Genomic DNA, 57671 nt, shown 5'->3' on the forward strand with positions numbered 1-57671 from the left:
GGACAGTCTGCCTGAATCGCGGAAATCCCCAAGCCGGGTGCTTGAAAATTTAAACAGGGTTGTCGAGCATAACGTGGACCCAAGCATGTTCATCACGATGTTTTACGGAATGTTTGATACAAAAACGAACGAATTTGTCTACGGTTCTGCAGGTCATGAGCCTGGATTTTACTACAGTGCATCAGAAGATTCTTTTTCAGACATGCAGACTAAAGGGCTTGTCCTTGGAATTGATTCATCCGTTAAATATAAGGAGTACAGGAAAGTGATCGAAAAGGGCGACATGGTTGTGCTTCTTTCCGACGGAGTGACTGAATCAAAATCAGGGGATGAATTTGTAGAACGCTGCTTTATTACAGATCTTATAAAAAAATACAGTCATTTAAAGGCTCAGGAGATTGTGGATCATATCTACAGAGATTTTCTTCAGATGCAGGATTTTGAGCTGCACGATGATTTTACTCTCCTCATTTTAAAGCGTGAGGTTTAATCCTTTTTTACAAAGGGTAAATAACTCATTAGGACAAAAGGAATAATATTAGGGGGACTACACATGAACCTTTCAATAAATGCAAATCAAACAGATGAACTTGTTCAAATAGATCTGGCTGGAGAAATTGATGCCTATACTGCACCTAAACTGAGAGAGCAGCTTATGCCGCTTGCTGAAGAAGGGAAATCGATGACGGTCAGCCTGAAGGATGTTTCCTACATGGACAGTACCGGACTCGGTGCATTTGTCGGCCTGCTGAAGGCTGTCAGAAAAAACGGCGGAGATATGAAGCTTGTGAATTTATCTTCACGTCTTGAAAGACTTTTTAATATCACTGGTCTGAGTGAAATTATTGACATTTCTTCTAAATCAGAAGGTGGGGTTCGATGAGACAGTTAGTGGATTACATCGAAGTGAAGATTCCTGCAAAGCCGGAATATGTGGGAATCGTCCGTTTGACTCTTTCCGGGATAGCGAGCAGAATGGGCTATTCGTATGATGAAATTGAAGATCTGAAAATAGCTGTCAGCGAAGCATGCACGAATGCCGTGCAGCATGCGTACGAAAGCGCGGAAGGCGGAGAGGTAAACTTAGGGTTTGGCCTTTATGACGACCGCCTTGAAGTGATGGTTTCAGACAGCGGCCAGAGCTTTAACTTTGAACAAAAGAAAAATGAGCTGGGGCCATATTCTGCCGCAAACCCTGTAGACCAGCTTCCTGAGGGAGGGTTGGGGCTCTACTTGATGGAAACGCTCATGGATGAAGTTCGTGTGCAAATCGATTCCGGCGTTACCGTCTTCATGACAAAGTATTTAAACGGGGAGCGAGTAGAACATGACACAACCATCCAAAACTACGAAGCGAACTAAAGAAGAAATAAACGAACTGATTTTTGATTTTCAGCACAATCAAAATGAAGATGCCCAGCTTTTTCTAGTTGAGTACTACAGCGGACTTGTTGAAACGCTCGCCAAGAAATATTCAAGAGGCAAAAGCTTTCATGAAGACCTTAAACAGGTCGGCATGATCGGCCTGCTCGGTGCCATCCGCCGCTATGATCCTGAATTCGGCAAAACGTTTGAAGCCTTTGCCATTCCGACAATCATCGGTGAAATAAAGAGATTTCTCCGCGACAAAACATGGAGCGTCCATGTTCCGCGAAGAATTAAAGAGCTTGGCCCGAAGATTAAGATGGCCGTTGATGAACTGACGAATTCTCTTCAGCGTTCACCTCAGGTCCATGAAATCGCTGATTATCTGGAGGTTTCAGAGGAGGAAGTGCTCGAAACGATGGAGATGGGAAAAAGCTATCAGGCTCTTTCTGTTGATCATTCCATCGAAGCGGACTCCGACGGCAGCACAGTGACCATATTAGATATTGTCGGTTCAAAAGAAGAAGGATATGAGCAGGTCAACCAGAAGCTCATGCTTGAAAGTGTTCTCCACGTTTTGTCTGACCGTGAAAAAGAGATTATCCACCACACATATATTCTGAATAAAAGCCAGAAGGAAGCGGGAGAGATCCTCGGCATTTCTCAAATGCACGTCTCAAGGCTTCAGAGAAGAGCTATTACAAAGCTCAAAGAAGCACTTTCTGCTGATATGTCACTGGGGATGCAGTAATGTATCAAACGGAACAAAACAGCCATGTCTACGCATACGCCTACCAGATTCAAAAGGAAGGGAAAACTCTATGCGGGGACAGTTTTTTAATAAAAGCAACTGAGGAATATTTCATTTGCGCCGTCGCCGATGGTCTCGGGAGCGGCGAGCGTGCGTATGAATCCTCATCTGCCATTAAGGAAGTCATTGAGGAATATCATGCAGAGGATGTTGAACTGCTGATTGCCAAATCAAATGAGGTGCTGAAAAACAAGCGCGGAGCAACCGTCGCTATTTTCAAGGCGTACTTTGGACAGAATACGTTCACATTCAGTTCGGTAGGGAATATCCGGTTCGTCCTTTATTCTCCTTCAGGGAAGTATATCTATCCTCTGCCTGTTCTTGGCTATATGTCAGGCAAGCCTCAGAAGTTCAGCGTTCATACGTACTCTTATGAGCCAGGAGCAAAATTCATTTTGCATTCAGACGGACTCAACATTCCGGCAGTAAAATCTCTTTTGAAGGACCATCAGACAATTGAAGATATCTCAAATCATCTGGAGCCTTACACGAAATCGCGTCAGGATGATTTAACCTACGTAGTCGGTCAGCTGTTTTAGCTGGCGGGCTTTTTTGTTTGGCTGAAAAAGTGATTGAAAACGGATCAGGAACACAATTTTTCCTAGAAAGGGGCATTCGTCATTTTTGAAATAGCCCGGCTTTTGGTAAACTGTTTCTAAGTCGATGTAAGGGGAGGCAACAGAATGGCAGACAAAACAGAACGCATCATGCAGACAATCAGCAAAGAGCTGTCTATTACATATAAGCAAGTACAGAACGTGATTGAATTGCTCGATGGCGGAAATACCGTTCCTTTCATAGCAAGGTACCGGAAAGAACAGACAGGTGCCCTTGACGAAGTACAGATCCGTGACATCTCTGAAAAATGGCAGTACATCCAAAATCTTGAGGCCAGAAAAGAAGAAGTAATCCGCCTGATTGAGGAACAGGGCAAACTCACTCCTGAACTGAAAAAAGAAATTAGTGAAGCCCTCAAACTGCAGAAAGTGGAGGATCTCTACCGGCCTTACAAACAAAAACGCAGAACGAAGGCGACAGTCGCGAAGGAAAAAGGTCTTGAACCTCTTGCAGCCTGGATGAAAGAACAGCCTTCGAATGGCTCGCTTGAAGAAAAAGCGGCCGCGTTTATCAATGAGGAAAAAGAAGTGCTGACAGCCCAGGATGCCATTGACGGAGCGAAAGACATTCTTGCCGAATGGATTTCAGACGAGCCGTCCCATCGCCAGTGGATCCGCGATCTTACGTTTAGAAAAGGAAAAATCGCGGCATCAGCCAAGGATGAAGAGAAAGACGAAAAGAACGTGTATGAAATGTATTACACGTACGAGGAGCCTATCCTGAAAATTGTGCCCCACCGTGTTCTTGCTCTGAACCGAGGGGAAAAGGAAGGGATTTTGAGAGTAACAGTTGAAGCGCCGGCAGAAGAAATTATCATGCAGCTTCAAAAACGAGAACTTAAAAATCCGCGCACAGTTGTAAAAGATACGTATATAGCAGCGATAGAAGATGCTTATAAAAGATTGATTGAGCCTTCCATCGAGAGGGAGATCCGGAAAGAACTATCTGAAAAGGCTGATGACCGGGCCATCCACATTTTCTCTGAAAATTTGAGGAATCTTCTGCTTCAGCCGCCTCTTAAGGGGAGAATCGTCCTTGGAGTCGATCCCGCCTACCGGACAGGCTGCAAGCTTGCTGCAGTAGATGAAACAGGAAAGGTTCTTGAAATCGGGGTGATCTATCCCCACCCGCCTGTAAATAAAGCAAGAGAAGCAAAACAGAAGCTTGCGGATATCATCAAACGCTTCAAGGTTGAACTGATTGCCATCGGAAACGGGACGGCATCAAGGGAGACTGAGCAATTCGTGGCAGATTTGATTGAAGAACTGAAAGCAGATCTCTCATATATCATTGTGAATGAAGCAGGGGCGAGTGTTTACTCTGCATCTGATCTGGCTCGGGAAGAATTTCCTGATTTTCAGGTTGAAGAGCGCAGTGCTGTCTCCATTGCGAGACGACTGCAGGATCCGCTGGCTGAACTGGTCAAAATTGATCCTAAGTCGGTTGGAGTCGGGCAGTATCAGCATGACGTTGCACAGAAAAAATTGAATGAATCTCTGACATTTGTTGTTGAAACCGTGGTAAACCAAGTTGGAGTCAACGTGAACACAGCTTCATCTTCTTTGCTTCAGTACGTGGCGGGTCTAAGCAAGTCCGTGGCGCAGAACATCGTGAAACAGCGTGATGAAATCGGGAAGTTTGATGACCGGAAGCAATTGAAAAAGATCCCTCGTCTTGGAGCTAAAACATATGAGCAGTGCATAGGGTTCTTGAGAATTTCCGGGGGCAAACATCCTCTTGATTCAACCGGAATCCATCCTGAAAGCTACAAAGAAACAGAAGAGCTGCTCCGTATGCTGGGCTTGAGCCTGAAAGACCTTGGGTCAGACAAGCTTAGAGAAGCGATAAGCAGTCTCAACCTGAAGGAAGCTGCAGAGAAAATCGGCATGGGAGAACTGACCTTAAAAGATATTTGCGATTCTCTTGTGCGCCCGGGGCGCGATCCGCGGGATGAAGTGGCTAAACCGCTGCTTAAAAAAGGCGTTCTGAAACTGGAAGACCTTGAAACAGGCATGGAGCTTCAAGGAACGGTCCGAAACGTAGTAGACTTCGGAGCGTTCGTTGATATAGGAGTGAAACAGGATGGGCTTGTCCATATCTCCAAGCTGAAAAATTCTTACGTGAAGCATCCGCTTGATGTTGTCTCAGTCGGAGATGTTGTAACTGTATGGGTAGACTCAGTCGACAGGCAAAAAGGCCGTGTTGCACTCACGATGGTTGGCAACTGATGAAAAACACTGCTTACGAGCAGTGTTTTTTTCTATAAAAATACCAGCACTGGTTCAGCATTTTGATTTGATAACGGTCCTTTTCATAAAACGCACGCTGCATTTGGTTTTTTAACCATGATGGCATTGCTCGTTCCTCCTTATTGTTTATAATGGAGTATGTGTATGACATACTTTATGCGGGCTCGGGATGTCCTGTTCGGAGAAACAAACTATGCGGGGTGCTTTGGAATGAATGAACGCAAACTTCAGGAACTGACAGAATCGCTTTCTGCAGAATACTTCAAAAAACCATTCAAACATAAAGCGGTTTTCAACAGCAGGCTGCGGACGACGGGAGGAAGGTATCTGCTAAAAAGCCACAATATCGAAGTGAACCCAAAATATCTTTCTCAGGGACTCGATGAAGTGATCGGGATTATCAAGCATGAGCTGTGCCATTACCATCTTCATATAGAAGGGAGAGGGTATAAGCACCGTGATCCTGAATTCAGGGCGCTGCTTTCACAAGTAGGTGCACCAAGGTTCTGCACGCCGATCGAGCCTCCTGCAAGAACAAGGAAAATCGTTCAGTATCAATGTACAGAGTGCCGGTTTATCTACAATCGCCGCAGGAAGATGGATACATCAAAATACGTGTGCGGCAAATGCGGAGGGAAAATCAAACTTGTTTCATAGAATTTTATAAAAAGGGTTGACGCTCTGCGTGGAGCTGTGTTAAATTATAAAAGCCGTCGTAAGAGACGCAAAACAAGACTAAAAAGAAGGCTTGACAGTTTGTCCAAACCTTCATATAATTAAGAAAGTCTGTCAGCAATATCTTATTCCGCAGTAGCTCAGTGGTAGAGCTATCGGCTGTTAACCGATCGGTCGTAGGTTCGAGTCCTACCTGCGGAGCCATAATATGGGGAAGTACTCAAGTGGCTGAAGAGGCGCCCCTGCTAAGGGTGTAGGTCGCGTAAGCGGCGCGAGGGTTCAAATCCCTCCTTCTCCGCCATTATTTTTTATTGTCTCTGGCCCGTTGGTCAAGCGGTTAAGACACCGCCCTTTCACGGCGGTAACACGGGTTCGAATCCCGTACGGGTCATCATTTTCACAAATGAATACGGAGGATTAGCTCAGCTGGGAGAGCATCTGCCTTACAAGCAGAGGGTCGGCGGTTCGAGCCCGTCATCCTCCACCATCTGGTCCCGTGGTGTAGCGGTTAACATGCCTGCCTGTCACGCAGGAGATCGCCGGTTCGATCCCGGTCGGGACCGCCATTTTTATTGGGCTATAGCCAAGCGGTAAGGCAACGGACTTTGACTCCGTCATGCGCTGGTTCGAATCCAGCTAGCCCAGCCATTTTCATTTTGAAAAATGAATATCTTTGTGCCATTAGCTCAGTCGGTAGAGCATCTGACTTTTAATCAGAGGGTCGAAGGTTCGAGTCCTTCATGGCACACCATCTAATGTATGCGGGTGTGGCGGAATTGGCAGACGCGCTAGACTTAGGATCTAGTGTCTTTGACGTGGGGTTCGAGTCCCTTCACCCGCACCATACATTATTCTTTTCGCGGTCGTGGCGGAATGGCAGACGCGCTAGGTTGAGGGCCTAGTGGGGGTAACCCCGTGGAAGTTCGACTCTTCTCGGCCGCACCAAAAGAGCTTTAAAAAAACTTAAAAAAGTTGTTGACATAAACATCACATCTTGGTATTATATTTAAGTCGCTTCACAAATTATCATGTGCGCCCGTAGCTCAATTGGATAGAGCGTTTGACTACGGATCAAAAGGTTATGGGTTCGACTCCTGTCGGGCGCGCCATATTACGGGAAGTAGCTCAGCTTGGTAGAGCACTTGGTTTGGGACCAAGGGGTCGCAGGTTCGAATCCTGTCTTCCCGACCAGGTAATTTTTACAACTTTATATGCGGGTGTAGTTTAATGGTAAAACTCTAGCCTTCCAAGCTAATGTCGTGGGTTCGATTCCCATCACCCGCTCCAATCTTTAAAAAATGATCTTTGAAAACTAAACAAAACCAAAAGCGTACCAAACGTTTTAAATTTTTAAGTCAGCAACATTTATGAGTCACAAATTTTCTTCGGAGAGTTTGATCCTGGCTCAGGACGAACGCTGGCGGCGTGCCTAATACATGCAAGTCGAGCGGACCTCTTCGGAGGTCAGCGGCGGACGGGTGAGTAACACGTGGGCAACCTGCCTGTAAGACTGGGATAACTCCGGGAAACCGGAGCTAATACCGGATACTATGTCAAACCGCATGGTTTGACATTCAAAGACGGTTTCGGCTGTCACTTACAGATGGGCCCGCGGCGCATTAGCTAGTTGGTGAGGTAATGGCTCACCAAGGCGACGATGCGTAGCCGACCTGAGAGGGTGATCGGCCACACTGGGACTGAGACACGGCCCAGACTCCTACGGGAGGCAGCAGTAGGGAATCTTCCGCAATGGACGAAAGTCTGACGGAGCAACGCCGCGTGAGTGATGAAGGTTTTCGGATCGTAAAACTCTGTTGTCAGGGAAGAACAAGTGCCGGAGTAACTGCCGGCACCTTGACGGTACCTGACCAGAAAGCCACGGCTAACTACGTGCCAGCAGCCGCGGTAATACGTAGGTGGCAAGCGTTGTCCGGAATTATTGGGCGTAAAGCGCGCGCAGGCGGTTTCTTAAGTCTGATGTGAAAGCCCCCGGCTCAACCGGGGAGGGTCATTGGAAACTGGGAAACTTGAGTGCAGAAGAGGAGAGTGGAATTCCACGTGTAGCGGTGAAATGCGTAGAGATGTGGAGGAACACCAGTGGCGAAGGCGACTCTCTGGTCTGTAACTGACGCTGAGGCGCGAAAGCGTGGGGAGCGAACAGGATTAGATACCCTGGTAGTCCACGCCGTAAACGATGAGTGCTAAGTGTTAGAGGGTTTCCGCCCTTTAGTGCTGCAGCTAACGCATTAAGCACTCCGCCTGGGGAGTACGGTCGCAAGACTGAAACTCAAAGGAATTGACGGGGGCCCGCACAAGCGGTGGAGCATGTGGTTTAATTCGAAGCAACGCGAAGAACCTTACCAGGTCTTGACATCCTTTGCCACTTCTAGAGATAGAAGGTTCCCCTTCGGGGGACAAAGTGACAGGTGGTGCATGGTTGTCGTCAGCTCGTGTCGTGAGATGTTGGGTTAAGTCCCGCAACGAGCGCAACCCTTGATCTTAGTTGCCAGCATTCAGTTGGGCACTCTAAGGTGACTGCCGGTGACAAACCGGAGGAAGGTGGGGATGACGTCAAATCATCATGCCCCTTATGACCTGGGCTACACACGTGCTACAATGGATGGTACAAAGGGCTGCGAGACCGCGAGGTTTAGCCAATCCCATAAAACCATTCTCAGTTCGGATTGCAGGCTGCAACTCGCCTGCATGAAGCTGGAATCGCTAGTAATCGCGGATCAGCATGCCGCGGTGAATACGTTCCCGGGCCTTGTACACACCGCCCGTCACACCACGAGAGTTTGCAACACCCGAAGTCGGTGGGGTAACCGCAAGGAGCCAGCCGCCTAAGGTGGGGTAGATGATTGGGGTGAAGTCGTAACAAGGTAGCCGTATCGGAAGGTGCGGCTGGATCACCTCCTTTCTAAGGATATAAGGTCGCTTTTGGTTTTTGTTTAGTTTTGAGAGATCATTCTCTCTATATGAAAGAAGGCGATCATTTCTGATCTGCCGGTTGTTCTTTGAAAACTGGATAACGTAATTGATAACAAGTAATTCACTGAGATTTACGCTTACCATAGTGATTTTCTTAGACTTTACAGTCTAAACAAACGATTGACCAATTTTGGTTAAGTTATGAAGGGCGCACGGTGGATGCCTTGGCACTAGGAGCCGATGAAGGACGGGACTAACACCGATATGCTTTGGGGAGCTGTAAGTAAGCTTTGATCCAGAGATTTCCGAATGGGGAAACCCACTGTTCGTAATGGAACAGTATCTTTACCTGAATACATAGGGTACTGAAGGCAGACCCGGGGAACTGAAACATCTAAGTACCCGGAGGAAGAGAAAGCAAATGCGATTTCCCAAGTAGCGGCGAGCGAAACGGAATCAGCCCAAACCAAGAGGCTTGCCTCTTGGGGTTGTAGGACACTCTATACGGAGTTACAAAGGAACGGGGTAGATGAAGCGGCCTGGAAAGGCCTGTCATAGAAGGTAAAAACCCTGTAGTCGAAACTTCGTTCCCTCCAGAGTGGATCCTGAGTACGGCGGGACACGTGAAATCCCGTCGGAATCCGGGAGGACCATCTCCCAAGGCTAAATACTACCTAGTGACCGATAGTGAACCAGTACCGTGAGGGAAAGGTGAAAAGCACCCCGGAAGGGGAGTGAAAAGATCCTGAAACCGTGTGCTTACAAGTAGTCAGAGCCCGTTAACGGGTGATGGCGTGCCTTTTGTAGAATGAACCGGCGAGTTACGATCCCGTGCAAGGTTAAGTTGATGAGACGGAGCCGCAGCGAAAGCGAGTCTGAATAGGGCGAATTAGTACGTGGTCGTAGACCCGAAACCAGGTGATCTACCCATGTCCAGGGTGAAGTTCAGGTAACACTGAATGGAGGCCCGAACCCACGCACGTTGAAAAGTGCGGGGATGAGGTGTGGGTAGCGGAGAAATTCCAATCGAACTTGGAGATAGCTGGTTCTCTCCGAAATAGCTTTAGGGCTAGCCTCGAGTATGAGAGTCTTGGAGGTAGAGCACTGATTGGACTAGGGGCCCTCATCGGGTTACCGAATTCAGTCAAACTCCGAATGCCAAAGACTTGCTCCTCGGGAGTCAGACTGCGAGTGATAAGATCCGTAGTCAAGAGGGAAACAGCCCAGACCGCCAGCTAAGGTCCCAAAGTATACGTTAAGTGGAAAAGGATGTGGAGTTGCTTAGACAACCAGGATGTTGGCTTAGAAGCAGCCACCATTTAAAGAGTGCGTAATAGCTCACTGGTCGAGTGACTCTGCGCCGAAAATGTACCGGGGCTAAACGTATCACCGAAGCTGCGGACTGTTCTTACGAACAGTGGTAGGAGAGCGTTCTAAGGGCGTCGAAGCCAGACCGGAAGGACTGGTGGAGCGCTTAGAAGTGAGAATGCCGGTATGAGTAGCGAAAGAGGGGTGAGAATCCCCTCCACCGAATGCCTAAGGTTTCCTGAGGAAGGCTCGTCCGCTCAGGGTTAGTCGGGACCTAAGCCGAGGCCGAAAGGCGTAGGCGATGGACAACAGGTTGATATTCCTGTACCACCTCCTCACCATTTGAGCAATGGGGGGACGCAGGAGGATAGGGCAAGCGCGCTGTTGGATATGCGCGTCCAAGCAGTTAGGCCGGGAAGTAGGCAAATCCGCTTCCCATACAAGGCTGAGCTGTGATGGCGAGGGAAATTTAGTACCGAAGTTCCTGATTCCACACTGCCAAGAAAAGCCTCTAGCGAGGTGAGAGGTGCCCGTACCGCAAACCGACACAGGTAGGCGAGGAGAGAATCCTAAGGTGAGCGAGAGAACTCTCGTTAAGGAACTCGGCAAAATGACCCCGTAACTTCGGGAGAAGGGGTGCTTTTTAGGGTGAATAGCCCTGAAAAGCCGCAGTGAATAGGCCCAGGCGACTGTTTAGCAAAAACACAGGTCTCTGCGAAGCCGCAAGGCGAAGTATAGGGGCTGACGCCTGCCCGGTGCTGGAAGGTTAAGGGGAGAGGTTAGCGCAAGCGAAGCTTTGAACCGAAGCCCCAGTAAACGGCGGCCGTAACTATAACGGTCCTAAGGTAGCGAAATTCCTTGTCGGGTAAGTTCCGACCCGCACGAAAGGCGTAACGATCTGGGCACTGTCTCAACGAGAGACTCGGTGAAATTATAGTACCTGTGAAGATGCAGGTTACCCGCGACAGGACGGAAAGACCCCGTGGAGCTTTACTGCAGCCTGATATTGAATTTTGGTACAGCTTGTACAGGATAGGTAGGAGCCTTGGAAGCCGGAGCGCAAGCTTCGGTGGAGGCATTGGTGGGATACTACCCTTGCTGTATTGAAATTCTAACCCGCAGCCCTTACCGGGCTGGGAGACAGTGTCAGGCGGGCAGTTTGACTGGGGCGGTCGCCTCCTAAAATGTAACGGAGGCGCCCAAAGGTTCCCTCAGAATGGTTGGAAATCATTCGCAGAGTGTAAAGGCACAAGGGAGCTTGACTGCGAGACCTACAAGTCGAGCAGGGACGAAAGTCGGGCTTAGTGATCCGGTGGTTCCGCATGGAAGGGCCATCGCTCAACGGATAAAAGCTACCCCGGGGATAACAGGCTTATCTCCCCCAAGAGTCCACATCGACGGGGAGGTTTGGCACCTCGATGTCGGCTCATCGCATCCTGGGGCTGTAGTCGGTCCCAAGGGTTGGGCTGTTCGCCCATTAAAGCGGTACGCGAGCTGGGTTCAGAACGTCGTGAGACAGTTCGGTCCCTATCCGTCGTGGGCGCAGGAAATTTGAGAGGAGCTGTCCTTAGTACGAGAGGACCGGGATGGACGCACCGCTGGTGTACCAGTTGTCTTGCCAAAGGCATCGCTGGGTAGCTATGTGCGGAAGGGATAAGTGCTGAAAGCATCTAAGCATGAAGCCCCCCTCAAGATGAGATTTCCCATCACATTTGTGAGTAAGAACCCTGAAAGATGATCAGGTTGATAGGTCTGAGGTGGAAGCGCGGTGACGTGTGGAGCTGACAGATACTAATCGTTCGAGGACTTAACCACAGTCTAACTAAGCGTAAATTGCACGTGAATCTTGTTATCAAACGTTACTCAGTTTTGAAAGAATAACTTCTTTCAACCAATTGCATATTGTCTGGTGATGATGGCAAAGAGGTCACACCCGTTCCCATGCCGAACACGGAAGTTAAGCTCTTTAGCGCCGATGGTAGTTGGGGGTTTCCCCCTGTGAGAGTAGGACGTTGCCAGGCAATGCAATTATACATATTGAATGCATTACTTATTATTGTCGCGGGGTGGAGCAGTCTGGTAGCTCGTCGGGCTCATAACCCGAAGGTCGCAGGTTCAAATCCTGTCCCCGCAACCAAAATGGTCCCGTGGTGTAGCGGTTAACATGCCTGCCTGTCACGCAGGAGATCGCCGGTTCGATCCCGGTCGGGACCGCCATTTATGTAAACAACAACGAAACGATTAGGTTTCGTTTTTTTTATGCTTTTTTTGAGGTAGACACTTGGTGAAACTTGGACAAACTAGATAGATAAGATACACTGAATATCAGGGAACTTTCCTTAGAACTGCTGAGTTCTAAGGTTTTTTAGAATAGATTGAAGATGAGAGGCTGGTCTTTGCCATGACGATAAAGGACGAATTTCAGTTTATCAGCCGGATCCGTCAAGATGAGGTCCGCCAGTCCGGTTTAGTCGAAGGGATTGGCGATGATGCTGCCCTGTATGGAACGAAATCAGATTACCTTGAAGTTGTCTGTACGGATACGATGGTTGAAGGGGTTCATTTTTTAAAAGAATTATCTTCTCCGAAGGAAATAGGCTATAAGGGGCTTGCCGTAAATGTGAGCGATGTGGCTGCTATGGGCGGCGTGCCAAAGTATTATCTTGTGGCCATTGCGGTACCCAAAACATGGTCAGAACAGGAGCTTGCCGAATTATATGCAGGAATGGACGAGCTGGCTGAACCGCTCCGCATCGATTTGATTGGGGGAGACACGGTCTCGACCTCGGATAAGCTCGTTCTTACCGTGACGGTGGTTGGTGAGGTGAAAAAGGGCAAGCAAAGGCTGCGGAAGGATGCACGTCCGGGAGATGCTGTATTTGTAACAGGTACAATCGGCGATTCGGCTGCAGGGCTACAAGCTTTGCTTGGAAATCTTCACCCAGACCGGGATGCAGCGTCTTTTCTAATCAACAGGCATAAGCGCCCTGTCCCTCAGGTGAAAGCAGGGCAGATTATGAGCTCTGCCGACCGCGTATCGCTGAATGACATCAGTGACGGACTGGCGAGTGAACTAAATGAAATAAGCGAGTCCAGCTGTGTTAAAATAGTGATAGATAAAACAAGACTTCCAATGAGTGACTCAATGAAGTCACTGAACCACGAGGATGCAGAAAAATGGATGCTGTTTGGTGGAGAAGACTTTGAATTAACAGGTACTGCTTCACGGGCTGTATTCACTGATCTGCAAAAGAGATGCCTGGCAGAAGGAATCCTTCTTACGGAAATTGGACGTGTTGAAGAAGGGCCGGCAGGTGTATTTTTTACTGAGGACGGAAAGCAGACGAAGCTTGAGAAGTCCGGATATAATCATTTTAAGTAAGGTGAAGTTATGATAAAGCATGTAGTAAAATCAACTCATACAGACGAAACGACGCGTCTTGCCATAAGACTCGGAGAGCTTTTGAAGCCGGGGGCTGTCATTACACTTGAAGGTGATCTTGGGGCCGGAAAGACGACGTTTACTAAGGGACTGGCAAAAGGTCTTGGCATTCGCAAAAATGTCAACAGTCCTACGTTTACGATTATGAAAGAATACCGGGATGGCCGGATTCCTTTGTATCATATGGATGTGTACCGCATGGAAGACAGCGGAGAGGATCTCGGATTTGATGAATATTTTGAAGGAGATGGCGTGACCGTCGTTGAGTGGGCAAGCATGATCGAAGAACAGCTTCCAAAGGAGCGGCTGGACATCAGAATTCACCGCTCAGGAGACGATGAGCGTGAAATCATTCTCATCCCTCTCGGTGAGGACTATATTGGTTTATGTGAGGAGCTTGTAACCGGATGAAAGCATTAGCAATTGATACATCAAACCTGACACTTGGAGTGGCCCTTGTGGGGGAAGAAACGGTGATGGGTGAGTATGTCTCGCACGTCAAACAGAATCATTCGGTACGTGCGATGCCTGCTGTCGAGTGGGTGCTGCAGGAGTGCGGCGTGAAGCCTGCCGAGCTTGACCGTGTAATCGTAGCAGAGGGCCCGGGTTCCTACACCGGGCTTAGAATCGGCGTCAGCATCGCAAAGACACTTGCGTGGACCCTGAACATTCCGCTTGTCAGTGTTTCAAGTCTTGAAGTGCTTGCAGCAGGAGGCACTTACTTTGACGGAATGATCTGCCCGCTGTTTGATGCCCGCAGGGGACAAGTGTATACAGGACTTTATGAATATGAAGACGGCGTACTTTTAAATAGAAGAAAAGATTGCAATCTTCTTCTTGCAGACTGGCTTGAAGAGCTGAAGACAGAAGATAAGCAGATTTTGTTTATTGGCAATGACGTCAGTCTTCACAGGGAACTTATCACACAGATTCTTGGCGAACAGGCCATGTTTGCAGAAATGACAGAGAACAATCCCAGACCATCCATGCTAGGGAAAATCGGGCTTAAAAAAGACCCTGTTGATCTCCATTCATTTGTCCCGAACTACATTCGCATGGCTGAAGCAGAAGTCAAGTGGCTGGAACAACAGAAATAAGCAGGTGAAAGAGATGAAGCAGGATACAATGGTCATCCGGCCAATGAATGTAACGGATATAGATGCTGTCTATGAAATTGAAACACAGTCCTTTGCCACTCCATGGCTGAAGGAGTCTTTTCATAATGAACTGACGCAGAACCATTTTGCTAAATACTTGGTTGTGGAATTTGACCGGCAGATTATCGGCTATTGCGGACTTTGGATTATTATGGATGAGGCGCAGGTAACGAATATTGCCGTTCTTCCTGCTTTTCGGGGCAATAAAATCGGCGAAACACTGCTTCGTCAGGCGATTGGCGTTGCAAAGGAGTATGGGGCCGGAAAAATCTCGCTTGAGGTAAGGGTGTCAAACCATGTGGCACAGTCCCTGTACAAAAAACTCGGGTTTCAGCCGGGCGGAATCAGAAAGCGGTATTATACCGATAACGGAGAAGATGCTTTAGTAATGTGGGTGGGTTTAAAATGACGAAAAAAGATCTGTACGTACTTGGTATTGAGACAAGCTGTGATGAGACAGCTGTATCAATCGTAAAAAATGGACGGGAAATCATCTCAAATGTAGTGGCTTCTCAAATTGAAAGCCATAAACGTTTCGGCGGAGTTGTTCCCGAAATAGCTTCAAGGCATCATGTGGAGCAGCTGACGATTGTTCTGGAAGAAGCGCTGAAGCAGGCGGACATGGGCTTTAAAGATCTCGATGCGATTGCTGTAACAGAGGGGCCGGGACTGGTCGGAGCCCTTTTGATTGGTGTCAATGCGGCAAAGGCTCTTGCATTTGCCCATGGGCTGCCGCTTGTTGGCGTTCACCATATTGCGGGGCATATATATGCCAACCAGCTTATTTCTGAGCTGAAATTTCCGCTGCTGTCGCTTGTCGTTTCAGGCGGACATACGGAACTTGTCTATATGAAGGAACACGCATCTTTTGAGGTCATTGGAGAGACGCTGGATGATGCTGCCGGAGAAGCATATGACAAAGTGGCAAGAACGTTAAAGCTTCCATATCCCGGTGGCCCTCACATCGACCGTTTGGCTGCAGAAGGAACGCCATCCATTGATCTGCCGCGGGCATGGCTTGAGCCGGATTCCTTTAACTTCAGCTTCAGCGGCCTGAAATCAGCGGTTATTAACACTCTCCACAATGCTGAACAGCGCGGAGAAGTGATTGAGCCCAAAGACCTTGCCGCAAGCTTCCAGGCAAGCGTCATTGATGTCCTTGTGACAAAGACCGCTGCGGCTGCCGAAAAATATGGAGTGAATCAAGTTCTCCTTGCCGGCGGTGTTGCTGCAAACAGAGGATTGCGTGCAGCCCTTACGGAAACGTTCAGTGGGCTTCAGGATGTTGAGCTTATTATCCCGCCGCTGTCTCTCTGCACAGACAACGCAGCAATGATCGCAGCAGCAGGAAGCGTCTTTTATGAAAAAGGACATAGAGGATCGATGAGAATGAACGCAAATCCAGGACTTGAGCTTCCGAATTAACGGTTATCAACAAGTTATTCACACTCCGTCCAATAACTCATGCAAGAATTTATGAAAGCTTGCGGAATATGGCCGGGGATAACCTGTGGGTAATGTGGATAAAAAACGTTTAAAATGTGGATAATGTGTATAATTCACATGAAACCTTGTAAAACTTGAACATTAGATTGTGGATAACAAAAAACTCAGCACCGGTTATGGCGCTGAGTTTTTTTATCCACAATTTTTTTAATCTTCCTGCAGCTGCTCCCAGTCATTCATCAGCTGTTCAAGCTCTTCCTGCAGGACTTCGTTTTCCTGATTAATCTCCTGAACCCTTGTGTGGTCTTGATAGATCTCAGGATCGCAGAGGAGCTGTTCATTTTCTTCTACCTTTTCCTCAATAGCTGAAATGCGCTCTTCCACTTCCTGAAGCTTGCGCTGCTTTTGCCGCGCTTGTTTTTTCAGTTCTTTTTCCTGTTCATAGGAAAGCTTATTTCCGTTTTCTTTCTCTTTCACTTCAGGGGCAGCATCCAAGGCAGCAAGCTCGAGCTGCTCTGCTTTTTTATGTTGATAGTAATCGTAATCTCCGAGGTATTCGGTTACACCGCCCGGAGAAAGCTCGTATACCTTTGTCGCGATTCTGTTGATGAAATACCGGTCATGGGAAACAAACAGAATCGTCCCCGGGTAATCAATCAGTGCATTTTCAAGCACTTCCTTGCTGTCCAGATCAAGATGGTTTGTCGGCTCATCCAGAATGAGCAGATTGGCTTTTTGCAGCATCAGCTTTGCAAGGGCAAGCCGTGCCTTTTGTCCGCCGCTTAAGGTTGATACATTTTTCAGGACATCGTCACCGGAAAAAAGGAAGTTTCCGAGTACAGTGCGGATTTCCTTTTCGGTAAGCATCGGGTAGTCATCCCATAATTCATCAAGCACCCGTTTATTGGACGTCAAATTCGCCTGCTCCTGATCGTAATAGCCAATCTTGACGCCGGACCCAAGCTGAAATGAACCCTTTAGTGGAGAGAGTCTTTCAATGATCGTTTTCAAAAGTGTCGACTTCCCGACTCCGTTCGGTCCGACGAGCGCGATGCTGTCACCTCGTGAAACGGAAAAAGAGACATTTGAAATAATCGGATTCGTTCCATCATAGGAAACGGCGATATCATTCGCTTTTAAAACATCATTTCCGCTCTGACGCTCGATATCAAATTTAAAGTGGGCAGACTTCTCATCCCCAAGGGGCCTGTCCATCAGATCCATGCGCTGCAGTTTTTTCTGACGGCTTTGCGCGCGCTTGGTGGTTGACGCTCTAGCCATGTTCCGCTGGATAAAATCCTTCAGCTTCGCCACTTCATCCTGCTGTTTTTCAAATAATTTCAGCTCGCGTTCATAGTTTTCAGCGGCCTGCTCGAGGTAGCGGCTGTAGTTGCCGATGTACTTTCTGCTTGCGTGTCTTGAAATCTCGTACACCTGGTTAACTACCTTATCAAGGAAATACCGGTCATGGGAGACGATCAAAAGAGCACCGCTGTATCCCTGCAGGTATTGCTCAAGCCAGGAAAGTGTAGCGATATCCAGGTGGTTTGTCGGTTCATCCAGCACGAGCAGATCAGGACTTGTCAAAAGAAGCTTACCGAGGGCAAGCCGTGTTTTCTGGCCTCCGCTCAAACGCTGAATCGGTGTTGAGATGTCAAAGTCAGCGAACCCGAGTCCGTGAAGAACAGAACGGATGTCTGCTTCATACTGATAGCCGCCTTTTTCTTTAAATTCAACCTGCAGACGGTCGTATTCATTCAGCAGCTGCTGAAATTCCCGTTCTGAAGGGTCTGTTTCGGCCATTTTCATCTCCAGGCTGCGCATCGTTTTTTCCATGTCCTTCAGCGACTGGAAAACGGAGTTCATTTCATCCCAGATGGAAAGCTCGGATTCGAGGCCGGTGTCCTGTGCAAGGTAGCCGATCCTCATATCTTTCGGCTTGATGATCTCTCCTGATTCATAGGAAAGCTGTCCTGCGATAATCTTCAGGAGCGTTGATTTTCCGGCACCGTTTCGGCCCACGAGTGCAATCTTGTCCCGCGTTTGTACTTCAAGTTTAATGTTCGATAATATAAGATCAGCAGCAAAATATTTTGTCAGCTGGTTAATCTGCAGCAAAATCATGTCTTTTCACCTCAGGCTATGATAGGTTAAGTGTAGCTTATCCGCGGGGCACCCGCAATGATTGGGACTTCTGGAAGCGTGTATTTGTCACAATAAGTAAAAAGACAGATTTGTAAAAATAGTGTATAGTCTAGGTATGAGGGGCGTAAAAAGATGTCAAATTTTACTCATTTTAACCAGCAGGGCAGAGCCAGGATGGTTGATATATCAGAAAAAAATGATTCAGTCCGCACAGCCGAAGCCATTTCAAGCGTTATAATGAGCCCGGAGGTGCACGATAAAATCGTGAATCAGCAGCTTGAAAAAGGCGACGTGCTTGCTGTTGCGCAGGTAGCAGGCATCATGGCTGCCAAAAACACATGGAACATCATTCCGATGTGCCACCCGATTCCGCTTAAAGGGATTGATATCTCATTTGACTGGGAAAAAGACGATGGACAAGTCCGGCTGCTCATACATGCTGCAGTCAAAACAAAAGGAAGTACAGGTGTCGAAATGGAAGCGCTAACTTCCGCTTCCGTCTGTGCACTGACGGTTTATGATATGTGCAAGGCTTTAGACAAAGGGCTTATTATTGGTCCAACGTACTTATCTCAAAAGACCGGCGGGAAAAATGGGGATTACAAGAGAGATAAATCTGCATCTTTGAATGTGGGGGTTAGAACGTGAACAACATCGAGCAATCAAAAATTCCGCAGGCGACTGCTAAACGCCTGCCTTTATACTACCGTTTTTTAAAAAACCTGCATGCTTCAGGGAAGCAGCGGGTGTCATCGGCTGAACTGAGCGATGCCGTGAAGGTCGATTCCGCGACAATCCGCAGAGACTTCTCCTACTTTGAGGCTCTCGGGAAAAAAGGATACGGCTATAACGTCAATTACCTGCTGTCCTTTTTCAGAAAGACGCTTGACCAGGACGAGGTCACAAAGGTTACGCTGATTGGAGTGGGAAACCTCGGGACAGCTTTCCTTCATTATAACTTCACGAAAAACAACAATACGCTGATCTCACTTGCCTTTGATGTGGATGAGAACAAAATCGGCACAGAAATCGGCGACGTGCCGATCTATCATCTTGATAACATGGAAGAGCACCTGCCTGAGGATGTGACCGTTGCGATTCTGACCGTCCCTGCCCAGGCTGCCCAGGCGATTACAGACAGACTGATTGCAAAGGGCATTAAAGGTATCTTGAACTTCACGCCGGCAAGGCTGAATGTGCCGGAGGAAATCAGAATCCACCATATCGATCTTGCTGTCGAGCTGCAGTCGCTCGTCTACTTTTTGAAACATTACCCGAACGCATAAAGAAAGAGGTGAAAACTATGCCAAACCTTGGATTTGGAAGTCTGCTGCTGATCGTTTTTGCTGCTTTATTGATCTTCGGCCCAAAAAAGCTCCCGGAACTCGGAAAAGCGGTAGGAAATTCTCTGCGCGAGTTCAAGTCAGCCACGAAAGGCCTTGCTGATGACGATGATGAAGACAAAAAGAAGGAAGAGAAGTAAGATAGGATGAAAGCAGTTATGAAACAAAACGACATGTCGGTCGTCGATCACATTGCAGAGCTCAGAAAACGGATCATCATCACCGTCTTTTTCCTGTTTCTCGCTGTGATTGCCGGCTTCTTACTCGCAAAGCCGATCATTATTTATCTGCAGCATACGACAGAAGCAGAGAATCTGACGCTGAATTCATTCCGCATGACAGACCCGATCATGGTCTATATGCAGTTTACCTTTATCATTGCCTTTATCCTGACGTCGCCGGTCATTCTCTATCAGCTTTGGGCCTTTGTCAGCCCGGGGCTCTATGAAAAAGAACGCCGCGTTACGCTAAGCTATATCCCGATCAGCATCGGGCTGTTTTTGGCCGGTCTGAGCTTCTCATATTTCCTGCTGTTTCCGTTCGTAGTGGATTTTATGGAGCGGCTCTCAAATGACCTTGATATTAACCAGGTCATCGGGATCAATGAGTATTTTCAGTTTCTCATACAGCTGACCATTCCGTTTGGGCTGCTGTTTCAGCTGCCGGTTGTCATCATGTTTTTGACAAGGCTCGGGATTGTCACGCCGATGTTCCTGTCAAAGGTGAGGAAATACGCATACTTTGTTCTGCTTGTGATCGCAGCGCTCATCACACCTCCGGAGATTGTCTCGCATCTCATGGTGTCTGTGCCGCTTTTCATTTTGTATGAAGTCAGTATTTTCGTCTCAAGATTTGCCTACCGGAAAGCACAAAAAACACAGTTTGAGGAAGAAAATAAAGAAGGGTAATCCGCTGCCGGATTACCCTTTTTTCTTCGTCTTCACTTTATACGAAAGAGTGAACATTCGGAATGCCACTCCAAGGTCAAACGTTGCAATCAGCATCAGCAGGATGGTCGGAAAAGACCAGAGCCCGTTTTCCGAGCTGTTCACCGCAAGATAGGTAAACAGGATGCCCATTGCCAAGTAGAAAATTCCCATCGATACCGGGCTTGTTCTCATTCTTACATGCCTCCAAAGATAAATTGCATTTGTTCCGCCTTTTTCATCATTTCTTCAAGCTGTTCGCGGTTCGACTGCAGCAGCACGACCAGTGTATTCATCGCGACATGCGCAAAAATCGGAACGAGCAGGCGCTTTGTCCGGATATACAGGAAGGCAAACACAAAACCCATCGATCCGTACAGCAGCAGATGCTGCGGCTCACCGTGCACAAGCGCAAAAACGATTGAACTGATCAAAGCCGACAGAAAGAAATTCATGCGCTGATAGAGAGCGCCAAACAGAATCTTTCTGAAAATGATTTCCTCAAGGATCGGTCCAATAATGGATGTCACTAGTATTAGAAGAGGCGTAACCTTTAATACTTCCATGATAATCTGTGTATTTTCTGATTCTCCCTGAATTCCGAGCACTCTTGTTTCAATTGTGGCTGCGAGAACCTGGACAGTCAGCGCCAGAAATACCCCGGCCACTGCCCATAGGATGGACACACTTACCGGAGCAGCGTCACCTCTTAATTCCTTGTTGTCTCTAAAGTGGGTGCGCATGAAAAACAGGACGAGGACAAATGCAGCCGCAAAGCTGAATACGGTCCAGTACCCGGATGCCATAATCTGAGCCATTCTCATCGATTCGCCTTCACCTACGCCAAGCTTAAGGAGAAGCGGGATGCCAAGAATGCCTGAAAACTGCATGACGATGTATGTCAAAATGATTAGCCAGTATTCTTTCTTCAATCGAATGACTCCTTTTTTCGCCGATTATCGGTCATATGTTTATGTGTCAACTAGGCATTATTGTACCATAAACAGGGCAGCATGTAGGAGGATAACGCCTTTATGGTATGCCTTATTGGGACGAATCATGTAATTGATCAGGATTTCAATTTTTTTTGACTTATCACTTGAATTTGAGTGAGAGATTCTATAATATAATACTTGTGTTAGCACTCAAGACATCTGAGTGCTAATAAATAAGAAAATTTAAATCAATGAAATTTGAGGAGGTTGTTTCACTTGTTAAAGCCATTAGGTGATCGTGTCGTAATTGAGCTTGTACAATCTGAAGAAAAGACTGCCAGCGGAATCGTATTGCCGGACAGCGCGAAAGAAAAGCCGCAAGAGGGCAAAGTTGTAGCAGTAGGTACTGGTCGTGTGCTTGACAACGGTGAGCGTGTTGCTCTTGAAGTTGCAGAAGGCGATCGTATTATCTTCTCAAAATACTCTGGTACTGAAGTGAAGTATGAAGGTGCTGAATACTTAATTTTACGCGAAAGCGACATTTTAGCAGTTATCGGCTAATTTTATAAATATCATAAAAACTTTTCAGGAGGTAAGAAATTATGGCTAAAGACATTAAATTCAGTGAAGACGCTCGCCGTGCAATGCTGCGCGGAGTTGACGCACTTGCAAATGCTGTAAAAGTAACGCTTGGACCAAAAGGACGCAACGTGGTTCTTGAGAAAAAATTCGGATCTCCGCTAATCACAAATGACGGTGTAACCATCGCAAAAGAAATCGAGCTTGAAGATGCATTCGAAAACATGGGTGCAAAGCTTGTTGCTGAAGTTGCAAGCAAAACAAACGACGTAGCAGGTGACGGTACAACAACTGCAACGGTTCTTGCTCAGGCAATGATCCGCGAAGGTCTTAAAAACGTAACAGCAGGCGCTAACCCAATGGGTATCCGCAAAGGAATCGAAAAAGCGGTTGTTGTTGCTACAGAAGAGCTTAAAGCTATCTCTAAGCCTATCGAAAGCAAAGAATCCATTGCTCAAGTAGCTGCGATTTCTGCTGCTGACGACGAAGTAGGACAATTGATTGCTGAAGCAATGGAGCGCGTTGGAAACGACGGCGTTATCACAATCGAAGAATCAAAAGGCTTCACAACAGAGCTTGAAGTTGTTGAAGGTATGCAGTTCGACCGCGGATATGCATCTCCATACATGGTGACTGATTCAGACAAAATGGAAGCTGTCTTAGACAACCCGTACATCTTAATCACTGACAAAAAAATCACAAACATTCAAGAGATCCTTCCTGTACTTGAGCAGGTTGTACAGCAAGGCAAGCCTCTGCTATTGATTGCTGAGGATGTTGAAGGTGAAGCACTTGCTACTCTAGTAGTAAACAAACTTCGCGGAACATTCAATGCAGTAGCTGTTAAAGCTCCTGGATTCGGTGACCGCCGCAAAGCAATGCTTGAAGACATCTCTGTTCTTACAGGCGGAGAAGTGATCACTGAAGACCTAGGCCTTGACCTGAAATCAGCGAACATTTCCCAGCTTGGCCGCGCTTCTAAAGTTGTTGTAACAAAAGAAAACACAACAATCGTTGAAGGTGCAGGCGAGTCTGACAAAATCGCAGGCCGCGTAAAACAAATCCGTGCTCAATTAGAAGAAACTACTTCTGAGTTCGATAAAGAAAAACTACAAGAACGCTTAGCTAAATTAGCTGGCGGCGTAGCAGTCATCAAAGTTGGTGCTGCAACTGAAACAGAACTGAAAGAGCGCAAACTTCGCATTGAGGATGCCCTTAACTCTACTCGCGCTGCAGTAGAAGAAGGAATCGTATCTGGCGGTGGTACTGCCCTTGTGAACGTATACAACAAAGTAGCATCTGTTGAAGGAGAAGGCGACTTCGCGACAGGCGTAAACATCGTTCTTCGCGCACTTGAAGAGCCAGTACGCCAAATCGCTCACAACGCTGGCCTTGAAGGCTCTGTTATCGTTGAGCGCCTGAAGCATGCTGAAGTAGGCACTGGATTCAACGCTGCAACTGGCGCATGGGTAAACATGATCGAAGCCGGTATCGTTGACCCAACAAAAGTAACGCGTTCAGCTCTTCAAAACGCTGCATCTGTAGCGGCTATGTTCTTAACTACTGAAGCAGTAGTTGCTGACAAGCCGGAAGAAAACGCTCCTGCAATGCCTGATATGGGCGGCATGGGTGGAATGGGCGGCATGATGTAATAGGTAACAGAAACCCTTATGTTATCGGGGTTTCGCGAGTGTTTGAAAATAAATGCTCACCTATTTGCTCACCTAACATCTTGAATATCATAAAAGTTGAAGGTCTTCCATTAGTTTACTGAACTGATGGGAGGCCTTTTCTTCCATGTTGTCAGTCATATGAGCATAGATATTCATTGTTGTCTGAATATCAGTATGTCCTAATCGTTGTTGAATTTCTTTCAGTCCAACCCCGGCTTCAATTAATAACGAAGTGTGTGTGTGCCTGAATGAATGTAACGTAATACTTTTATGGATATGAGGCAGCTTCTTAAGAAGACGTTGTAAGCGTATAGCCGGTATTTTTTGTACTAATGGATAACCATCTTCTGAAGTGAAAACAAAATTTTGACTGTGATAATGTTGTCTATTCTTAATTCTTATTTCATTTTGCTTATGAAGGTGCTTTTTTAACAACTTCATTACCTGATCATCCATCTTGATTGTACGTATTGAACCCTTAGTCTTTGGGGTTAGTAAGGTAAAATGCTTTTTATTGTTGGTTGGATTATATAAGGTCTTAGAAACCCTTATAGATCCCCGTTTGAAATCAACATCAGGCCATTTGAGAGCCAATGCTTCGCCTATTCGAATACCTGAATAGGCTAAAAGTGAAAACAACATATAATCGTTACTAAGACCATTAATACGAGCGAGGGATAAAAATTCCACTAGCTCATTTTTTTCAAGGAATTTCTTTTTTAGATTTTCTTTTTCCACCTCCTCTATGGTAGTTTGTTGTTTAGGGAGGCTATAGTTTTCCGTAGGATTCTGTTGCAACCAATCCGACTCAATAGCAAATTTGAAAATCATTCTACCCGTACTTTGTATTCCGTCCATATAGTTAGGAGAGTATACTTTACTTAGCTCATTCAGATATTCTCTATAAACAGCCTTGTTGATATTTTTTATGGGTGTCTTTTGCCATCTTTTAAGTAAAACGTTCGCTTCTTTACTTCTAGCTCTGACACTGCTAACTTTGGCTTGTATGGCATAACTTTCAAGCCACTTTTCAGCTAATGTTTGAAATGTCATATTAGAGTCTTGGACAAATTCTCCTTTGGAAATTTTAAATTCCAGTTCTTTAGCTGCATCTTTGGCGGCCATTTTAGAAGAGAATCCTGATTTTGTAATCTGTTTTCTTTTTTTGTAATAGGGTCAATGCCTAAGTTCACCGTGTAACTCCACTTATCGCCTCGTTTACGAAAGTAAGCCATAATGCGCCCCCCTATAATTAATTATCTTCTAGTAGTAACTTTAACATCATTTTTACTTTTACTATTTCTGATTTTGATAACACTTTATCTTTATACAAAACATCATGATCTTCTTGATTAAGTAAGTTATCGAGGTTGAAAAAGCTTCTTTCTAATTCTTCAGGTGTGTAAGTATCATAATAATCTATTCCGTTTTCATCTGTTTTTTTATATACAGACTTTACACTAAAAGATACTGTTTCATAGTCGCTTTCAGTATAATCCCTAATAAAACTACTTAAAGGCTCGCTTCTTACTACTACTCTAAACCATTCTCCAAAGTTTCCTACACCCAAAAATTCTCCTATCTTCTTTCCATATTTTTTTAGGAGAGATGAAGAATACTTAAGATTCATTTCTAGTGTTTCATATGTCTTACTATCCATGTTCAAATGGTTAGCCATTTCTTCAATTTCAATATTTCTGTATAATCTCAATATCTTTAGAAAATCACCAGCAGTAGCTCTTGTTGAAAGGAAAGTCTCAAGAGAATTATTTAGTTCTTCTAAGTCTAGCTCTTCGAAATTAATACTATTTTGAACCGCCCTTTTTTTAGCACCTTTAGACCAAAACTTATCAACTTTGGAATTGGGATCATCAAATTTAGGGGCAGAACGCTCTCGTTTGATTTGATCATCTTGGAGAATCTGTCTTTTATACTCAATGGGAAGAGAATTTATTAGCTCCGATACATTAACTGATTTTTCTTCTACTTCATGATTCATAAAACCAGCAATTCTCATTAAAAAGAAGTAATCAACACCTAATCCCTTCGCAATTTTTTTTATTAATTCAGGTTGCGGTGTATCGCGATTTCCATTTTCAATTTGTGAAATATAGGAATGAGAAACTCCTGATTGTTCACTTAAAGATCTAATTGATATTCCTTTCGACTTTCTAATGCGCTTAATTTCCTCTCCAAAAGGACTTACCCTTTTCATAATGCACCTGCTTTCATACCCTTTTTATTATTTTAACACAATTGTGAACACTTTTGTAAAATCGGTTGCAAATGTAAATAGAATGCATTAAACTGTGTTTGTACACAATTGCAACCATATAATCCTCAGTTGTAACCAAAATGAGTAGGAGGAGATGAAATGATTAGCTTTGAAATTGATCAGAAGCTGCTAAAGGAACTTTACATTCAAAAAGTTGAAGAGCACTTACAGGAAATTGAGATGGAGATGTTCTTTATGGACTCAAAACAATTATCAACTTATTTAAATATGTCGTGGAACACGATAGTATCGCATCTCTTGTACGATGAAGATTTCCCAAAAGTGAGATTAGGTTCAAAATGGTTGTTTAATAGAAAAGAAGTTCAGGAGTTTATGAACAAATATTACCTTGAAGTTCGTAACAATGGCGGTGACATTCTGAAGTATAAACGGAAGGGTGAGTAAAAAAGCGATGGAGATCCTCAAGCTAAAAAAAAACCTACTAACTCATTGCAGTGAGTTAATAGGCGATAAAAAACATAACACTTTTATATTATATCTTAAATTAGCGTTAAGCAAACGTATAAACGGAAAGGGGAGAAGAGATCATGTTTTATCACGATTCAGTCACTAATAATGTAGAAAAAGTTCTCCCAGGGGCAAAAATTATTAAATGTTTAGGCTTTTTAAACGGTAATTTAGACTATAGTGCAGCCAAAAAGCCGTTTAATGGATATAAAGATAAAGAAAGCTTAAATGAAGAGGAAATACAAAACCACTTGTCAATTGGTGGATGGATTGGAGCAGTAATACCTAGAGGCTTCATAGTTATCGATATTGATGTGCTAGAGCACGCGTCTTATCTAGTGGAATTACTTAAAGGAGAAAAAGTCAATCATCACCTTATTAAAACACCACGGGGCTTTCAATTCATCTTTAAGGCAGAAACTAACGAGAGCTCTCAAGTCAAAATGATTAGTCACTTTTATTCTACCTTGGGAATTATAGTTGATACTCGCGTCGGCACTACAAATAGTTTCATTGTATTTCCAACTTATAATACAAATGATAGATTCATTTCTCAGATTGCAGATCAACTCGATGAACTTCCATGGTATTTACGGCCGGTTTGGAATGCTGATAAAACTAGGGATTATGAGTTTTCAATTCCCATGGAAAGGGGATCTCGTAATCAGTCGCTCTATGATTTTGGGAGAAGGCTAAAATCAATAGGGATACCAATGGAGCAAGTGGAAGAAAGCATGTTATTAATCTATCGGTATTTTTGTATTGATAAAGATACGAGCTTCACAATAAAAGATGTAAAAGCGTCTATTGCTAGTATTAGAAAACTAGAATCTACTACAAGAAAAAATCAGGACGGTTATTCAGGGTTAAATAACGAATTGATTAAGTCGGAATTTGTTATACCTGAACCATTTCTTACTAAGCACAGTTCTCTATACCGAAAAGAGATAAAAAAAGTTGATGGAGAAACACAAGAGATCGAAGTATTTGTAAGCAGGAATGTTCCATTCATAACTAAATACTTGGAACATATTGAGAAAAGTGAAATTTATTATGAAGTCAGTTGGAGCAACAAAGGAAAAGATTATAAGGAAACTGTTCCAGCAGGCATGTTGGCTTCTAGGCGCGATTTATTAGCACTTGCTGACAAAGGATTTAGCTGTAATGATTCAAACTCTAAACAACTTATCGAATACTTTGATTTGTTTATAGGAAAAAATGAAATTCCAACAGTTCAAATGGTAAATCGACTAGGGCTTGTAAAGGAAAAATTCATCCATCCACAATCAACAAGAGATATACATATAGTACCGAGCGATGGGGGAGAGGATCAATTATTAGATTCTTTTCGAATAAAAGGAACTGTTGAAAGTTGGGTTGAAAATGTGTTTAACATAGTAAAAGACCATCCAAAGGCAGTTTTCCCTTTACTTGCATCATTTGCTTCAGTTATTTTACATGATTTTGACATGAAGCCTATAGTTGTAGACGTTTCTGGTGCATCCAGTAGTGGTAAAAGTGGTTTACTTAGACTTTGTGCTTCAGTATGGGCAAGTCCCGAAGATTACATCGGAACTTTTAACACAACTAAGGTAGCTGTTGAAAGACGATCTGCATTTTTAAACTCATATCCGCATATACTTGACGACTCAAACGGAATAAATGACACTCGAATGATTCAAACGATGATTTACCAGTTTGTAAATAACATAGGAAAGTTGAGGGGAAGTATCGCAGGCAGTCAACATACTGCGTCATGGAAATCTATAATGATAACATCCGGGGAAAATGAAATATTATCTTATGCAGAAGCTCAAGGTGTAGCAGCAAGAGTAATTCCTATTACAAATTTTTCGTTTGAAGATGAAGATAAAAGCTTTTTCGGAAGACTGTATTCCTCATTTAGAGATAATCACGGTGCGATTGGAATTGAATTCTTAAATCGTTGGAAAGATAAACGAAACATTTATATGCGGGAATTTGAGGTATACAGTAAAAGATATTTAGAAAAATCAGTTGAGAATGATGTTGCTAGAAGAATTTCATTGCATTTCTCGTTTATAGTTTTTGTAGGCAAGGTGGTAAATGATCTTTTTTATCGTGAGGGTTTAAAAGTGGATCTAAACGCTTTAGAGGATCTCTTCCACAATATTTCAAATGAAAACAAAGCTGTTGATAGACCTTTACTGGAACTGGAACAGTTACTTGAAGAACTTGATTCTAACAGAAACAAATTATATGCAGAATATGAACCAACACATAATATGAATGCTTTATATCATAATGGAGAATTGTATTTAACTCCTGCTTTTATTAAAGAGAGGTTAGGAATAAATGCAAAACAAATTAGAGCTGCTTGGTTAAAAAGGAATATATCAGCCACTTTTAAAAACAAAAATATAGATGTGGATTACACAACTATTAATAAGAAGGGAAGGGCTCATAAAGGAATCTTAATCAATAAGGATGTGATTAAGAAATTAGGCTTTGATTTTGGCACAAAAACGTTTTAAATTACAAAAAGGTTATATGGAGATACGGTAATTAAAAAATGCTATAAGTGGCAGTATATTTTAAAAATAAATAAGAGCCAAAATACGCAAGTATTGCCTAAAATCTTGCATATTTTAGGCTCTTTCAATTATTGTGTTAAAGGTCCCTATAGTTTAAGGACATTGTTTCACAAACTTGTTTTAAAGTAAAATGGGGATACTATATCATAATACAAGTAAACTACGAATTAACTAACGATAAATTGGAATTTATGATTTATTAAATGCCCGATTACACTTAAGTTCTCTATCTTCTTTTACTCAGACAAACACTTTGTGCTATTGTCTTAACAATTTAAGGATTAAGGATTAATATTCATCATCGTCATCATCATTTGACCATATACCAATCAATTCATCCACTGATATAAGTCCATTCTTAAAGTTGTCAATATTAGCCATAACTTCACTTCTTGGTATGATTCCATCGTTAACGGCATCATCCAATCGATCCATTTCATGTTCTGTCAATCCCCAATCGTTTTTACTCATTTTTTCTCCTCCTTATAAGTGTTTTGTATTCTCTCACACAAATTCCAATTTATATATTATTTTACCAAATATATATAGCCTACAATATCTACTGATTTACATTACCTCGATTTTTTGCATAACTTATTTATAAGTATATTAATACGTCTAATCTAATTTTACAGTAAGTGCTAATTCCTCTTGTGATTTCCTCTTGGACAAACAAACTCATTTTCTCAAGAAGAGCAACCTAAAATACTCTATAAATATTAGTGATTATACAGATCCCGTTTATGAAAAACTCATAGCGATTAATAAACATACTGCCGAAATATACATAGATTAAATGCCAGAAACAGATAAGAAATATGTATTCTTGTGTAACCCTTTATACGTTGGTAGAGCAGGATTTATAAAGAAATAAATACAAGAATACAGAAGTTACAAGTAATACTATTTACGTTTATTGACATAGTTATCTGTCGTGCAAATATATAATTAGATACTATGTCGTTTCTTTCATGTAATTTTGTATTTTTAAGTTGAGAATAACAAAGTTATTGTTGGCATATCTAGAATTGATAGATTACAAAGTAGTGAATTATATTATCATTTAATGTAACTGCAGTATTATGCCTCAAAAATAATTTTATAATAAAATTTAGTATTGAAAAGCCTTTACGGAGCTTCATTATTTAACCTGACTTATTAGTAGGCAAGATGATAATAGTAATTGTCACGCTGTGTTTTGATATGCTAATTCACTTGTTAAATGACTTTGATGAAAAAGGATTTAACGATTGCTAAACCGAAAACATAAAGTAACAAATAAATTAGTTGAAGAACTGTTTCCTTATTCGAAAAAAAGCCAGATTAACATATAGATTCTTATTCAGTAATTAAAATGGTCCTAACAAAAAATAATATTTAATGTAAACTGAGAGCTTTTTAGTTTGAAGAATAGAAATGGGGTAAATAAATTGATAGAAATTAATTTAAGATATAAAAATTATAATTCTTTATCGGAGAGCAAAGTCGAGATTTTGAAATCAAATATTCAATTTCTTTTATCTAATACACCATTACCTTCTACAATTCCATTACAGATAATCATTACAGATAATTTCACAAAAGATATTCATGATTTTCAAAAACAATACAAGCTTCAAAAGGAAGGTCATTCCGAAAATGCAATCGGAAAAGCATTTAGTATAAAAAATGAGAAAAACGCTGTTCTGCATTTTATTTTTTTAAATGCGGTTAATTTTGATAAACTCCTCCAGTCTGAATGGGATGATTTCCCACTTGAATTTAACTTTGTTCATCATGAGTTGGGTCATGTATATGATAATCAAAATACATTTTCTGTTATTCCTGAGGCATTTTATAAGCATAAGGAATTAACAAGGATCGAATGGTTTCTATATGAAGTTTCCTCACTTTCTTGGGCTGAATTCCAAGCGAATTTTATTGCAACAAGAACAATTACAAAAAGTTCCCTCGAACACTATTTTAGTGAATTAATTATGGTTCTAGAGAATCTAGATAATAGACTTGCCCGGGCTAAACAAGAGATTATTAGTGATAACAGTAACTGCCTTGAGATTCAGTTTCTAGTCAAGGATTTCTTTTATTTTGGGGCACAAGTTATTGGGCTATTGATAGGATTAGGTATAAATAAAGAAAATGAGTATTATAATAATTCTTGGCTAGAGCTGGGTAAAAAATATGACTTAGAATCCATATTTATTCTTTTATTCGATGCCTTTGAAGGCTTACAAAGTTCTTATCCAAATTGGGAAAGTTTCCATATATTGAATCCAATTAATCAATGTATATTAATGTTATTAAATAACAAGGGAATAAGCGTGAATGAAAAGCTTATTTTTTCAATAATTTCCCCAACAGACTAAGTTTCAAAGAGACATACCAAAAGAGGAATAGACAAAAATTAATATTTTTTTAAAATTAACGGGTAGCTTTAACGAATGAAAAATTAATGGGTTTCAAGGTGAAATAATTTTAGTTTTTCCGTTATAGGGCGCTTTAATTGAATAAGAAACGACCAGGCGAAAATCTAGTCGTTTCTTATTGATATACCCAATTATAATGCTAATTCACATGCTAAGGCTTACGAATTACGATTTTCTCGTCCGAATATGAGCACGGTAGGATTCATACATTGTCTTCCTAGTAAGTTTTTAGGGAATAATTGATTATGGAAACAATTAATATTTTTTGGAGAAGAGAAAAATGAAGAAAAACTTAGCAAGTGAATACCCAGAATTGGTTAAAGAATGGGATTATAACCTTAATGGTGATTTACAGCCAAGTGATGTTCCTCCAAAAGGAAGAGGGCTTGTTTGGTGGAAATGTAAAAAAGGACATCCTAGTTATAGAGCTAAAATAGCATCGAGATCTAATGGAACTGGGTGCCCATATTGCAGAGGTTCAAACGTTTGTTTTGAACGCTCTTTATTGGGAAAAAGACCAGACCTAGCAGCTATGTGGGATGAAGTTGAAAATAGTCCATTAACTCCAGGTGAGGTACTTGCTGGATCCAATAGTGTGATGTTTTGGATTTGTGAAAAGGGACACTCGTTTGATATGTCAATTAAACAAATGACTAGAAATAAAAAAAGAAAAAGTAACGGTTGCCCGTTTTGTAGGGGATTAAGAGTTAATGAAACAAACAATCTTGCCAAGCTTTATCCTCAAATAGCTTATGAATGGGTTGAATGTATAGAGAGTAAGTTTAAGACTGCACAAGATGTCTCGCCTGGTTCAAATGTCAGAGTTTTATGGAGATGTAAGAGAGGGCATGAGTGGATAACTACTCCAAAGCAGCGGACAAGTGGTGGTACAGGATGTCCAAGTTGTAACAATAAGAAAAAAGTATCAAAACAATCATATGTTCTCTTATATTATTTAAAGCAGTATTTCATTGACGTTGAGTTAGAAACACCATTGCTAGGAACTCGTATGATTATGGATGTTTACATTCCTTCGATTAATTTAGTAATTGAGTATGACGGAGGTCAATACCATAAAGATTATAAGCGTGATATAAAGAAAGACAATGCTTTATTAGAAAAAATACCATCAGCAAAGCTTATTAGAATTAGAGAACCTAATTGCCCTATTTATGAATCGCCTAATCCTAACACATTTTTTTATGTACTTAAAAATCAGTCTATTAATGAATTCCAAACGGCTCTAGAAAAAGTATTTAGTATTCACTTACAACTAAATCCTGATATAAATATTGAAAGAGATAATGTGTCAATTTTAAATACTATGGATGGTTGGGAATATGAAAATTCCTTAGCAAATGTTAGACCAGAAATACTGAAAGAATGGGATTATCAAAATAATGGAGATCTCAAACCAGAGAATTTTAGAGTGGCAAGTTCTGAAAAAGTTAATTGGATTTGTGAAAAGGGGCATAAATGGTCAGCTAAGATTGCAAGCAGAACACACGGTGGTAATAATTGTCCTTTTTGTGGGAATAGGAGATTAACCAAAAGCAATAGCTTAGCAGCTAGAAATCCCCAATTAACCAAAGAATGGCATCCAACGAAAAACATTAAATCGCCGGATGACTATTTTTCTAATTCCCATTTTAAAGTTTGGTGGTTATGTTCAAGATGTGGACATGAATGGTTGGCTGCAATCTATAACAGAAATGGTAATAATAGCGGTTGTGTAATGTGCTCTAGAGTCAAGATGAAAATAAAGTCGTGATATTGTTTATTTAAAGTTCCCCACACATTTGAACGAAAATTGAAAATGTGTGGGTTTATTTTACCGTGCCCGTCAAGTGAAGTTAATAAAAATAGACGGTAACCTTTTTATATAGAATAATCTTAATTCACCTGCATTCAAAAATGTTAAGGGTTTTTTATCTATTAATTGTATCTATTATTTCTTGAAAATCATCCTCGTACATTTCTTTGAATGACCTGCCTACTTTATCGCTCAAAAGTTTGATGAAATCATCCATTGGAGGTATTACAGAATTTAACTTTCGCATGTCTACTGAAAAATTTACCATTAACTCTGGAGAAAGGGCTGCTTCCCTTATATTTAAATCTAATTCTGCTTTTTTATCTCTCCAATAAGTAACATATTTTAATCTATCCATAACATCATAAATTTGAGCTTCAAAGCCATCATATCTACTTTTTTCATTGTAGTAATCTATATCATCTTTACTTACAATAATAAAAAATAATTTTTCTAGGTAATTTTTATCCTGCATTAAATGCATAACTTCATACATACAATTTAATGATTTGATATATGCACTACTCACTACCGAAATAACAAAATCATGATCTCTAATAGTCTTCATAAATTCGTCCAAACTGTCTCTATATGCTGTGACTTTTATATCACGTGTAATACTTATGTAATCATATTTTTTTAATTCTTTCTCTAGAATATTAACTAAATCACTATCTTTATGCGCATATGAAATAAAGACCTTTTTTAACGTCACTTCTTCTATATCTCCATCTTTGTTAAATTTATAAGGTGTATTGTTTACACTTACTAGCTCATCTGATTTTTCGATAGAAATGTAAAAGAGATTATTACCCTTAAATGCAAAACGATTATATTCTATTCGAACCTTACCATCAATTAAATTAAGAATATTTTCAATTTTAAGATTAAAGACAAAACTTTTAATGTTTAATGTTATACCATCATCTTTTATACCTAAAATGATATTTCCACCGTTACCATTTGAGTATGCAGCAATCAGTTTGGCTATTTCTTCATAACTTGCAATTGGGTGGATGTATGTAGTGTCTTTTCGATTGTTTGTACTTATTTTTTTTTTAATATCTTGAATTGTTCTAAACACTTAAAATCACCTCGCTTATATTTTGGTTAATGGAATCTTAGAAATACCTGTTGTTTTAAGTAAATCACCTAATGTAACCATTACTTGTTTTTCTCCATCATCCGTCCACAATTGATAAGCATAATCATCTAATGCCTCTAATTCTTCATCATAATAAAATATGATTTTTTGGTGATCACTTGGACGAATGACAATTCTAATGTCATCTCCCTTATACTTAGCTGGAAATACCGTATCAGAATACTTTTCGTTCATCCATTCTTCTAAAGTTGCTGGAAGTGTATAATTTTTAAGACTGCTTAAATACTTAAAAATATTTTCTGTGCTTCTAAATAGTAATTTTTCAACATAGCGTTTCATTTCTTCGGTTGAATTAACAACATGTTTTAATTGATCAATAATCTCATCTCTACTCAGTTCAGAGTTATTAATAATCTCCATTACTTTATCTCGATTATTAATAATATCATCTAATTCTTCATACTTAATATTATTCTCTTCTATTTTTTCTGCTATTTTATATCTTCTAAGATTTTCTTCTGGAGAAGATAACATCATTCTCTTAGAATACAAATTTTTAAACCAAACTACTGATTTTTCTGGATTTGATAGGAACCAATTTGTTAATCTGTTAAATATTTTTTGTGTGGATTCTTTTCTTTCTATTCTGTCAATAGCTTCCTTACTTAATAATTGTGACACTTTAATATCAATTTGATCAGAGCATGTTTGATTAGTCTTAACTTTATTTGGATGTTCTTTGAAATAGTTATTAAATGAAATAATACTTAAGTTTAGCAACTGTTCAGAAATATTCCCATCCAATAATGTCAAAATCTGTTTTAGCTCATTATCTATATTTTCATCAAGATATATATTGCTAAACTGTACAAATTCGTTATCTTGATTAGGTACAAATGCTAATTTTACAACGTCCTCAATACCGGAATCACTTATCCAAAGAGAATAAAAATTATTTAACCAATTGCCATATAGATCTTTATCCTTTAAATAATCCACTAGCTTATCTATAGATGATTCTTTAAAAATACTGTTTATCCAAGAGAAGCCAACATTTTCTCCAAAAACTGCAGCCCAACCTAAGTAAGTATCTTTAGTCGGTATCGATATTCCGTTATAATTAGATAAAAGTTCCCAAAGGTAGTCCTTATTTACACTTTTTTTGGTTACTGGTATACCTATTGTCACGTTACCATTTTTATCTTTAAATGATAATCGCTTTAAACCTCCCAAATGATCATAAATATGAACAATTGCAGTCTTCTCAATATATTCTTTAATTTCATTGTAGCTATAAGCTTGAATGATTGATGAAGTGGAGGGTTTTAAAATACAGATATTAAATTCATTTCTTGTAGTTTCTTTATTTGAACAAAAATCTATTAATTGCTTGTATAGAGAAACTGCTACTTTTATTAATTTCATATTTAATTCATTACTATCTCTAATAGCATTTCTATCTTTTTCTACTTCAAATAACCTTGAATTAACTATGATAGGAAAACTAAACCCTTCAGTTCCTAATAGAGGGAATTCACAAAATACTTTGGGTATAGTTTTAGGGATTGGTAGAAAATACATTCTATTGTCCTTCCATTCAATAGCACAGCCAATTGTCACCTCACCTTCACTTAATAATAATAACCCTCCATTTTCAATTGAATTATTAACTTGTACAAATTTCATTTTTTCATTTTTAGGTGATTGTATTTCTTTAATTATTTTGTAAAGCTCACCATTGTATGTAATAGAATTAATATTTTCATTGAAAGCTAATACATAAGGAATAGCTTCTTTGAAATCTACTATACCTTCCTCTACTGCTTCTCTTATTTCATCTCCTTTTATAGAATAAATAAATTTTGTATCCTCATAATTTTCTTGTAGTTTCTCTTGATTATTGCTTACAAACACTAATTGTTCTAGCATAGCTTTAGTTTTGGTCTTAATATGGTTATATTCATTGCCTGATCTATCAACAGTGAACTTTAATTTTGTATATTTACTATCTTTTTGAGTAAACGATCCTTCAATTAATACAATCTCAGATAATAAATGAGTTGACATAAAGCCAGTTCCAAATTTTCCTGTTTTCTTTTCTTCTGAACTTTGCTTAGATGAAATTTGTGTAATTAAATCTAATAAATTTTCATACGAAAACGGTAGTCCATTATGACTAAATATTATCTGATCATTGGAGTAATCAATTTTGATATCTATTTTCTTTTCTTTCGGTGTGCAGTCTGATGCATTCTGAATAAGTTCCCATATCCATCTTCGTCTAATAGTCCTTTTTTCTATTTCTGAAGACTCTTTTATCTTTTTCAATTCGTCCCAAATTGTATTAGAACTCGCATCTAATACTTTATTTAATAAAATATCTTCATTAGACATAATTAGAATCAGTCCTCTTTTTTTGTATTTTTTAATAAATTGGTGGAGAAGTATTCACAGCTACTCTACTGACTGTTTTGCTAGGGAAAGAAATACATACCTACTTAGAATACTTCTCATTTCTTCTACGTTTTTATATCGTTTTTCTTTAGGACCTATACCTCTTTGAATAAATTTTCTTAACTCCTCATTTTTTTCTCTGTGGTAGTTTCCTGTTCTTCCAGTCAAAATAAAGTATATAACCTTTGATAAAGCAAAGGTTTCATGTTCCATTGTATAATTTTCAAATCCTATCTGATCCAAATCTGATATATCATTAATCGCACCTTTTACTTCAGTGCCTATTCGGGTTAAAGTGCTTTCTGGTCGTTTAACAAGGCCGAAGTCGCTTACTTTTAACATAATACGGTCTTCATGAATCTTTAAAAGTATATTTTGATAACTTATATCACGGTGGAGAATTTCTTTTGAATGTATATATTCAAATGCAAGTAGCAGCTGAGTAACTAGCATTTTTCTTATGTGGAAACTTAAAGAATGATTGTGGTATTTATAGTACTTTTCTAATGTGTCATTTGCGAGTTCCATTATGTACTCATTTTGTCCTTCAATGTATCTATAAGCTTTAATAATGAACGGAGAATCGAAAGTTTTTAAATCTTGGAATTCTAACTTAAACCTTTCCAGCTCATCTTCACGGAGATCCGCCTTAGCTCTTTTTAGTGCGAATTTTGCATTTAAAAAAGGATCCGTAAACTCGAACACTGTTGCATAAGAACCTCCACCAATTTGTTGGATAGGTGCCAAAGAATGACGAACCGGCCTATCAATCCTTATTAACTCAGATTTAATAAAAATTGGCCGTTCTTCTACAATTATTATTTTGCCGAAATCGTTCGGAATGGGACTTCCACCTGAGGAGGTTAAAAACTTTTTACATTGAGAAAAAATATGAGAATAGTAATCATCCAAACTGAATTTGTAATCATTAGCATTTAGAGTTTGTGCTCTTATAGCATCAATATAGTCAATTGTGTTAAGGAGAAGCCTGCTTTCATGGGCATTGTAATGTCCACCAAAGCCAAAGTTATTTTTCTGATTCATAAATGTAAACAAGTCATTTAAAGAGCTATGTAAGATTGAAAAAATCTTAATTTGATTAAGGTTAGTAAATTCTTGGCCATAAAATCCTTCATATAATGATGCTTTTTCAATATTAAATTCTTCCTTTATTTTATTCAGTTTTATTTCAAAGAAACTCTCCAAATTTTGCATTAGAAAACATCTTCTTTCAAATTTCTTATTTTTGTATTTCTGTTAATTATCCGAACTCTCCTAGTGCAGCTTGCCACAACAACCTTAATACCAATTATTTCAAAAAATTTACACTTAGACAATACCAAAATGCATTTGATGATATTGATATGAAATGTATTTTTAATGCTAGCTTTAAATTTTCTTAGAGATATTTAATAGGAGTTTATATTTACTTGTTTTAACATACGAATCCAACCTCAAAAACGATGGTTTTTGGTGATGGTGGAATGAGGCATAAAAATAGGTCTTTTTTTACGTCATTTAATGTCAAAACTTATTTCAAAATCTAAATTCTAAATACGTACTTTTTTGATAAAATAGAAGCAAAGCTTTTTATTTGGAGAGGTGAGGAATCTATGAAAATAGGATATGCACGTGTTAGTACCGCAGATCAGTCATTAGACCTGCAGCTGGATGCTTTAGAGGAGTTTGGTTGTGAAGAGATTTTTCAAGAAAAACAGTCAGGAGCAAAAGATGACCGAAAGGAACTTGCGCTAGCGCTTAGGAATTTAAGAGCAGGAGATACATTTGTAGTCTATAAATTGGATCGCTTGGCCAGATCTACTAAACGATTAATTGATATTTCCGATCTCCTTAAAGAAAAGAACGTTGAATTCGTCAGTATCCAAGATAATCTAGACACTGGAACTGCAGCTGGGAAGGCTATGTTTGGAATGCTGTCTGTGCTAGCTGAATTTGAAAGAGATATTATTCGTGAAAGAACGATGGCTGGTTTACAAGCAGCAAGAGCCAGAGGGCGTATGGGAGGGAGACCTAAAGTTAACGAGAAGAAATTAAATCATGCTTTAGCGTTGTATAAATCTGAATCAATGTCTATTCGTGAAATTGAAAATGCTACAGGCGTTTCAGGATCTACATTGTATAGAGCACTTGCGAAGGTGAAATTACATAATAAAGCAGGGGATATCGTTTAAGATGGGCATTTATTTTAGAACTTAGTCAGTTTAATTACAATTATTTTTCCAATAGTAAGAGATATCCATTACAATAGAACTATGTGTAAATAGAGAGGGGAACAACTATGTCTACAGCAAACATTGGTTTTGAAGAAAAGCTTTGGTTAATGGCTGATAAATTAAGAGGGAGCATGGATGCTTCCGAATATAAAAATGTCGTATTGGGATTATTGTTTCTTAAATATGTATCCGATGCGTTTGAAGAAAAGCATATGGAATTATCAGAGGATGAATGGGCAGATCCTGAAGATAAGGACGAGTATGCAGCAGAAAACATTTTCTGGGTACCTAAAGAAGCACGATGGTCTTTCATTAAAGAGAATGCTAAAAAACCCGAAATTGGTCAAATCATTGATCTTGCAATGATTTCTATTGAAAAAGAGAACGACTCATTGCGTGGCGTCCTCCCAAAAGATTTTGCACGTCCTGCCTTGGATAAAACAAGACTTGGAGAAACGATTGATTTGTTTTCCTTTAAAGTTGGAGATCAAGAGAGCCGATCCAAGGACGTATTGGGACGTGTATACGAATACTTTCTAAGTAAATTTGCAAGTGCTGAAGGGAAGAATGGCGGTGAGTTTTATACGCCTACATCCATTGTTAAGCTATTGGTTGAAATGCTTGAGCCTTATAAAGGCCGTGTTTATGACCCTTGCTGTGGTTCTGGTGGAATGTTTGTTCAAAGTGAGAAGTTTGTCGAAGAACATCAAGGTAAACTCGGTGACATTGCGGTATATGGACAGGAATCTAACCCGACAACATGGCGTTTATGTAAGATGAATTTAGCTATTCGTGGAATTGATGGTAATATTGGGGATCATAATGCTGATACATTTCATAAAGATCTACATAAAGGACTAAAAGCTGATTATATCTTAGCAAATCCACCTTTCAATATAAGTGATTGGGGAGGAGAAAAACTTCGCGATGATGTACGTTGGAATTATGGAACGCCTCCAGTTGGTAATGCGAACTATGCATGGATTCAGCATATGGTCTCAAAACTTGCCCCTTCTGGAACGGCAGGGTTCGTCCTTGCGAATGGATCAATGTCGACAAGCACGACAAGTGAATTAGAAATCCGACGTAATTTAATTGAAAATGATTTAGTAGAGTGTATTGTCACACTACCAGGTCAGCTATTTTATTCGACTCAAATTCCTGTTAGCCTTTGGTTTATCACACGGAATAAAGGTGCTAAAGGACAACGTGAACGCAAAGGGGAAATTTTATTTATAGATGCTCGAAAAGTTGGTTATATGGCAGACAGAACACATAAAGAATTCTCTCAAGATGATATAAAAAAAATAACTGATGTTTACCATTCTTGGAAAGGTACTAATGAGCAAAAGTATCGTGATATTTCCGGTTTCTGTAAATCGGCCTCATTGGATGAAGTTAAAAACCATAAGTACATTTTAACTCCAGGTCGATATGTGGGATTGGAAGATGAAGAAGTAGATATTGAGCCATTTGAAGAAAAAATGCTAAGGTTAACCACAGATTTATCTGAGCAATTTGCTAAATCAAAGAGGTTAGAAGATGAAATTTGTCGAATGTTAGAGGAAATAGGATATGGAATTTAAAGAAATAATTTTAGATGATTTAGTTGAGTTTTATGTAGACAATAGAGGTAAAACTTGCCCAGTAGTTGAAAAAGAGTATTCTTTTTTACCTTTAATAGCTACTAATTGTATAACAGATGATCTACATCCAAGGTTTGATAAAATAAGGTATGTTGATAAACAAACTTATCAAAAATGGTTTAGGTCCCATCCAGTAGAGAATGATATTCTTTTTGTAAATAAAGGGACTCCCGGGGGAACGGCCTTAGTCCCAAAGGATGTAGATTTCTGTATTGCGCAGGATATGGTGGCATTAAGAATTAAAAAAGAATATGACTTTAGTTATGTATTTGCTGCACTTAGAAGTAAATTAGTTAAACAAAGAATTGAATCCATGCATGTTGGAACTATGATTCCTCATTTTAAAAAGGGCGATTTTAAATTATTAACTATACCTGTTCCTAATATTAAAAATCAAGAAAAGATAGGTCGGGCTCATTTAAATTTATTAGTAAAAATAGATGTAAATAAACAAATTATCAAAAACCATGAACAAATTGCTCGTACGCTTTTTAAACGCTGGTTCATCGATTTTGAGTTTCCAAATGAAGATGGAGAGCCTTATCGATCAAGTGGTGGTAAGATGTGGGAAAGTGAATTAGGAGAGATACCTGAGGGATGGAAAGTAATCACAATAAAAGATGTGTGTGATGCAAATAAAAGAAGTTTGACTAAAAAAGATAACTGGTCATATATTAATTATCTTGATACAAGTAACATAACTAAAAATTCTATAGAAGATATACAATTTATTGATGCAACTAAAGATAAAGTCCCTAGTCGAGCCAAAAGGAAAGTACAAACTAATGATGTTGTCTATTCTACAGTCCGTCCTAATCAGCAGCATTATGGGATAATAAAAGAACCTATTGAAAATATGGTAGTTTCAACAGGATTCACAGTCTTAAGTAGTAAAGGTAAGTATTCAAATGATTTGATTTATTTATGGTTAACGCAAAAAGAAGTGATAAGTAATTTGCAAGCAATAGCTGAACAAAGTACAAGTGCATATCCTTCTATAAAAGCTGATGACATTCTATCATTGAAAATATTACTCCCTTCACAAAGAGAATTAGATATGATATCAAGAATCATTGATCTTCAAAATAAATTAATTTGGAATAAGCAACAAGAAAATAAAAAGTTGTCTGAACTTCGCGATACCCTTCTCCCTAAATTGCTATCAGGAGAGATTGAGATTCCAGCAGAAAGCGAGGTACTGGAACATGTATAGCTTTAATGAAGATGAATTAGAACAAGCTAGCTTAGATTGGCTAGAAGAGCTCGGATATGAAGTGGCAAGTGGTCCAAAACTTGCGCATGATGGGGGTTCTCCCGAGAGGCAAGATTACTCAACGGTATATTTAGAAGGGCGTTTGACAGACGCCCTTTCTCGTATCAATAAAAATGTGAAAATTGAGGAAATCGAAGAAGCTGTTCGTAAAATTACGATTCCGCAGCATCCAAACCTGCTAATCAACAACCTTACGTTTCATAAGTTAATTACTGATGGAGTAGACATTGAGGTTAGAGAAGAAGATGGTCGCAATACCACGAAAAAACTCTGGTTATTTGATTTTGAACATCCTGAAAGCAATGATTTTCTGGCTGTGAGCCAATTTACCATTATAGAAGGCTCTTCAAATAAACGACCAGACGTGATTTTATTTGTAAACGGTTTACCGTTAGTCGTATTTGAGTTGAAAAGCTCTACTGATGAAAAGGTCGGAATATCTCAAGGTTATAATCAGCTTCAAACTTATAAGAAAACAATTCCATCTTTGTTTCAGTACAATGCATTTTTGGTAACAAGTGATGGGATTAATGCTCGAGCTGGTACCTTAACCTCAAACGAGGAGCGTTTTATGATGTGGCGGACCATCGATGGGAAAACAATCGCTCCAAACACTATCCCTCAACTAGAAGTCATGATTAAAGGAATGTGTCAGCCATCCGTGTTACTAGATTTAATTCGTCACTTTATTCTTTTTCAAACAGATGGTGAAGACACTTTTAAAATACTAGCAGCTTATCACCAGTATCATGCGGTGAATAAAGCTGTTGAAGAAGCTAAACGTGCAGCAAGTGAGGATGGAGACCGTAAGATTGGTGTCATCTGGCATACACAAGGATCAGGAAAAAGCTTGTCTATGGTGTTCTATACCGGAAAGCTGGTCTTAGAGATGAATAATCCCACAGTTGTGGTCTTAACGGATCGAAATGATTTAGATGATCAGCTTTTTGCTACGTTTAGTCAGTCTAGTGAACTACTCAGACAGTCTCCTAAACAAGCAGACAAGAGAAGTGATCTGAAGGAACTCTTGTCGGTGGAGTCAGGTGGAATTATATTTACCACGATGCAAAAATTTGCTCCTGAAGAGGGCTCTAATAAAATGGAAGCGTTGACCCAACGAAGAAATGTAATCGTCATGGCCGATGAAGCGCATCGTTCACAGTACGGATTCCAAGCACAGATGCAGCGTTCAACTTCTGAAGCCTATGTAAAATACGGATTTGCGAAACATCTTCGTGATGCTTTGCCAAATGCCTCTTATGTTGGGTTTACAGGTACCCCAGTAGAAGCAACAGATAAAAATACCCCTGCTGTTTTTGGAAATTACATTGATATTTACGACATGACTCAAGCGGTAGAAGATGGTGCAACTGTAAAAATCTTTTATGAAAGCCGGATTGTAAAACTTGATCTCCCAGAAGGACTCGAGATTGACGGAGAATATGATGAAATTACCGAATATCAAGAAGTCGATGAACGCGAGAAGTTAAAGACAAAATGGTCTCGATTAGAAGCACTTGCCGGAGCCAATGAACGTGTTAAAAGAGTGGCAAACGACATCGTAAATCATTTTGAAACACGCCAAGAAGCAATTTTCGGTAAGGGCATGGTTGTTGTAATGTCACGCCGGATTGCTATTGATTTATACAAAGAAATCGTTAAGCTGCGACCGGAATGGCACTCTGACGATGATGACAAAGGCGTCATTAAAATTGTTATGACGGGCTCATCGAGTGATCCAGAAGATTGGCAAGGGTTTATCGGTAATAAACGCCGAAGAGAGTATCTTGCAAAACGTATGAAAGATACAAGTGATGAACTGAAAATCGTTCTTGTGCGTGACATGTGGCTAACGGGTTTTGATGTACCGTCTATGCATACTATGTATATTGATAAGCCGATGAAAGGCCATAACTTAATGCAGGCGATCGCACGAGTTAATCGTGTCTTTAGGGACAAGCCAGGTGGCCTGATTGTCGATTATATAGGAATTGCTGATAGTTTAAAAGAAGCCTTAAAGCAATATACTGAAAGTGATCGGGACAACGCAGGGGTCGATACAACTATTGCACTTGATCTCATGCTCGAAAAATTTGAACTAATTCAAAGTATGCTTTATAAACATGATTACGGCCATTTCGATTCAGAAAAACCGACAGAGCGAATGAAAGCCATTATTGAAACGGTTGATTTTGTTATTGGTCTTGGTGAGGAACAGAAAAAATTGTTTTTAGGTTTGGTTACTGAATTGGCTAAAGCTTTTGCACTCTGCTCAACAGAAGATGAAGCACAGGAGCTAAATGCCGAAATCGGGTTCTTCAAAGCGGTGAAATCCGGCATTATCAAGTTGTTACCGGATGAAGCGAAAAAGAAAACATCTTCCCAATTGGATGCCCAAATTAATCAGCTGATTTCTAAGTCTGTCATATCTGATGAAGTGGTAGATATTTATAGCTCATTAGGTCTTGAAAATCCAGATATCTCAATACTTTCTGATCAATTTCTTGCAGATGTTCGGGCACTGCCTCAAAAAAATCTTGCTGTAGAGCTATTAAATCGTTTGCTGCAAGGAAAAGTAAAAAACGTGCAGCGTACTAACTTAGTTCAAGCAAAAAAATTCTCGGATCTCTTGTCTAATGCCATCAATAAATATAATAAACGAGCGATTGAGACATCGAAAGTGATCGAGGAATTAATTAAACTTGCTAAGGAAATGAATGATTCCTATAAAAGAGGAGAAGAAAAAGGTCTCATCAAAGAGGAAATAGCTTTCTATGATGCGCTAGCTTCTCATCATACAGCAGAAGAGGTTATGGGTGATGACATATTAAAAGCGATTGCTCATGAGCTTTCCAAAGCCATAAAAGAAAACATGAGCATTGATTGGAATTTACGTGAATCCGCAAGAGCTAAGATGAGGATAACCGTAAGAAGACTCTTGAAGAAGTATGGGTATCCACCTGATCTTCAAAAAATGGCTGTAGAAACAGTAGTGCAGCAAGCTGAACTTATGGCATCTAATCAATAAAGAATTCAGTGAGTAAAGATAGAATAAGAGCATACCTTTTCACAAGGAATGCTCTTTTAGTTATGTTATAAAGGGAAACACTTTTCATCTATGCCTTATCATGAGTTTTACGACTTATTCCTCCCAGAACTTCATTGCTTTTTTATCATTCGTATAGATTGTAACCTTTTTTCCTTTTGTAAGATCCTTGTATTGTTCTCCTTCGCCTTTCATCTTCCTAATCATTTCATCCTGGCTTTCAATCCGCTTTAACATCTCTTTCATTTCTTGATACGTAGATTTTTTCTTTTTCATACCTACACTCCTCATTTGCAATGCGTTGATTTTAAAAAGATACTTTAAGAATAAAAGCTGTTTCAGAAATGCCTTCTAACCATGTATTGAAACTAATTAATTTACAAGTAAAATCTTTATTCTATCAACAAGACTTAATTTACTTACAGACTGCAAGAATTATTGTACTACCTCATTTTACTCTTCCATCAAAACTTCTAATATGTTTTCTAAACGCTCAACTCTATCTGCCATTAATTCCATTACTTGAATGTTCTTTGTAATAAGCATTTCCAGCCTCGCGTCTTTTTCAGTCATTTCCTTTTCGTATGCCACTTTTTCAAAGATTGATTTTAATAATACTTGTCTTGAAATTTTATTTTTCTTTGCCAATTCATCAAACTTTTTTACTGCAATTGGATCTACATCTCGTATCTTTATCTCCATTTTTCAACGCTCCTTTTCGAACAAAAAATAAATTAGGTCTCACCACTAACTAAAAAGAGAAAGAGCATAAGGAAAAACTGACCCCAACTACGTTGTGGTACTAGGCAAAGCCTAGTGTTTTAGTGTGTACTATGAATTTTCATTTTAGGGCTGTTGTGGGACTTAAAACGAGATATAATGGGCTGTCGTGGGATACATAGATTTCTCTTGGTGGGCTGTAGTGGGTCTTATCCAAATGATAAAAAATCAACTATTTTGTTGACCCCACTGAATATTAACTGAAGTCACCTTTATGTCCCTTCATTTTTAACGAATGTCCCTTTTGTGTCTCTATAGATAACTCAAAATGTCACCTTTATGTCCCCTCTTAAATTCAGAAAAAGGGAAGAAGATGATCGAGTCCTCTCCTCTTTTCCTAATTAATTTTGGCGATCACGTCGGTATTTAGCGATATTTTTCCTAATATTCTCGCCTGTGTTTTGTCCAATTTGATAGGTTCGTTTAACCGTTTTCACTGATGAATTATTTTGTACCTGATCAGAAATACTTTGTCCTAAGTCTCGCGTATCCCTTTCAATCTTTTTTTCTTGAAGTGGTAAAAGATTATTGGGTTTTTCTTGCATTTCAGATGAAGCAAAAGGATAATTTGATTGTGAAAATGAAGGTGATGAACTGAATGAAGGGTCAGATTCACCTGAGATTTTCTCATTTTTTTGTAGGTCGCCATTATTCAATTGACTTGGCGATCCAGATGAAATGGAGTGTGGACTATTTACAGCTGCACTCTGTTTTTTATCAGAAAAACCTTTAGAAGCCATTTCTTGATGAAGTCCCGGTACATTGTTTTCTACAGGCTCTTGCGGTTCCATTTCTTGTTCAAGAGAAGAAGATACCTCTTGTTTTCCGTTGTCAATTTCTTCAGAACTCTGATTATTTCGTGAACCACTTTCAGAAATTCCGGTAGACTGCTCTTCGTTTTTATCTTGTGCTCTCGTTGTAAGTCCTTGTGCCATTCCTGCGACCCCTGCAACACCTTGTACACCCTTCAAAGCAGATGATTTACCCGCACTTGATAACCCTTTGAGTCCTCGACTTGCTCCCTTTGCTCCTGCATATGCCCCTGCTAAAGCACCGTAGCTCGATTTTAATCCTGCATCAATTCCGAATAATCGTTCAACCATATTTGGACCATCTATAACTGCAAGAGAAAAAGCAAATAGAGCTACGAGATATGCAACACCATCAAGTCTTTCTGTGATAAATCCTGTGCCGAGAATGTAGACTTTCATGGACAAGAAAATCATAATCGTAACAAAGAAGATATTTAAAATGCTTTGAAGGACTTGTTTTGTTTTCTGTCCTGAATGAATATCAGCAGGTGCAATAATGGTTGCCAATACATAGTTGAAAGCTAGTTCAAAGAACAGTTTTGCAAGTTTGATAGAAATTGTTAGCATCGTAAATGCTGTGATTGCTAGTGTTATAGCAATTGTCCAAAAGTTCCAATGCCAACGATAATACTTCTCTTTAAATGCAGTGAACCAGCCATCCTCTAATTCTTTTTTTTCTGGATAGCCAGCATCGTCATATTCTAATCGATTAGATAAAACCTCTATTCCTATTTTAGACATCTCTTTAGCTTCTCCAGAAGGATCGAAATCCTTATCAATTGCTTGTGTGATGTTGATATTTAAAATTCGTTTTTTTGGAATTTGGTTAGGAGGGTTAAGTTCAGTTGTTTTCCAATTAGTTCGGTCAAATTGCGCAAGATCAATTAGATTTTCCGAAACAACTTTTTGGCTGATTGAACCTTCCTCTACAACATCAATCGCATCAATAGCGACATCAGTAAATTTGTTCGCTTTTTCCATACTTGTTCCCAGTAAAGTCAAAAAAACTAATGCCAAGAACATATTTACAACAATTCCTTCGCGATCTACCTTCTTTTGAAAGATAATCAGGTAACCTGTATAGAGAAAAGATAATCCCATTAACGTTCCACAAAGAGGTAAGAGCATTTCAACCAAAGCTACAACATCAGTATCATTAAAGAAATTTTTTAACCCTAAAATTTCGTTTGTTATATTTGATAAAGAATCAACAAGAAATGCCAAACCTCTTATGATAATCCATCCAATTTCACGCAGCATGTACGAGATCGGCCCCGTTATTTCAAGGAATTCAGAAAATCTTTCGAGAATCTTTGATACATCATCCATCAAATCACTCCTGGTAAGCTTATTTGGAATACTCTTGACTCACTTTCTGAACAAATTTTTCAACTTCCTTGTGAACTTCTTCGTCTGAAACGTCATTTAAATCTAGTTCAGCTTTCAATTCACCATCTTGATAAAAAGCGAAAGTTTTTAGATATTGCTCAACAATAAGTTTTGATCGATCCTGTTCGTAAAGGTCTGATTCAGGCAGTTCTTTTCCATCAAACACATAAAAGTCAATTTTTTCATCTTTGGCGACTCGTTCAATTTCTTTCAGATTATTACGATCACTTTCTTTGTCAGAATTAGAATCAAATGCCGATTTCACGTATAGAAAACCCGTTTTTTTATCATCCATAAACGCTTTAACTTCCTCTATATTTAGGTCAGTTACTTTTCCACTGCCTTCTAAGCTGTAGCTCTTACAGCCATACAACGTAATAGATAAAAAAAGTAATAACAAAGTGAATTTTTTCATAATAATAGAACCTCACTTTACTTAATTATTAACATGGGATTTACTTGAGATCATTTAGTTGACGATGCTCACTTATTTGCTCACCTACCGCTCACATATTATGAACAAAGATGAGGGGGAATTTGGTGAAATTCAATAGGATAGTGGTAATTACAGTCCTATAACTACCTATGAAAAACCAAATTGAATGGGCGGCATGATGTAATAAACATCATAAAGCCTTGATATATAGGGGTTTTAAAGTGGAAAATGCTCATATTTTTGCTCATAGTAAGCAAAAAATGTTCACTTTTATCACAAAAACTATCTAATCAGAGAAGGTCTTTCATCAGTTTACTGAACTGGTGGGAGGCCTTTTCTTCCATATTGGCGGTCATGTGAGCATGTCAAGTATGTCCTAACCTTTGTTGTATCTCCTTAATCCCTACACCTGCCTCATTAATAAAGATGTGTGGGTATGCCGGAATGACGTTATACTGAGAGCCTAAAAAAGAGAGAAAAACCGATACAATCGAGTCTGTAAAAAAGTATACCAGCTTATATAAAGCGGATCATGGATGGATGAGTACAATGTGGGAGTATTTCTAATCAGCTTGTGTTTGTACAGACAGTTTATGAGTGTTGAAGGGCGCTTTACATGAAGAAAGGGAGGTATCGACTCCCTCCTTTTGTTTGTAAGTATATTATTCGTTTTTTAAAGTTAATGTAGTTGTTACTGGTTTAATTGATAGAATATTCTTTTTGATCCATTCGATTTTAGGATGAACACGAGAACCTAGATCATAACCAAGAGCTTCCATAATAGCGCGAACATTTGGTTCATCGGTCAGTTGTGTGTTTCCATCAAAAAGTGGATTGATCCAGATTTGACGATTATTCTCTCCCATTAATATAAGTTTATAAGAGGTTCTATGACCAGTAGAATAGGAAGAGAATCCAGTGTATCCTTGTTCTTTTACATCATCGTAAGAAGCAAAGATCAAGCATTCTTTTATTGATCCGAGGAAGTGGGATGTATAATGTTTCGTGAATTCGATTGTTTCTTCAATGTCTGGATAATTTGCGGAATGTTGAATGACCAAGTTATCATTTTTAATAACAATTTGATTTTCTCGTAAGATATCGTTATCCGTATATTTACTGTTTCCATCGCCGATAAATTCGTATGTTCCATCTTCTCTTAGTTCCAGTTCAAAAACATGACGGTTAAATACTTGATGTATTATGTTAGAGGGAAGTCCAATGTCTTTTAAAATCTTCTCGCTACCATGCGGTCCCTCGCCCCCATAACCACAATTACACCCATCAAGCCATAGTTCCTGTCCCCAATGGTTTCTTATTACAAATGAAGGTTGATCTATTGAATATGATTCATGCCTAGAATCAAAGTCGGTTTTTACATAATACCCTTTTTCGATCATATCTTCATGATTGCGAGTTATTAAGATATAAGTCGGTTCATTAAAATCATTCCAGTGATTCTCCCATGTAGCTCGACTTCTCCTAGTACTGCCTTCTAATTTAATTATTGGTCCCATCAGAATTCTCCTTTTCTCCTTGTAGTGATAGTTCCATGCCAGCATCTTTTTCTAGTTCACGATCAGTTATTTTGCTTTATTCGCAAAAGATAAAGCCTTTGCTGGATCATCAAAGCCGTTTTTGTATTCTATGGAATTATTTTTAGGTCAATGGCAGCGACTACAAAATCATTTTTTTGTTCGTCTTTGGCTATAACAATATGGAGAGTATCCTTATTGTATTTTACATCAAAACCATCCAAAATTTCTCAATCATTTCAAATCAACCATTTTTTTTTAAAAAGCAGTCTTAATTTATATGGAGAATATACTATCAGGAAATCTAATAATTAGGGATATGCCAGATGTTCTTGAGGAAGTCGAAGATTACTTAGCATTGAGAATAGATGAAAATGAGGAAAACTTTAAGAAGCTGAAGATATGGATATATGAATTCATTTATTTGCCGATATCCCTATATTAATCTTTCGATAATAAGTATAGAATATGTATTTTGCTTGGGGAGCAGAAATATTGCTTCCCTATTTTATTGGAATAAAAGGTTTTTGTTAATAAATGTATAATTAACTAGATATCTAGTTTTATTATTATCAGGTGGACCGTCTTAGTAAGGTCACTCACCCTCCTAGAACTTGTTATTACTAGTAGTACCTAGCATATAATAAGACTGCTTTGGCAACGTTTACTTCCTTTGAAGGTGAGTTTAATAGTTGCTCAGTCTTTGGTTTGTACTTTTGTATATTAGCTAATCGATTGAAAAAAATTCGAAAGTGGGATAAGTGATGTCACATTCAAAAAATGAAGGATTAGTTAGAGAAATATTGAAAAATAACTCGCAAGTTGAAAATATACTTAACGAATTTGACAAATCCGAAACACAAAGGTATCGGGATACAATCTTTAATTACATAAAAAAACACAATACTTATTTATCGTTCAGAAATAAATTGTTAGTTATACAAGTTGCAATTCCTCTATTAGGTTCTATATTTGCAATATTCGCTCCCTCGCTAGATATATGGGTAAAGTTACTGATCCTTTTAGTGTATCTAATGATTTCATTATTGGTATTCTGGATAGCAAAGGTGTTGCCGGAAGATTTTGATAAATTTAATCAAGAGGTTACAAGGTTGAAGCTAGTAAATTTATCAGAACGACTAGCTTCTAAGATTGCTCTGTTCGACAAAATATTTGAAGAAGAGCCAGAAGAAGATATCATCTTTTTAAAAATGATTTCAGATTGCGTTGATTTGGACATTTCTTCTCTTACTGAATCGGAGAAAAATATGATTAGTAGATGTATTAATCCTAGCTCAAGATTTGAGAATTCTAGGGAAACAAATATAACTATTTCAACAGAGAAAATAAATATGAGCAAAAGTGGCAAAGAAAAATTAAAACAAATTACATATGAGTTATCGTCTTTGGCACAATACATGTTTGGTGGCAAAGGCTATTCTGCAAAATTGTATTTAAGGATTTCTAAAGAATTTGAAAATAAAGATGTTGAGTTGCTTACTTCTTTCTCTAGGTTTCCACTAAACGAAGGCAAAGATAATGGTACTAGTTGGATAAAAACTAGAGGTAACCCCTCAATTGTTTGGGAGTGTTTGGAGAGGGGTGGATACAAAATAGCTCATACACATGAGAGACCTGAACTTTATTATGATTCAGTGCTTGCTATTTGCCTGCCGGGTAGGATAGGGATATTAGCTTTACATGCAGATCAAAAAGAAGCTTTTGACGGTAAAATGGACAAAACAACGTACAATTTACTGGCGCTATCTACAAGGCAATTGGTCTTAGAGGCAATTAGCGAAGAGGGGGAAAGAGAATAATGATTGACTCGTCATTAATTAATAATAAAATACTCACTGTTGGGTACCACGAAAATTGTTGTGTTCCTGTTGATATTGATTCTTCGAATAACCTCACACAGGAACAAGCAACAAAAATTATTAGTAATTACAATACTTTTGGTTTTTCAATATTTCAGTTTTACCAACCTATAAAACAGGATTTGGATCTTATCAATTTTTATAGGAGTCTCGGTCTTTACAAGCCCTTTGTACCCGGGATTTATCAAAAAACACCTGGGATTTATGAAAAATCAGGCCTGAACCATATTTCTAAAAAATATTCTGATATGAATGCGGAGAATCTTCATAGAGCCTTTCAAACAACAAATAATCAAGAACTTCATAGTGATGGAACGTTGGAGGGTATTGGGAGGGTTAAAACATCTACTCTGTTCTGCGTTAACCCTGCAGGAGAAGGTGGTGACAATCTAATTTTCAATTCGGTCGCAGCATTTATTTCACTGTGGAAAATGTCTCCGGAAATAGCTTTTTCTATGCTAGATGAAAATGCACTAAGGAGGTGGGATATTGGAAGAACAAATAGATCTTCAACAGGCCCAACTTTTAAATTTACAGATAATACAATAATATCAAGGTTTTCCTTGGATAACACATGTGATTGGGAATATGGTTTTAATAAGGTGAAAAACTTGAAAGAGTGTTTTGATCAGTTACTAAGTTTTATAAAACCAGGGCCTTACTATATTAGTGTGAAATTACTTGAAAACCAAGGGTTAATTATCGCGAATCATAAAATATCACATGGAAGAACTTCTTATTTTGATACTGCTGATTCTCCTAGAAAAATGATTAGAGGATTATACACAGTTGAGCCACGATTAATTTGACTGAACAATATATTTCAGACAAAAGAAAAATAAGAAAAGAGTGCATATCTGATATGAGAGGTTTTCCAAAGAGATTTGGAGAGCCTCTTTTTTATTCAATAAGTTACGTGGAGAAAGACATACATATTTAAAGTGAGCATCTGAAAAGCAACGCAAACATTATATTGGGCGTGATCTCAAAAAAAAAGAAGCTGCTAAGCAGCTTCTTCTAACGTTCACAAGCCCAATTATCTTTATCCCGGTCGTGCTGTGATTCATATGCCGGATGAGTTGATGGTACTCCTTTTGGGTGAACCGTTCTCATTTCAGTACAATTATCAAATGATTCTGTTGATTGAGCCTGCTCAGCAGCAGCAGCTTCTTGTTCTTTTCTTTTACGCTCTGCTTCCTGTGCAGCAGCTTCTGCCTGCTCTTGTTCTTGCTTTTTTCGTTCTTCTTCCAGTCTCTTTAGTTCAGCTTGCTTCTTAGCTTCTTCCTCAAGGCGTTTTTGTTCAGCTTGCTTCTTAGCTTCTTCTTCAAGACGCTTTGCTTCGGCTTGTTTTTTGGCTTCTGCTTCTTTACGGGCTTCTTCTTGCTTTTTTTGTTCAGCTAATTTAGCTGCAGCCGCTTCTTCTTTTTTCTTATCAGCTTCCTTAGCCTTTTCCTCTTCAGCTTTCACTGCAGTGTCTGCACTTTTGGCTTCAGAAGCAGTTTGTTTAACAGGTTGAGTAACAGTTGGCGATGTAAGCGTCAGGATAAACGCAGCAAGGAGACCGAAAGTCATGATATATCTAGATTTGGAAAATTGAATTTTCCCTTTACGATATTGCTTTTGTAAGTAAAGGCCAATAATGAAAATAATGATACCGAACCATGCTCTTTGGGAACCGACTAAACAAAATAATAGGAATAAGATAGCAATAATAAGTGCTACTACTCTTAAAAATTTCAATATGTTTCCTCCTGTTTACTTAATATTTACATTTTAACATAAGTTTACAAAATTGATGAGGGAGTGTTGTATGCATATAAAAACCGCGAGATAGAAAAACATTAACACTTGACCTAGAGTCACCTCTAACAGTTACCATGGTTTCGCAAGAGCAAAAAGAGGTATAGAAACATAGAGAGGATTCTCCCTCTGTACTTTGCTTTCTCTTAATATGAAACTATCACTACTGGAGGTTTTTCTATGATTACTGCTAAAGCAAGAGCTGTTGATGGACCGGACAAGCCTTTTAAAGAGGCTGAGATTACGCGCCGCGATCTGGATTCGAAGGATGTATTGATTGAAATTAAATTTGCGGGGATCTGCCATTCTGACATTCATACGGCGCACGGGGAATGGGGCGAGGTAAACTATCCGCTCGTACCGGGACATGAGATTGCGGGAATTGTCACGGATGTAGGGCCCGAGGTTACGAAATATAAGGTCGGTGACCGGGTAGGGGTAGGCTGTATGGTAGACTCCTGCGGTGATTGTGAGAACTGCCAGAAAGGGGAGGAACAGTACTGCCTGAACGGAAATGTTCCTACCTACGCGGGTGTCGACAAATACGGCGAGCCGACGCAGGGCGGTTATTCTACTCATATTGTCGTGGTTGAGGACTTTGTGCTGAGCATTCCGGATGAGATTGAGCTTGATCAGGCTGCGCCGCTTCTTTGTGCGGGAATTACGACCTTTTCGCCTTTGCATCACTGGAAAGCAGGTCCAGGCAAAAAGGTAGCGGTTGTCGGCCTCGGTGGTCTTGGCCATATGGCAGTTAAGATTGCACACGCTATGGGTGCAGAAGTGACGGTGCTGTCCCAAACCTTGAAGAAAAAAGAAGACGGCATGCGGTTTGGAGCGGCGGATTACTATGCAACTAGTGATCCGGAGACGTTTGAAAAACTTGCCGGTACGTTTGACCTGATCATTAACACGGTTAGTGCCAAGCTGAAACTGGATGATTACCTTTCCCTTCTGACTCTCGATGGAAGTATGGTAAACGTCGGTGCACCTGCAGAACCGCTGTCATTAAACGTGTTCTCTCTGATAGGTCACCGCCGTTCGTTTGCGGGATCATTAATTGGCGGGATCCGTGAGACGCAGGAGATGCTGGACTTCTGCGCTGAACATAACATTGGTCCTGAAATTGAAGTCATCTCTGCCGATCAAATTAATGAAGCATACGACCGTGTATTGAATTCAGACGTAAAGTACCGTTTCGTCATTGATATTAGTACAATGTGATATAAATCAATAACGTATAAGTTCAGGGTCACCAAATATTCAATTTTGGTGGCTCTTTTTATGTGCAATTTTTGTTTGATTTTTTAATGATAAGGGATTGATCACCTGCGTATCTCCTTTAATCCCTCTATTTTCCATCCCGCCCAAATCCTTCAACGCTTTTTACCTCCCCTTTACATTCTTATAAACGCCTTGTAATAAGTCCTTATTACTGGCTTTAAATTGAGCCGGTAGAATCATGGGTGAAGACATCTTGAAGGAGGAATTACCTTGGACAAGAATCATGAACAGCATCAATCAGGCAATAATTACGATAAATCACGCAGGACGTTCCTGAAGTATTTCCTTGCAGGATCTGCGGTTATGGCACTCGAGACGTCCGGAATCTCCCGACTGACGTCGATGGTTTCCCGTGCGGAAGCGGCAACGGCGGTTCAGCCTTATGCTGCATCACAAGCGATTGGGAAGGGGTTCCCGCAGTCTGTTGCGTCAGGTGATCCGACGCCGACGGGTGCGATGCTTTGGACAAGGGTTGATCCTTCTTTGGAGACCGGTTTAACGAATAAGGAATTCTCCAGTGAGGTCATTTACTGGCTTGAAAATGAAGCTGCAAACGATGCTTCATTAGAAGACGGCATTAATCAAGGTAAATTCATTATGTTTGAGATAAGTAAAAAAGAAGATTTTTCTGAAGTGGAAATGAGGGGCTTCTCTCCAATCTGGAAGGACCATGACCATGTCGTGCGTGTCGACCTCGATGGTGAGCTTGCTTCCAGCCAGACGTACTACTACCGGTTCATCACAAAGAGCGGACTTGTCAGTAAGACGGCCCGTTTCAAGACACTTCCGGCAGAAGGAGCGGATGTCCAGTCTGCATCGATCGGATATGTGTCGTGCCAGGATTACACCAACGGCTATTTTAACGCACTAGGCCACATGGCCGATGAGGAAATGGACTTTTTCCTACATCTTGGAGACTACATTTATGAGTCGGTCGGCGACGCTGCCTACCAGGGGAATATTGACGGCCGCCAAATTAAACTGCCGAGCGGACAAAGCAAGGCGTTCACAATTGGGGACTACCGCAAGCTGTACCAGACGTACCGTTCGGACAAGGACCTGCAAAAGCTTCATGAAAGGCATGCCATGATTGGAATCTGGGATGACCATGAGTTTGCCAACGACACGCACTATCCGGCAGTCGCACCTGATGATAATCCGGACTCCGACCCGGCCCGCCGCCTCGTTGCGAATCAGGTCTGGTTTGAATACATTCCGGCCCGTGTCCCTTACAATCCAAATGGAACGTTTGAGGATTCCGTTAAAATCTACCGCACCATTACGTTCGGAAATCTTGCATCGATTATCATGACGGATGAGCGGCTATACAGAAGTGCGCACCCTTGCGGACAAGGCACGCTTGACCGTTACCTGGCAGGCGGATGTGAGGATATTAACCTTTCCAGCCGCACGATGCTTGGGAAAACCCAGAAAGAGTGGTTCTTAAATGAGCTGAAAAATGCCAAGGGAACGTGGAAAATCTGGGGCAATGAAGTGCAGGTAACACAATTGAAAGCGCTGGGGAGATATCTGAACCTCGATGCATGGGATGGCTATGCTTATGAAAGACAGCAGATCGCTCAAACGGTGCTGGACAATGGAATCAAAAACTTCCTTGCGCTGACCGGTGATTTCCACACGTTCGAAGCATCTTACATGCAAAATGAGTATAAGCGCGGCGGAGAAAAGTACGGGGTGGAGCTGATGGTTGGTTCGGTCACATCCAGTAACTTGAGGGAATCCCTTCGCAACTCCATGAACTCAATACCTGATGTTTCAAGTCCAATTCCAATGGACGCAGCTGATGAGCTGGTGAAACAGTTAAAAGGGAAATTCAGCAGCGTTACAACTTTTACGGCTGAGCTGCTTTTTAAAGAGCTTCAGAATATCGTGAAAATCGAAAATCCATGGATTGATTTATTTGACAGCACAACTCACGGATATGCTGTGCTGCAGCTCAGCAAGACAAAAGCAACTTGGACTGCTTACTCGGTCGATAATATTGAAAAGCCGGAAGCGACTAAAAAGCTGCTGTGGCAATGTGAAGTTCCAAACGGCGAAGTGAAAATAAACGTTTTAAAAGGAAGCATACTTTAAAAAACAGGAGGGTGTAACCATGCTGCAAAATATCGGAGTTCCAGGGCTGATCTTAATTGTCATCATTGCATTGATTGTATTCGGGCCTTCAAAGCTGCCGGAAATCGGACGTTCTTTTGGGGTGACTCTGCGTGAGTTCAAGAAAGGCACGAAAGACCTGGTGTCAGATGAAGAGCCGAAGAAAGCGAAGACAGAAGAAACGGCTGCTGTTCAAAGAGAATCTTAAGAGCAGAAAAGAGAGGGACTTGGCTTCGTGCGGTCTCTCTTTTTTTAAGATGGAGGGGTGAAGATGACACAACAGGAATTTATCCAAAATCATTTGATGGAATTGCGGAAGCGGATTATCACAGTGGCTTTGGCTTATGCGGTTCTATTGATAGCCGGTTTTTTAAGTGTAGAGCATATTTACCGCTGGATTCTTAATGACGCAGAGCTTGAGCTGACGGTGCTTGGGCCTTCTGACATCTTGTGGATCTATTTTACGCTCGCGAGTATTTGTGCGTTTGCATGCTGTATTCCGCTGATCACTTATCAGGTGTGGGCTTTCATCAAACCCGCATTAAAACCGGTGGAACGGACGGCAACTTTGATGTTCATTCCATTGTTGTTCTTTTTATTTGTAAGCGGGGTTGCGTTTGGCTACTTTTTAGTTTTTCCGATGGTGTTTGAGTTTATTGTGTCCCTATCGGACGGGATGTTTGAAACGATGTTCACGGCTGAGAAATACTTCCGGTTTTTATTCCAGATC

At 40.2% G+C, this 57671-nt stretch carries 47 protein-coding genes, 14 tRNA genes, 3 rRNA genes and 1 pseudogene (2 of these 65 only partly in view); 49 read left to right on the plus strand and 16 right to left on the minus strand.

The window, feature by feature from the left end:
* From JOJ89_RS01305 to JOJ89_RS01330, 6 genes are all read left to right on the plus strand, one after another.
* Window positions 1-490 carry the 3' end of a PP2C family protein-serine/threonine phosphatase gene (locus JOJ89_RS01305; RefSeq protein WP_203289363.1) on the plus strand. It extends 518 nt beyond the left edge of the window, so the window shows 490 of its 1008 coding nt (coding positions 519-1008); its start codon lies beyond the left edge, outside the window; its stop codon occupies window positions 488-490.
* Between the two features lie 63 nt (window positions 491-553).
* Window positions 554-883, plus strand: a complete 330-nt coding sequence (locus tag JOJ89_RS01310; RefSeq protein WP_029286366.1) for an anti-sigma factor antagonist — start codon at window positions 554-556, stop codon at window positions 881-883.
* Window positions 880-1362 (plus strand): anti-sigma B factor RsbW, encoded by a 483-nt coding sequence (rsbW, locus tag JOJ89_RS01315; protein WP_029286364.1) that lies wholly within the window; start codon window positions 880-882, stop codon window positions 1360-1362. Before JOJ89_RS01310 ends, rsbW begins: the two co-directional genes overlap by 4 nt.
* On the plus strand, window positions 1328-2116 hold the full coding sequence (gene sigB, locus JOJ89_RS01320; protein WP_029286362.1) for an RNA polymerase sigma factor SigB: 789 nt from the start codon (window positions 1328-1330) through the stop codon (window positions 2114-2116). The genes rsbW and sigB overlap by 35 nt, the downstream gene beginning before the upstream one ends.
* The gene (locus JOJ89_RS01325) at window positions 2116-2715 is read left to right on the plus strand and encodes a PP2C family serine/threonine-protein phosphatase (RefSeq protein ID WP_029566340.1); all 600 of its coding nucleotides are present in this window, start codon (window positions 2116-2118) and stop codon (window positions 2713-2715) included. The genes sigB and JOJ89_RS01325 overlap by 1 nt, the downstream gene beginning before the upstream one ends.
* Before the next feature lie 144 nt (window positions 2716-2859).
* A complete protein-coding gene (locus tag JOJ89_RS01330; RefSeq protein ID WP_203289364.1) occupies window positions 2860-5022 on the plus strand; it encodes a Tex family protein in 2163 nt (720 codons plus the stop codon).
* Window positions 5023-5035: 13 nt separating this feature from the next.
* On the opposite strand, the gene cmpA is transcribed toward JOJ89_RS01330, so the two are convergent.
* Window positions 5036-5149 (minus strand): cortex morphogenetic protein CmpA, encoded by a 114-nt coding sequence (gene cmpA, locus JOJ89_RS01335; protein WP_087946367.1) that lies wholly within the window; start codon window positions 5147-5149, stop codon window positions 5036-5038.
* 104 nt (window positions 5150-5253) lie between these two features.
* On the opposite strand from cmpA, the gene JOJ89_RS01340 reads away from it, so the two are divergent.
* From JOJ89_RS01340 to tsaD, 23 genes are all read left to right on the plus strand, one after another.
* On the plus strand, window positions 5254-5700 hold the full coding sequence (locus tag JOJ89_RS01340; RefSeq protein WP_203289365.1) for a SprT family protein: 447 nt from the start codon (window positions 5254-5256) through the stop codon (window positions 5698-5700).
* Between the two features lie 147 nt (window positions 5701-5847).
* A tRNA-Asn gene (locus tag JOJ89_RS01345) sits at window positions 5848-5922 on the plus strand.
* 6 nt (window positions 5923-5928) lie between these two features.
* A tRNA-Ser gene (locus JOJ89_RS01350) sits at window positions 5929-6019 on the plus strand.
* 18 nt (window positions 6020-6037) lie between these two features.
* Window positions 6038-6109: transfer RNA gene (locus JOJ89_RS01355), tRNA-Glu, on the plus strand.
* A 20-nt stretch (window positions 6110-6129) separates the two neighbouring features.
* Window positions 6130-6205, plus strand: a tRNA-Val gene (locus JOJ89_RS01360).
* Window positions 6206-6208: 3 nt separating this feature from the next.
* Window positions 6209-6284: transfer RNA gene (locus tag JOJ89_RS01365), tRNA-Asp, on the plus strand.
* A gap of 7 nt (window positions 6285-6291) precedes the next feature.
* Window positions 6292-6366 (plus strand) — tRNA-Gln (locus JOJ89_RS01370).
* 27 nt (window positions 6367-6393) lie between these two features.
* Window positions 6394-6469 (plus strand) — tRNA-Lys (locus tag JOJ89_RS01375).
* A gap of 10 nt (window positions 6470-6479) precedes the next feature.
* Window positions 6480-6562: transfer RNA gene (locus JOJ89_RS01380), tRNA-Leu, on the plus strand.
* A 15-nt stretch (window positions 6563-6577) separates the two neighbouring features.
* A tRNA-Leu gene (locus JOJ89_RS01385) sits at window positions 6578-6663 on the plus strand.
* A gap of 87 nt (window positions 6664-6750) precedes the next feature.
* Window positions 6751-6827 (plus strand) — tRNA-Arg (locus JOJ89_RS01390).
* A gap of 5 nt (window positions 6828-6832) precedes the next feature.
* Window positions 6833-6909, plus strand: a tRNA-Pro gene (locus JOJ89_RS01395).
* Window positions 6910-6931: 22 nt separating this feature from the next.
* Window positions 6932-7005: transfer RNA gene (locus tag JOJ89_RS01400), tRNA-Gly, on the plus strand.
* A gap of 95 nt (window positions 7006-7100) precedes the next feature.
* Window positions 7101-8638, plus strand: a 16S ribosomal RNA gene (locus JOJ89_RS01405).
* Window positions 8639-8841: 203 nt separating this feature from the next.
* A 23S ribosomal RNA gene (locus tag JOJ89_RS01410) occupies window positions 8842-11772 on the plus strand.
* A 90-nt stretch (window positions 11773-11862) separates the two neighbouring features.
* Window positions 11863-11978, plus strand: a 5S ribosomal RNA gene (rrf, locus tag JOJ89_RS01415).
* Together the 16S, 23S and 5S rRNA genes with 14 tRNA genes alongside form the textbook arrangement of a ribosomal RNA operon.
* 39 nt (window positions 11979-12017) lie before the next feature.
* A tRNA-Met gene (locus JOJ89_RS01420) sits at window positions 12018-12094 on the plus strand.
* A gap of 4 nt (window positions 12095-12098) precedes the next feature.
* Window positions 12099-12174: transfer RNA gene (locus tag JOJ89_RS01425), tRNA-Asp, on the plus strand.
* A 184-nt stretch (window positions 12175-12358) separates the two neighbouring features.
* Window positions 12359-13339 (plus strand): thiamine-phosphate kinase, encoded by a 981-nt coding sequence (thiL, locus tag JOJ89_RS01430; protein WP_203289366.1) that lies wholly within the window; start codon window positions 12359-12361, stop codon window positions 13337-13339.
* A 9-nt stretch (window positions 13340-13348) separates the two neighbouring features.
* On the plus strand, window positions 13349-13810 hold the full coding sequence (gene tsaE, locus JOJ89_RS01435; protein ID WP_029286220.1) for a tRNA (adenosine(37)-N6)-threonylcarbamoyltransferase complex ATPase subunit type 1 TsaE: 462 nt from the start codon (window positions 13349-13351) through the stop codon (window positions 13808-13810).
* Entirely contained in the window at window positions 13807-14496 is a 690-nt protein-coding gene (tsaB, locus tag JOJ89_RS01440; protein WP_203289367.1) for a tRNA (adenosine(37)-N6)-threonylcarbamoyltransferase complex dimerization subunit type 1 TsaB, read from the plus strand. Before tsaE ends, tsaB begins: the two co-directional genes overlap by 4 nt.
* 13 nt (window positions 14497-14509) lie before the next feature.
* Window positions 14510-14965: a ribosomal protein S18-alanine N-acetyltransferase gene (gene rimI / locus JOJ89_RS01445; protein ID WP_234703432.1), complete on the plus strand. Its 456-nt coding sequence runs from the start codon at window positions 14510-14512 to the stop codon at window positions 14963-14965.
* Complete coding sequence (tsaD, locus tag JOJ89_RS01450) at window positions 14962-15981, plus strand: tRNA (adenosine(37)-N6)-threonylcarbamoyltransferase complex transferase subunit TsaD (protein ID WP_203289368.1); 1020 nt, start codon at window positions 14962-14964, stop codon at window positions 15979-15981. Before rimI ends, tsaD begins: the two co-directional genes overlap by 4 nt.
* Before the next feature lie 228 nt (window positions 15982-16209).
* On the opposite strand, the gene JOJ89_RS01455 is transcribed toward tsaD, so the two are convergent.
* Window positions 16210-18126, minus strand: a complete 1917-nt coding sequence (locus JOJ89_RS01455) for an ABC-F family ATP-binding cassette domain-containing protein (protein WP_203289369.1) — start codon at window positions 18124-18126, stop codon at window positions 16210-16212.
* Window positions 18127-18279: 153 nt separating this feature from the next.
* Here JOJ89_RS01455 and moaC point away from each other — a divergent pair, with 153 nt between their 5' ends.
* Genes moaC through tatC (JOJ89_RS01475) form a run of 4 tightly spaced genes read left to right on the plus strand, consistent with a single transcriptional unit; the run spans window position 18280 to window position 20398 of the window.
* Entirely contained in the window at window positions 18280-18795 is a 516-nt protein-coding gene (gene moaC / locus JOJ89_RS01460) for a cyclic pyranopterin monophosphate synthase MoaC (RefSeq protein ID WP_203289370.1), read from the plus strand.
* Window positions 18792-19433 (plus strand): redox-sensing transcriptional repressor Rex, encoded by a 642-nt coding sequence (locus JOJ89_RS01465; RefSeq protein ID WP_203289371.1) that lies wholly within the window; start codon window positions 18792-18794, stop codon window positions 19431-19433. The genes moaC and JOJ89_RS01465 overlap by 4 nt, the downstream gene beginning before the upstream one ends.
* 17 nt (window positions 19434-19450) lie before the next feature.
* Window positions 19451-19630, plus strand: coding sequence for a twin-arginine translocase TatA/TatE family subunit (locus JOJ89_RS01470; protein WP_029286206.1), 180 nt, complete (start codon window positions 19451-19453; stop codon window positions 19628-19630).
* A gap of 18 nt (window positions 19631-19648) precedes the next feature.
* Complete coding sequence (gene tatC, locus JOJ89_RS01475) at window positions 19649-20398, plus strand: twin-arginine translocase subunit TatC (RefSeq protein WP_029286204.1); 750 nt, start codon at window positions 19649-19651, stop codon at window positions 20396-20398.
* Between the two features lie 12 nt (window positions 20399-20410).
* Here tatC (JOJ89_RS01475) and JOJ89_RS01480 read toward each other — a convergent pair whose 3' ends face one another.
* Both JOJ89_RS01480 and JOJ89_RS01485 read right to left on the minus strand, forming a co-directional pair.
* Window positions 20411-20611 carry a YdiK family protein gene (locus tag JOJ89_RS01480; protein ID WP_029286202.1) on the minus strand — a complete coding sequence of 67 codons (201 nt, stop codon included), beginning with the start codon at window positions 20609-20611 and terminating at the stop codon, window positions 20411-20413.
* A gap of 2 nt (window positions 20612-20613) precedes the next feature.
* Window positions 20614-21348: a CPBP family intramembrane glutamic endopeptidase gene (locus JOJ89_RS01485; RefSeq protein ID WP_203289372.1), complete on the minus strand. Its 735-nt coding sequence runs from the start codon at window positions 21346-21348 to the stop codon at window positions 20614-20616.
* A gap of 279 nt (window positions 21349-21627) precedes the next feature.
* Here JOJ89_RS01485 and groES point away from each other — a divergent pair, with 279 nt between their 5' ends.
* Window positions 21628-21912, plus strand: coding sequence for a co-chaperone GroES (gene groES, locus JOJ89_RS01490; protein WP_029286198.1), 285 nt, complete (start codon window positions 21628-21630; stop codon window positions 21910-21912).
* A gap of 41 nt (window positions 21913-21953) precedes the next feature.
* On the plus strand, window positions 21954-23582 hold the full coding sequence (gene groL, locus JOJ89_RS01495; RefSeq protein ID WP_029286195.1) for a chaperonin GroEL: 1629 nt from the start codon (window positions 21954-21956) through the stop codon (window positions 23580-23582).
* A gap of 87 nt (window positions 23583-23669) precedes the next feature.
* Here the strand turns inward: groL and JOJ89_RS01500 are convergent.
* Window positions 23670-24838: pseudogene (locus tag JOJ89_RS01500) on the minus strand (site-specific integrase).
* A 17-nt stretch (window positions 24839-24855) separates the two neighbouring features.
* Window positions 24856-25818 carry a helix-turn-helix domain-containing protein gene (locus JOJ89_RS01505; protein ID WP_203289373.1) on the minus strand — a complete coding sequence of 321 codons (963 nt, stop codon included), beginning with the start codon at window positions 25816-25818 and terminating at the stop codon, window positions 24856-24858.
* Window positions 25819-25977: 159 nt separating this feature from the next.
* Between JOJ89_RS01505 and JOJ89_RS01510 the strand changes: the two genes are divergently transcribed.
* Both JOJ89_RS01510 and JOJ89_RS01515 read left to right on the plus strand, forming a co-directional pair.
* Complete coding sequence (locus JOJ89_RS01510; protein WP_203289374.1) at window positions 25978-26283, plus strand: helix-turn-helix domain-containing protein; 306 nt, start codon at window positions 25978-25980, stop codon at window positions 26281-26283.
* A 143-nt stretch (window positions 26284-26426) separates the two neighbouring features.
* Complete coding sequence (locus tag JOJ89_RS01515) at window positions 26427-28859, plus strand: DUF927 domain-containing protein (RefSeq protein ID WP_203289375.1); 2433 nt, start codon at window positions 26427-26429, stop codon at window positions 28857-28859.
* 348 nt (window positions 28860-29207) lie between these two features.
* Here JOJ89_RS01515 and JOJ89_RS01520 read toward each other — a convergent pair whose 3' ends face one another.
* Complete coding sequence (locus JOJ89_RS01520; RefSeq protein ID WP_203289376.1) at window positions 29208-29390, minus strand: hypothetical protein; 183 nt, start codon at window positions 29388-29390, stop codon at window positions 29208-29210.
* Between the two features lie 959 nt (window positions 29391-30349).
* Here JOJ89_RS01520 and JOJ89_RS01525 point away from each other — a divergent pair.
* Together JOJ89_RS01525 and JOJ89_RS01530 are read left to right on the plus strand one after the other, a co-directional pair.
* Window positions 30350-31282, plus strand: coding sequence for a hypothetical protein (locus tag JOJ89_RS01525; protein ID WP_203289377.1), 933 nt, complete (start codon window positions 30350-30352; stop codon window positions 31280-31282).
* Window positions 31283-31622: 340 nt separating this feature from the next.
* The gene (locus JOJ89_RS01530) at window positions 31623-33113 is read left to right on the plus strand and encodes a zinc-ribbon domain-containing protein (RefSeq protein ID WP_203289378.1); all 1491 of its coding nucleotides are present in this window, start codon (window positions 31623-31625) and stop codon (window positions 33111-33113) included.
* Window positions 33114-33270: 157 nt separating this feature from the next.
* Here the strand turns inward: JOJ89_RS01530 and JOJ89_RS01535 are convergent, their stop codons facing one another.
* The 3 genes from JOJ89_RS01535 to JOJ89_RS01545 are packed head-to-tail and all read right to left on the minus strand — an operon-like array spanning window position 33271 to window position 37929.
* Entirely contained in the window at window positions 33271-34239 is a 969-nt protein-coding gene (locus JOJ89_RS01535) for a TIR domain-containing protein (RefSeq protein WP_203289379.1), read from the minus strand.
* Between the two features lie 15 nt (window positions 34240-34254).
* The gene (locus tag JOJ89_RS01540) at window positions 34255-36654 is read right to left on the minus strand and encodes a sacsin N-terminal ATP-binding-like domain-containing protein (RefSeq protein ID WP_203289380.1); all 2400 of its coding nucleotides are present in this window, start codon (window positions 36652-36654) and stop codon (window positions 34255-34257) included.
* A gap of 60 nt (window positions 36655-36714) precedes the next feature.
* The gene (locus JOJ89_RS01545) at window positions 36715-37929 is read right to left on the minus strand and encodes a protein kinase domain-containing protein (RefSeq protein WP_203289381.1); all 1215 of its coding nucleotides are present in this window, start codon (window positions 37927-37929) and stop codon (window positions 36715-36717) included.
* A 398-nt stretch (window positions 37930-38327) separates the two neighbouring features.
* Between JOJ89_RS01545 and JOJ89_RS01550 the strand changes: the two genes are divergently transcribed.
* From JOJ89_RS01550 to JOJ89_RS01565, 4 genes are all read left to right on the plus strand, one after another.
* Window positions 38328-38906: a recombinase family protein gene (locus JOJ89_RS01550; RefSeq protein ID WP_203289382.1), complete on the plus strand. Its 579-nt coding sequence runs from the start codon at window positions 38328-38330 to the stop codon at window positions 38904-38906.
* A 107-nt stretch (window positions 38907-39013) separates the two neighbouring features.
* Entirely contained in the window at window positions 39014-40534 is a 1521-nt protein-coding gene (locus JOJ89_RS01555) for a class I SAM-dependent DNA methyltransferase (protein WP_203289383.1), read from the plus strand.
* The gene (locus JOJ89_RS01560; protein WP_203289384.1) at window positions 40524-41807 is read left to right on the plus strand and encodes a restriction endonuclease subunit S; all 1284 of its coding nucleotides are present in this window, start codon (window positions 40524-40526) and stop codon (window positions 41805-41807) included. The genes JOJ89_RS01555 and JOJ89_RS01560 overlap by 11 nt, the downstream gene beginning before the upstream one ends.
* On the plus strand, window positions 41800-44895 hold the full coding sequence (locus JOJ89_RS01565) for a type I restriction endonuclease subunit R (protein WP_203289385.1): 3096 nt from the start codon (window positions 41800-41802) through the stop codon (window positions 44893-44895). The genes JOJ89_RS01560 and JOJ89_RS01565 overlap by 8 nt, the downstream gene beginning before the upstream one ends.
* 114 nt (window positions 44896-45009) lie before the next feature.
* Here JOJ89_RS01565 and JOJ89_RS01570 read toward each other — a convergent pair whose 3' ends face one another.
* The 5 genes from JOJ89_RS01570 to JOJ89_RS01590 all read right to left on the minus strand — a co-directional run bounded on the left by JOJ89_RS01570 (window position 45010) and on the right by JOJ89_RS01590 (window position 49847).
* Window positions 45010-45189 carry a hypothetical protein gene (locus JOJ89_RS01570; RefSeq protein WP_203289386.1) on the minus strand — a complete coding sequence of 60 codons (180 nt, stop codon included), beginning with the start codon at window positions 45187-45189 and terminating at the stop codon, window positions 45010-45012.
* 177 nt (window positions 45190-45366) lie between these two features.
* Window positions 45367-45615: a hypothetical protein gene (locus JOJ89_RS01575; RefSeq protein ID WP_203289387.1), complete on the minus strand. Its 249-nt coding sequence runs from the start codon at window positions 45613-45615 to the stop codon at window positions 45367-45369.
* A 419-nt stretch (window positions 45616-46034) separates the two neighbouring features.
* A complete protein-coding gene (locus tag JOJ89_RS01580) occupies window positions 46035-47834 on the minus strand; it encodes a pLS20_p028 family conjugation system transmembrane protein (RefSeq protein WP_203289388.1) in 1800 nt (599 codons plus the stop codon).
* A gap of 19 nt (window positions 47835-47853) precedes the next feature.
* The gene (locus JOJ89_RS01585) at window positions 47854-48309 is read right to left on the minus strand and encodes a hypothetical protein (RefSeq protein WP_203289389.1); all 456 of its coding nucleotides are present in this window, start codon (window positions 48307-48309) and stop codon (window positions 47854-47856) included.
* A 683-nt stretch (window positions 48310-48992) separates the two neighbouring features.
* Window positions 48993-49847, minus strand: coding sequence for a hypothetical protein (locus JOJ89_RS01590; RefSeq protein WP_203289390.1), 855 nt, complete (start codon window positions 49845-49847; stop codon window positions 48993-48995).
* Between the two features lie 782 nt (window positions 49848-50629).
* On the opposite strand from JOJ89_RS01590, the gene JOJ89_RS01595 reads away from it, so the two are divergent.
* Both JOJ89_RS01595 and JOJ89_RS01600 read left to right on the plus strand, forming a co-directional pair.
* Window positions 50630-51685: a hypothetical protein gene (locus JOJ89_RS01595; protein ID WP_203289391.1), complete on the plus strand. Its 1056-nt coding sequence runs from the start codon at window positions 50630-50632 to the stop codon at window positions 51683-51685.
* Window positions 51685-52554: a TauD/TfdA family dioxygenase gene (locus JOJ89_RS01600; RefSeq protein ID WP_203289392.1), complete on the plus strand. Its 870-nt coding sequence runs from the start codon at window positions 51685-51687 to the stop codon at window positions 52552-52554. The genes JOJ89_RS01595 and JOJ89_RS01600 overlap by 1 nt, the downstream gene beginning before the upstream one ends.
* 208 nt (window positions 52555-52762) lie before the next feature.
* On the opposite strand, the gene JOJ89_RS01605 is transcribed toward JOJ89_RS01600, so the two are convergent.
* The gene (locus JOJ89_RS01605; RefSeq protein WP_203289393.1) at window positions 52763-53485 is read right to left on the minus strand and encodes an excalibur calcium-binding domain-containing protein; all 723 of its coding nucleotides are present in this window, start codon (window positions 53483-53485) and stop codon (window positions 52763-52765) included.
* A 240-nt stretch (window positions 53486-53725) separates the two neighbouring features.
* On the opposite strand from JOJ89_RS01605, the gene JOJ89_RS01610 reads away from it, so the two are divergent.
* The 4 genes from JOJ89_RS01610 to tatC (JOJ89_RS01625) form a co-directional block, all read left to right on the plus strand.
* Window positions 53726-54766 (plus strand): NAD(P)-dependent alcohol dehydrogenase, encoded by a 1041-nt coding sequence (locus JOJ89_RS01610; RefSeq protein ID WP_203289394.1) that lies wholly within the window; start codon window positions 53726-53728, stop codon window positions 54764-54766.
* A gap of 270 nt (window positions 54767-55036) precedes the next feature.
* On the plus strand, window positions 55037-56923 hold the full coding sequence (locus JOJ89_RS01615; RefSeq protein ID WP_203289395.1) for an alkaline phosphatase D family protein: 1887 nt from the start codon (window positions 55037-55039) through the stop codon (window positions 56921-56923).
* 19 nt (window positions 56924-56942) lie between these two features.
* Window positions 56943-57149, plus strand: a complete 207-nt coding sequence (locus JOJ89_RS01620) for a twin-arginine translocase TatA/TatE family subunit (protein WP_203289396.1) — start codon at window positions 56943-56945, stop codon at window positions 57147-57149.
* Window positions 57150-57212: 63 nt separating this feature from the next.
* Window positions 57213-57671 carry the 5' portion of a twin-arginine translocase subunit TatC gene (gene tatC / locus JOJ89_RS01625; protein WP_203289397.1) on the plus strand. Its footprint extends 267 nt past the window's final position, so only the first 459 of its 726 coding nucleotides appear in the window; its start codon is at window positions 57213-57215; its stop codon lies beyond the right edge, outside the window.

The organism is Metabacillus sp. cB07 (assembly GCF_016839225.1).
Classification (GTDB): Bacteria; Bacillota; Bacilli; order Bacillales; family Bacillaceae; genus Bacillus_P; species Bacillus_P indicus.

Excerpts from the sequence above, each read along its gene's own strand:
- JOJ89_RS01310 (WP_029286366.1), top strand. The coding sequence starts at position 554 with ATGAACCTTTCAATAAATGCAAATCAAACAGATGAACTTGTTCAAATA.
- rsbW (WP_029286364.1), top strand. The coding sequence starts at position 880 with ATGAGACAGTTAGTGGATTACATCGAAGTGAAGATTCCTGCAAAGCCG.
- sigB (WP_029286362.1), top strand. The coding sequence starts at position 1,328 with ATGACACAACCATCCAAAACTACGAAGCGAACTAAAGAAGAAATAAAC.
- JOJ89_RS01325 (WP_029566340.1), top strand. The coding sequence starts at position 2,116 with ATGTATCAAACGGAACAAAACAGCCATGTCTACGCATACGCCTACCAG.
- JOJ89_RS01330 (WP_203289364.1), top strand. The coding sequence starts at position 2,860 with ATGGCAGACAAAACAGAACGCATCATGCAGACAATCAGCAAAGAGCTG.
- cmpA (WP_087946367.1), bottom strand. The coding sequence starts at position 5,149 with ATGCCATCATGGTTAAAAAACCAAATGCAGCGTGCGTTTTATGAAAAG.
- JOJ89_RS01340 (WP_203289365.1), top strand. The coding sequence starts at position 5,254 with ATGAATGAACGCAAACTTCAGGAACTGACAGAATCGCTTTCTGCAGAA.
- thiL (WP_203289366.1), top strand. The coding sequence starts at position 12,359 with ATGACGATAAAGGACGAATTTCAGTTTATCAGCCGGATCCGTCAAGAT.
- tsaE (WP_029286220.1), top strand. The coding sequence starts at position 13,349 with ATGATAAAGCATGTAGTAAAATCAACTCATACAGACGAAACGACGCGT.
- tsaB (WP_203289367.1), top strand. The coding sequence starts at position 13,807 with ATGAAAGCATTAGCAATTGATACATCAAACCTGACACTTGGAGTGGCC.
- rimI (WP_234703432.1), top strand. The coding sequence starts at position 14,510 with ATGAAGCAGGATACAATGGTCATCCGGCCAATGAATGTAACGGATATA.
- tsaD (WP_203289368.1), top strand. The coding sequence starts at position 14,962 with ATGACGAAAAAAGATCTGTACGTACTTGGTATTGAGACAAGCTGTGAT.
- JOJ89_RS01455 (WP_203289369.1), bottom strand. The coding sequence starts at position 18,126 with ATGATTTTGCTGCAGATTAACCAGCTGACAAAATATTTTGCTGCTGAT.
- moaC (WP_203289370.1), top strand. The coding sequence starts at position 18,280 with ATGTCAAATTTTACTCATTTTAACCAGCAGGGCAGAGCCAGGATGGTT.
- JOJ89_RS01470 (WP_029286206.1), top strand. The coding sequence starts at position 19,451 with ATGCCAAACCTTGGATTTGGAAGTCTGCTGCTGATCGTTTTTGCTGCT.
- tatC (WP_029286204.1), top strand. The coding sequence starts at position 19,649 with ATGAAACAAAACGACATGTCGGTCGTCGATCACATTGCAGAGCTCAGA.
- JOJ89_RS01480 (WP_029286202.1), bottom strand. The coding sequence starts at position 20,611 with ATGAGAACAAGCCCGGTATCGATGGGAATTTTCTACTTGGCAATGGGC.
- groL (WP_029286195.1), top strand. The coding sequence starts at position 21,954 with ATGGCTAAAGACATTAAATTCAGTGAAGACGCTCGCCGTGCAATGCTG.
- JOJ89_RS01505 (WP_203289373.1), bottom strand. The coding sequence starts at position 25,818 with ATGAAAAGGGTAAGTCCTTTTGGAGAGGAAATTAAGCGCATTAGAAAG.
- JOJ89_RS01510 (WP_203289374.1), top strand. The coding sequence starts at position 25,978 with ATGATTAGCTTTGAAATTGATCAGAAGCTGCTAAAGGAACTTTACATT.
- JOJ89_RS01515 (WP_203289375.1), top strand. The coding sequence starts at position 26,427 with ATGTTTTATCACGATTCAGTCACTAATAATGTAGAAAAAGTTCTCCCA.
- JOJ89_RS01520 (WP_203289376.1), bottom strand. The coding sequence starts at position 29,390 with ATGAGTAAAAACGATTGGGGATTGACAGAACATGAAATGGATCGATTG.
- JOJ89_RS01530 (WP_203289378.1), top strand. The coding sequence starts at position 31,623 with ATGAAGAAAAACTTAGCAAGTGAATACCCAGAATTGGTTAAAGAATGG.
- JOJ89_RS01540 (WP_203289380.1), bottom strand. The coding sequence starts at position 36,654 with ATGTCTAATGAAGATATTTTATTAAATAAAGTATTAGATGCGAGTTCT.
- JOJ89_RS01545 (WP_203289381.1), bottom strand. The coding sequence starts at position 37,929 with ATGCAAAATTTGGAGAGTTTCTTTGAAATAAAACTGAATAAAATAAAG.
- JOJ89_RS01550 (WP_203289382.1), top strand. The coding sequence starts at position 38,328 with ATGAAAATAGGATATGCACGTGTTAGTACCGCAGATCAGTCATTAGAC.
- JOJ89_RS01555 (WP_203289383.1), top strand. The coding sequence starts at position 39,014 with ATGTCTACAGCAAACATTGGTTTTGAAGAAAAGCTTTGGTTAATGGCT.
- JOJ89_RS01560 (WP_203289384.1), top strand. The coding sequence starts at position 40,524 with ATGGAATTTAAAGAAATAATTTTAGATGATTTAGTTGAGTTTTATGTA.
- JOJ89_RS01565 (WP_203289385.1), top strand. The coding sequence starts at position 41,800 with ATGTATAGCTTTAATGAAGATGAATTAGAACAAGCTAGCTTAGATTGG.
- JOJ89_RS01570 (WP_203289386.1), bottom strand. The coding sequence starts at position 45,189 with ATGAAAAAGAAAAAATCTACGTATCAAGAAATGAAAGAGATGTTAAAG.
- JOJ89_RS01575 (WP_203289387.1), bottom strand. The coding sequence starts at position 45,615 with ATGGAGATAAAGATACGAGATGTAGATCCAATTGCAGTAAAAAAGTTT.
- JOJ89_RS01580 (WP_203289388.1), bottom strand. The coding sequence starts at position 47,834 with ATGGATGATGTATCAAAGATTCTCGAAAGATTTTCTGAATTCCTTGAA.
- JOJ89_RS01585 (WP_203289389.1), bottom strand. The coding sequence starts at position 48,309 with ATGAAAAAATTCACTTTGTTATTACTTTTTTTATCTATTACGTTGTAT.
- JOJ89_RS01590 (WP_203289390.1), bottom strand. The coding sequence starts at position 49,847 with ATGGGACCAATAATTAAATTAGAAGGCAGTACTAGGAGAAGTCGAGCT.
- JOJ89_RS01595 (WP_203289391.1), top strand. The coding sequence starts at position 50,630 with ATGTCACATTCAAAAAATGAAGGATTAGTTAGAGAAATATTGAAAAAT.
- JOJ89_RS01600 (WP_203289392.1), top strand. The coding sequence starts at position 51,685 with ATGATTGACTCGTCATTAATTAATAATAAAATACTCACTGTTGGGTAC.
- JOJ89_RS01610 (WP_203289394.1), top strand. The coding sequence starts at position 53,726 with ATGATTACTGCTAAAGCAAGAGCTGTTGATGGACCGGACAAGCCTTTT.
- JOJ89_RS01620 (WP_203289396.1), top strand. The coding sequence starts at position 56,943 with ATGCTGCAAAATATCGGAGTTCCAGGGCTGATCTTAATTGTCATCATT.